The sequence below is a fragment of the Pseudomonas sp. G7(2022) genome, from assembly GCF_052660475.1.
In genome coordinates this window covers 2470245-2527915 of sequence record NZ_CP109659.1, presented here as the reverse complement: position 1 = coordinate 2527915, position 57671 = coordinate 2470245, and the positions used below count along the sequence as shown (strand labels likewise).

Sequence of the window (57671 nt, the reverse complement as noted above, 5' to 3'; positions counted from 1 at the left end):
CGGCCTCGGCGTGCCAGGTGAAGTACGCCACCAGACGCTCCTCACGCACCAGCACCACGGCTTCGCGCAGGGCTGGATGGCTGAGCAACTGCGCTTCGATTTCACCCGGCTCCAGGCGCAGGCCACGCAGCTTGACCTGGAAGTCGTTGCGCCCGATGAATTCGAGCTGGCCATCGACGCGGTAGCGCACAAAGTCGCCCGTGGCGTACAACCGGTCGCCGGTCACGAACGGGCTCGGGATAAACCGTTCGGCCATCAATTGCGGCAGGCCCAGATAACCCCGCGCAACCCCGGCACCGCCAATGAACAACTGACCGATGACCCCCATCGGCACCGGCCGCTCGGCGGCATCCAGTACATACAAACGGGTGTTGTTGATCGGCCGTCCGATCGGCAACGCGCTGTCCGGCACCGGCATCGACGGCTCCAGCGTCCACACCGTGCTGTCGACCGTCGCTTCGGTCGGGCCGTAGACGTTGTGCAAACGCACTTGCGGCAAGCGCTCGCGCACAAGACGAGCCAGCGCCGGCGTCAGGTCGCCGCCGCCACAGAACACGTCGGTGAGACTGCTGCACTGGCTGACGTCGTCCTGCTCGAGGAACTGTTGCAACAGCACCGGCACGAACTGGACCACGCCGATCCGCTGCTCGCGAATCACCCGCGCCAGATACGCTGGCTCGCGGTGCCCGTCAGGACGCGCCAGCACCAGACGCAGTCCGGTACTCAATGGCCAGAACAGCTCCCAGACCGAGGCATCGAAACTGAACGGGGTTTTCTGCAACAGGGCACCGTCCGTCACGGCGGGACACAGCTGCGAACTCCAGTGCAACAGGTTGCCCACGCCGCGATGCTCGACCATCACGCCTTTCGGCGCCCCGGTCGAACCGGAGGTGTAGATCACGTAGGCCAGGTTCGAAGCGCTCAGGCCCGGCACTTGCGGGTTGTCATCCGGGTTGCATGTCCAGTGCGCCTGATCCAGGTCGATCACCAGCGCGGCGCTTTCGTCGAGCAATGCACGAGTCGCCCCGTGCACCAGCACCGCCACAGGGGCGCTGTCCTTGAGCATGTAATCCAGACGTTCCGCCGGGTACGCCGGGTCCAGCGGCACATAGGCGCCGCCGGCCTTGAGAATGCCGAGCAGACCGACGATCAGTTCCAGCCCACGCTCGACACAGATCGCCACCCGCGAATCCGGCCCCACGCCCAGTTCGCGCAGGTGATGCGCCAGACGGTTGGCCTGAGCGTTGAGTTTGGCGTAGGTCAGTTGCCGTACACCGGCCTGCAACGCGATGGCTTGCGGCGTACGTTGGACTTGCGCTTCGAACAGCCCGTGAACGGTTTGCTCCAGATTGTCTGCGGTGCCGGTGGCGTTGAGGTCGTACAGCACTCGCTGACGTTCTGCGCCTTCAAGGATCGGCAAGCGGTTCAGCGGCTGATCCGGTGCTTGTTCAAGGGCGTCCGCGAGTTTCTCCAACGCGGTCTGCATGTAGTCGCAGATGCGTTGCGAACCGATGCTCGCAGGGGTCATGGCGGTGAGCACAAATCCGCTGCCCAGATCATCGACGCCCAGGCTCAGCGGATAGTTGGTGCGTTCTTCGCTGCTCAGGGTCTCGATACCCTGCCAGGCCTGACGGACGCTTTGCTGTTGCGCCTCGTCGGCGCTGTGCCGGTAGTTGAGCATCGAACTGAACAGCGGCGACGGCGCGGCCACACCGCTGCAACGCTGGGCCAGCGCCAGTGACGCGTGTTCATGGCCGAGCAGCGCACTGAGCCGCGCATGCGTCGCCCGAGCGCCTTCGCGCACCGGGGTTGCCCCCAGATCGACCCGCAGCGGCAAGGTATTGATGAACATCCCCAGCGCCCGGTCGGCACCCTCACCGCCCTGCATCCGGCCCATCAGCACCGTGCCGAACACCACCCGCTCCTGACCCGACGTCGCCGCCAGCACCTGGGCCCACGCGAGGTGGAACAGACTCGCCACGCTGATGCCCAGTTGCCGGGCCAGGCTGCGCAGACGCTGGCTGGTTATGGCGGTCAGCGCCTGTTGCGTTTCCTCGATGTCGCGACCGTCGCCTTGTACATCCTGCAAGCCGAACGGCAGGGTCGGCTCGTCGATGTCGCCGAGCATTTCCCGAAAGAACGCTTCGTGCTCCTGCTCGCTGACACCCAGCCGCGCCTGCGCCACGTAGTTGCGGTAAGGCACGGCCGCCTTCAGCGAAGCTTCATGCCCTTGCAGGCAGGCGAGCATTTCGTGCTGTACCACGTCCAGCGCGGTGTGATCGAGCACGAGATGGTGGAACAACAACATCGCGACTACCCGGTCGTGAGCCGGATCACGGGCATACACCAGACGCAACAATGGCGCCTGTCTGATGTCGAGGCGGTAGTGCCGGGCATCGAAATGCTCGTGCAACTGCTCGAGGATGTCGCCATCCGCCGGATCGAGCACGATCGCCTGCACCGGCAGGTCTGCGTGACGCCACACCACTTGCATCGGTTCGGCCAGTTTCTGCCAGACCACCGCCGTACGCAGGATGTCGTGACGCGCAATGACCTGGCGCAGCGCCGCAACAAAGCTGTCGAGCCGCTCGAGACTGTCGAAGGCCAGCCGCGATTGCAGCAGGTACGGGTCACCCTGCTCCGCGCTCAAGTGGTGATAGAGGATGCCTTCCTGCAACGGCGCCAGCGGATAAATATCCTGCACGTTGGCAGTGCCACCCGGCACCGTGGCAACGATCCGGTCGATGCTTGGCTGATCCAGTTCGGTCAGGCTCAGCAACTCCGGAGTGATGCGGGTGCAGTCGGCAGGAATGCGGTTGGCAGGCACTTCGATTTCGCGACCGCTGCCCACCGCCGCGGCCAGTGCAGCCAGCGTTGGCTGGCTAAACAGCACGCGCACGTCAGTGTTGAGGCCGATCTGGCGCAGGCGTTCGATCAGGCTGACCGCCAGCAACGAGTGGCCGCCCAGTTCGAAGAAGTTGTCGTGGCGACCGACTTTTTCCAGCTTCAGGACGTCAGCCCAGATCTGCGCCAGCGCGGCTTCCACCGGGCCTTGCGGGGCTTCGTATTCACGGCGGAGCCAGGCGCTTTGATCCGGTTCCGGCAAGGCCTTGCGGTCGAGTTTGCCGTTGGCGGTCAGCGGCAAGGCGTCGAGTCGCACGTAGGCGGCCGGGATCAGGGCTTGCGGCAATCGGGTTTGCAGATGATTGCGCAGGGCTTCGATATCGGTCGGCGCACGCTCGGTGAACCACACCAGCAACTGGCCGTCGCGCACCAGCGCTACTGCGTCCTGCACCGCGGGATGGCTGGCCAGCGCCGCTTCGATTTCCCCCAGTTCAACCCGCACACCGCGCAGTTTCACCTGATCGTCGTTGCGGCCCACGTACTCGATGTTGCCGTCCGCCCGCCAGCGCGCGAGGTCGCCGGTGCGGTACATGCGCCCTTCGTTGAACGGATCATTCAGGAAGCGTTCGGCAGTCAGATCGGGACGGTTCAGGTAGCCCCGCGCCACACCGGCGCCGGCGACGTACAACTCGCCCGTCACCCCCACAGGCACCGGACGTTGCTGGTCATCCAGCAGGTAGATGCGGGCGTTGGCCATCGGCCGGCCGATGTGCAGCGGTTGACCCACTTCAACCGGGCCGGAGGTGGCGACCACCGTGGCTTCGGTCGGGCCGTAGTTGTTGATCACCGCGAAGGTCTGCGCACGGTTGAACTGACGCAGTTTGTCGCCACCGATCAACAAGGTACGCAGGGTCGGGTGTTGCAGCACGCGGCTGAAGGCATATTCGGCCACCGGCGTCGGCAGGAAACTCACCTGCAACGGCTGCGCTCGCCACCAGTCGAGCAGTTCGTCCAGGTGCTCGTTGCTCACCGTTTCCGGCGGCAGGTGCAACGTCGCACCGACGCACAGCGCCGGCCAGACTTCCCAGGCCATCGCATCGAAACCGAAACCGGCAACGCTGGCGGTGTGGCTGCCGGCGTGCAGGTCGAAGGCTTCGGCGTGCCAGTGCACAAGGTTTTCCAGGGTCGCGTGTTCGACCATCACGCCTTTCGGCTGGCCGGTGGAGCCCGAGGTGTAGATCACGTAGGCCAGGTTGTCCGGCGTAAAATCGGCGACCTGCAGATCAGCAACCGACAGGCCTGACCAGGTTTCATGGGCGAGATCAATCACCGGTACGCCAGCCTGATCAGACAGTGCTGCGTCGCGAACCAGTACCACCCTCGGCGTACTGTCGGCCAGCATGTAAGCGATGCGCTCGGGTGGATAAGCCGGGTCGACCGGTACATAAGCGGCGCCGGCCTTGAGGATCGCCAGCAAGCCGACCAGCATGTCCGGGCTGCGTTTGAGACAGATCGCCACTCGCGTCTCGGTGGTGACACCCAGCCCCTGCAGATGATGGGCCAGGCGATTGGCGCGCTGGTTCAACTGCCTGAACGTCAGGCGCTGCGTGCCCGCCTGAACCGCCACGGCATCCGGCGTGCGCGCAACCTGCGCTTCGAACAGACGATGAACACCTTGCGCTGAAGGGTAATGCGCGGCGCTGGCATTGAAGTCGCCAAGCAGCTGCGCGCGCGCCGCCGCTGACAGCACGTTAAGACGTTCAAAGGCCTGTCCGGGGTTGTCAGCCAACGCTGTCGCCAGCTCCGTCAGAGCGGTGTGCATCAGCTCGCAGACCCGCTGCGCCCCCACATGATCCGGAGTCAGCACCGACAGGTTGAAGCCATCGCCCTGGTCATTGATGCTGAGGGTCAGCGGATAATTCGTGCGGCCGTCCTGGGCCAGGAATTCGATGCCTTGCCAGACCTGATCAACCGTCTGTCGCGCAGCGTCGTGGCCGCTGTGTCGATAGTTGAGTACCGCGCTGAACAGCGGTAAAGGGGCGGCCACGGCGCTGCAACGCTGAGCCAGGGCCAGCGACGCATGTTCGTGTCCCAGTAAAGCCGCCAGCCGCTCATGAACCGTGCGAACCGCTTCACTCACACGCTGTCCGTCTACCTGCACGCGCAGTGGCAAGGTGTTGATGAACATCCCCAATGCCCGATCCGCGCCCTCGCCGCCTTGCATGCGCCCCAGCAGCACCGTGCCGAACACAACGTCCCGGCGTCCGGAGGTCGCCGCCAGCACCCGTGCCCAGGCGAGATGAAACAGGCTCGCGACGCTGACCCCGAATTGCCGCGCCTGGCGGCGCAGGTGCCGATTCAGTTCCAGCGGCAGGGCCAGCGAATACTCCTCGATGTTGCGGCCATCGCCCTGTACGTCCTGCAAGCCGAATGGCAGGGTCGGCTCGTCAATATCACCGAGCATTTCGCGAAAGAAGGTTTCGTGTTCTTCCTCGCTGATGCCCTGGCGGGCCTGATGGACGTAGTTGCGGTACGGCGCGGCGGGCGGCAAAGACTCAATCTGCCCCGGCAGATACACCTGCATGTCCCGGCGAACCACCTCCAGCGCCGTGTGATCCAGCACGACGTGATGGAACAACAGAACGCCTGCCACCCGGCCATGCAGCGGATCCTCGGCATACATCAGACGGATCAGCGGTGCCTGACCGAGGTCGAGGCGAAAATCCCGGGCATCGAACCGTGCGCGCAACTGATGGAGGATATCGCCGTCCAGCGGACTCAGAGCCACCGATTGAACCATCAGCGCGGCCTCTCGCCACACCACTTGCTGCGGGCTCGGCAACCCTTCCCACACCAGGCTGGTGCGCAGGATGTCGTGACGCGCAATCACCTTTTGCAAGGCGTTGGCAAAAGCGTGCAAGCGCTCGACGCTGGCAAAGGCCAGACATGACTGTAATAAGTAGGGATCGCCCTCGGCGGCGCTCAGGTGGTGGTAAAGAATGCCTTCCTGTAACGGCGCCAGCGGATAAATGTCCTGCACGTTGGCGGCGCCGCCGGGCACGGTGGCAACGATCCGGTCAATGCTGGCCTGATCCAGCTCGGTCAGGCTCAGCAACTCCGGGATGATGTGGGTGCAGCCGGCCGGAATGCGATTGGCCGGCACTTCGACTTCACGACCGCTGCCCACCGCCGCGGCCAGCGCTGCCAGGGTCGGCTGGCTAAACAGCACGCGCACGTCAGTGTTGAGGCCGATCTGGCGCAGGCGTTCGATCAGGCTGACCGCCAGCAACGAGTGGCCGCCCAGTTCGAAGAAGTTGTCGTGGCGACCGACCTTTTCCAGCTTCAGGACATCGGCCCAGATCTGCGCCAGCGCAGATTCCACCGGGCCTTGCGGGGCTTCGTATTCACGGCTGAGCCAGGCGCTTTGATCCGGTTCCGACAAGGCCTTGCGGTCGAGTTTGCCGTTGGCGGTCAGCGGCAAGGCGTCGAGTCGCACGTAGGCGGCCGGGATCAGGGCTTGCGGCAATCGGGTTTGCAGATGATTGCGCAGGGCTTCGATATCGGCCGGTGCACGCTCGGTGAACCACACCAGCAACTGGCCGTCGCGCACCAGCGCTACTGCGTCCTGCACTGCCGGATGGCTGGCCAGCGCTGCTTCGATTTCCCCCAGTTCAACCCGCACACCGCGCAGTTTCACCTGATCGTCGTTGCGGCCCAGGTATTCGATATTGCCGTCCGCTAACCAGCGTGCGAGGTCGCCGGTTCGGTACATGCGCCCTTCGTTGAACGGATCATTCAGGAAGCGCTCGGCGGTCAGATCGGGACGGTTCAGGTAGCCCCGCGCCACACCGGCGCCGGCGACGTACAACTCGCCCGTCACACCTACTGGCACGGGGCGTTGCTGGTCATCCAGCAGATAGATGCGGGCGTTGGCCATCGGCCGGCCGATGTGCAGCGGTTGACCCACTTCAACCGGGCCGGACGTGGCGACCACCGTGGCTTCGGTCGGGCCGTAGTTGTTGATCACCGCGAAGGTCTGCGCACGGTTGAACTGACGCAGCTTGTCGCCACCGATCAGCAACGTGCGCAGGGTCGGGTGTTGCAGCTCGCGGCTGAAGGCGTATTCGGCCACCGGCGTCGGCAGGAAACTCACCTGCAACGGCTGCGCTCGCCACCAGTCGAGCAGTTCGTCCAGGTGCTCATTGCTCACCGATTCCGGTGGCAGGTGCAACGTCGCCCCGACGCACAACGCCGGCCAGACTTCCCAGGCCATCGCATCAAAGCCGAACCCGGCAACGCTGGCGGTGTGGCTGCCGGCGTGCAGGTCGAAGGCTTCGGCGTGCCAGTGCACAAGGTTTTCCAGGGTCGCGTGTTCGACCATCACGCCTTTCGGCTGGCCGGTGGAGCCCGAGGTGTAGATGACGTAGGCCAGATGCTCGGGGGTCAGGTCCGGCAACTGTGGATTGCTGTCCGGCAGATGCTGCCAGGCGTCACTGTCAAGATTGATCACCGGCACGGCGCCCAGCAGATCGCGAGTGGCCGTCTGTGCCAGTACCGCCACCGGATCGCTGTCCTGCAACAGATAAGTGATCCGTTCTGCCGGATGTGCCGGATCGACCGGTACATAACCGGCGCCAGCCTTGAGGATCGCCAGCAGCCCGACCAGCATCTGCGGACCCCGCTGCACGCAGAGCGCGACGCGATCGTCCGGTTGCACGCCGAGACCGATCAGGTGATGGGCCAGGCGGTTGGCGCGGCGGTTCAACCCGTCGTAGCTCAGACGTTGCCCGCCCTGCACCATTGCCACAGCGTCGGGTTGGATCGCCGCTCGCGCTTCAAACAACTGGTGCACAACATGACCGTGGGCAAAGTCGCGACCGGTGATATTGAAACCGACCAGCACGCGCTGGCGTTCGGCCGCCGACAGAATCGCCACCTGATTCAATGGCGCATGGCGATCCTGTTCCAGCGCGCTCAGCAAATTGTCCAACGCCGTTTGCAGATAATCGCAGACCCGCGCGCCATCCACTTCGTGCACTGCCTGTACAGACAGCCGGAAACCCTGTCCAAGGTCATCGACGCTGACCACCAGCGGATAGTTGCTGCGCTCACGAGAATCGAGAATCCGGATGCCCTCCCATCCCGGCGTAGCCGTCTGTTGCGCGCTGTGGCGATAGTTGAGCAAGGTATTGAACAGCGGTTCTGAACCCGTCACGCCACTGCAACGTTGAGCCAGCATCAGCGGCGCCTGCTCATGCACCAGCAGTTGCGCCAGACGCTCGTGGGTCGCCCTGACACCCGCCTCCACCGCCGTCGCCCCGACATTGACCCGCAGCGGCAGCGTGTTGATGAACATACCCAAGGAACGGTCGGCGCCCTCTCCACCCTGCATGCGCCCCAGCAGCACCGTGCCGAATACCACCTCCTCGCGCCCGCAGATCTGGGCAAGGACCTGGGCCCAGGCCTGATGCACCAGACTCGCAACGCTGATGCCCAGCGTGCGGGCCTGTTGGCGCAGGCGCCCGGCAAGATGCTCATCCAGTGCCAGTTCGCTGTCCACGATGTTTGTGCCATCGCCGAGTACGTCTCGCAGGCCGAACGCCAGGGTCGGTTCAACGATGTCGCCGAGCATGTCGCGAAAGAACGCTTCATGTGCCCCGGTATTCGAACCGAGACGGGCCTGAGCGACATAGTTGCGGTATTGCACGGGGGGCGGCAGCGCGTCGACTTGCCCGTCAAGGGCGTCGCTCATCTCGGCCACCAACACCTCAAGCGCGGTGTGATCGAGCACGATGTGGTGCAACAGCAGGATTGCGACCCAGCGGTTTTGCAACGGGTCTTCGGTGTAGGCGAAGCGCATCAACGGCGCACGCTGCAAGTCCAGGCGATAGTGTCGCGGATCGAAGTGTGCCTGCATTTGCTGCAACACATCACCGTCCTGCGGATCGGCATCCACCCGCTCCAGTGCCAGCGGCGCCGTACGCCACACCACTTGCACTGACTCGTCGAGGTTTTCCCTGACCACACTGGTACGCAGGATGTCGTGCCGGGTGATGACGCTGTTCAATGCGCGGACGAACGCCTTGATCTGCGCCAGTCCGTCGAAGGCGAACTGCGCTTGCAACACGTACGGGTCACCGTCGGCAATGGCCAGATGGTGATAGAGGATGCCCGCCTGCAACGGTGCCAGGGCATAGATGTCCTGCACGTTGTCGATACCGCCCTCGACGGTCTCAACGATACGGTCGATGGCCGCTTGATCCAGCGTGGCCAGCGGCAGCATGTCCGGGGTGATGCGGGTGCAACCGGGTTCGATGCGATTGGCCGGGACGCTGAACGTGGAGGTCCTACCGAGCGTCGCCGCGAGTGCCGCCACGCTCGGCTGGCCGAACAGCACACGGACGTCGCACTGCATGTCCTGCTGACGCATGCGCTCGATCAGCTTCACCGCCAGCAGCGAATGACCGCCCAGCTCGAAGAAATTGTCATGCCTGCCCACCCGGTCCAGCCCGAGCAAGGTCTGCCAGATCACGGCGATGCGGGTTTCGATTTCGCCAAGCGGTGCTTCAAACGCCCGCCGGGCGAAGGCTTCGTTGTCAGGCTGCGGCAACGCCCGGCGATCGAGTTTGCCATTGGCCGTCAGCGGGAAGGCATCAAGGCGCACGAACGCGCCCGGCACCATATGCTCGGCCAGCGAGGCCAGCAGGTGATCGCGCAGTTGAGCAACGCTCGGTTCGACACCTTCGGCGGCCAGCCAGTAGGCCACCAGACGCGTGTCGCCGGGGCTGTCCTCGCGGGCTATCACTACCGCATCGCGCACGCCGTCGCAGGCGGCAAGACGTGCCTGGATCTCGCCAAGTTCGATACGGAAACCACGGATTTTCACCTGGTCATCGTTGCGTCCCAGGTATTCAAGTTCGCCGTCCACCGTCCAGCGTGCCAGATCGCCGGTCCTGTACAAACGCGCTTCGGCATGCCCGCTGAACGGATCGGCGATGAAGCGCTCGGCAGTCAACGCCTCACGATTCAGATACCCTCGGGCAACCCCGGCGCCGCCCACGTACAACTCACCGGTCACCCCGGCCGGCACCGGTTCCCGCCGGGCATCGAGGACGTACAGCTGCAGGTCGGGAATGCGCACGCCGATCGGGCTGCTGGCGGTCAATTGCGCATCTGCCGCCACCAGCGGTCGATAGGTCACATGCACCGTGGTTTCGGTGATGCCATACATATTCACCAGCCGGGTGCCGGCGTTGCCGATCCGCGCGTACCAGGGTCTGAGCGATCCCGGATCGAGCGCCTCACCGCCAAAAATCACTTCGCGCAGCGAATGCTGCAACGGGCTGCGGCCCTGGGCAGCGATCAACTGACGGAACGCGCTCGGCGTCTGGTTGAGTACGGTGACACCCGTGCGGCAGAGCAACGCGTAACACTCGTCCGGCGAGCGGCTGATGTGTTGCGGCACCACCAGCAACTGACCGCCGTAAGCCAGCGCGCCCCAGATTTCCCAGACCGAGAAGTCAAAGGCAAACGAGTGGAACAACGCCCAGACGTCTTGCGCACTGAACCGGAACCAGTCGTGGGTCGCGCCAAACAGACGTGCCACGTTGCGGTGCTCGACCATCACGCCTTTGGGCAGCCCGGTGGAACCCGAGGTGTAGATCACGTAGGCCAGATGCGCCGGATTCAAGTCCGGGATCTGTGGATTGGACTCCGGTTCATTTTGCAAACCTTGGTCGTCAAGGTCGATCTGCGGCACGGAGAGCCCGGCAATCCGATCCAGAGTCGCGGCCTGCATCAGCACCGCCACCGGCGCACTGTCTTGCAGGGTGAAGGTGATGCGCTCCAGCGGATAAGCCGGATCGATCGGCACGTAACCGGCACCCGCCTTGAGCACACCGAGCAGGCCGACGATCATTTGCGGGCCGCGCTCGACGCAGATCGCTACCCGGTCATCCGGACGAATGCCAAGGGCGAGCAAACGATGGGCCACCTGGTTGGTCTGTCGGTTGAGTGCTCCATAGCTGTAAGTACGGCCCTCGAACAGCAACGCAACCGCCTCGGGCCGATTGTGCGCATGCGCTTCGAATTGCTGATGGATCAAAGGCGTGTCGGGAAACGTTGCCTTCGGTGAGTTGACGCCATACAGCCAGTGTTCACGCTCGGCGGGCGGCAGTATGTTCAAGCTGTGCAATGCGGCTTGCGGGTTGTTCTGCAACGCATCGACGAGACTGTCGAGTGCCGTGCGCAGGTAACCGGCGATTCGTGAGGCACCCAGCGCCACATCGGCCAGCACCGTGATGCGCAGGTCCTGACCGAGGTCATCGATGTTGACGGTCAGCGGGTAATTGGTGCGCTCGCGGGCGCCCAGTACCTGCACCCCCGGTGACAGCTCGATCACCTCGGCGACTTCCTCCACGCTGCTGTGGCGGTAGTTGAGCATGGCGCTGAACAGCGGCGTCGGTACCGCCACGGCGCTGCAACGCTGGGCCAGTGCCAGGGACGCCTGCTCATGGGCGAGCAGCGCGGTCAGGCGCCGGTGCGTCGCCAGCACGCCGTCATGAACGCTCGACGCGCCGACATCCACCCGCAAAGGCAAGGTATTGATGAACATCCCCAATGCCTGTTCAACACCGTCAGCCGCGTTCATCCGTCCCAACAGAACGGTGCCGAACACCACCGCCGAGCGCCCGCACAGTTGCCCAAGCACTCGCGCCATGGCCAGGTGCATCAGGCTCGCCACGCTCACGCCCGATTGTCGCGCCAGGATACGCAGGCGCTGGCTCAGATCGCTGTCGAGCATGCACGAGACTTCCTCGATGCCCTGTCCGTCACCTTGTACGTCGTGCAAGCCACCGGGCAGTGTCGGCTCGTCGATGTCGCCGAGCATCTCGCGGAAAAAGTCTTGATGCGCTTGCTCATCCGACCCCAGGCGCGCCCTCGCCAGATGATCGCGAAATGGCACCGCCCTCGCGACGTCGGCGTCGCGGCCGGACAGATAGGCCTGAATTTCCCGGCGCACCACATCGAGCGCGACGTGATCCATGATCATGTGATGGAACAGCAACAACGCGACCACCCGGTCGTTGGCCGGATCCTCGGCGAACACCAGCCGCAACAACGGGGCCTGTCGCAGGTCGAGGCGAAAGTATTGCGGGTCGTGGCGTGCCAGCAATTGCGCGAGGATGTCCTCGCGGTCATTCAGATCGACTTCCTCACAGACCAGCGGGGCTTCACGCCAGACCACCTGCACAGGTTCGTCCAGATGCTCCCAGAGGATGGAGGTGCGCAAAATGTCATGGCGCTCGATCACCCGACGCAACGCTTCGGTGAATGCCTCCAGCCGTTCGCGACTGTCGAACGTGAACCGCGCCTGCGACACATAGGGATCACCCTCGGGTGCGGAGAGATGGTGATACAACAGCCCCTCCTGCAACGGTGCCAGCGGATAAATGTCCTGCACATTCGCCACGCCACCCGGCACCGTGGCAACGATACGGTCGATGGCCGGCTGATCCAGCTGCACCAGCGGCAGCATGTCCGGGGTGATGCGCAGCGCCGGGCTCGACCAGTCGCCGCCGTGGCTCGCCACCAGTTCCAGCAACTGCGCCTTGTGTTTGGCGAGGCTGTCCCACAACGCATCGTCCAGTGCGTCGTCATCGCCCAGAATGACCAGGTCTTCATCGTCCTGTTGAAGGCGGATCGCATGGGTGGAAATAACGGCCATCAGCTCGCGAAATTGCATGGGGGTAACCTGCTGTAAATTCAGAAAAAAGGAGCGCGCAGCGGCGAGTCCGTACGGCTGCGCGCAGCCTGGAAAAGCTAAAACATCGGGGCCTGGGTGGCTGACATGGGAAGCGGGGACAAGCCCCGTGACCGACCAGTCATGGCGTCGATCCGCGGGAACCGCGAATCGACGCCGATGTCGGCTCAGAGCCGGCGTTTGCGGTTGAGCGTCGGTATGGTGGTTTGCGGAATTTCAACCTGTTTGGCCTGCGCCGAAGTCTGGGCCGCCAGCGCGGCCAGGGTCGGCTGACTGAACAGCGTGCGGGCATCAACGTGCAGCCCGGCCTGACGCATGCGCGCCACCAGACTGACCGCTAGCAACGAATGCCCGCCGAGTTCAAAGAAGTGGTCGTTGCGCCCGACCTGCTCCAGTTGCAGCACCTCGGCCCAGATCCGCGCCAGCCGGATTTCGACTTCGCCCTCGGGCGCCTCGTAGCGACGACTGAGCACCGCCTCCGCCCCCGGTGCCGGCAAGGCCTTGCGGTCGACCTTGTCGTTCGGGGTCAGGGGCAATGCGTCGAGCTTCACGTAAGCGCCCGGCGCCATGTACTCCGGCAAACGCTCCAGCACGTGGGCGCGCAAGGTTTCGATGGGTGGCGCGTCGAAGCCTTCGCGTACGGTGAAATACGCCACCAGTCGTTCGTCGCGCACCAGCACCACCGCTTCACGCACCGCCGGATGCTCGATCAGTCGCGCCTCGATTTCCCCCGGCTCCAGACGCAGGCCGCGCAGCTTGATCTGGAAGTCGTTGCGGCCGAGGAATTCGAGGTTGCCGTCCGCCCGGTAGCGCACCAGATCGCCGGTGCGGTACAGGCGATCACCGGCCACAAACGGGCTGTCGATGAAGCGCTCGGCCTGCATGTCCGGCAAGCCCAGATACCCCCGCGCGACCCCGACCCCGCCGATGTGCAAGTGACCGCTGACACCGAAGGGCACCGGTTGATCGTGGACATCCAGCACATAGAGCCGAGTGTTGCTCAGCGCCTTGCCGATCGGCACCACGGCTTCCGGCACCGGTTGATCCGGTTCCAGCGACCAGCCGGTGCTGTCGACCGTAGTTTCGGTCGGGCCGTAGACGTTATGCAGACGCACCCATGGCAGGCGCTCGCGGACGCGCCGGGCCAGTGCGGCACTCAGCTCACCACCACCATTGAGCACGTCGGTCAGGCTGGTGCACTGACTGACATCGTCCTGCTCGATGAACTGTTGCAGCAGCGCCGGCACGAACTTGACCACGGTGATCTGCCGTTCGCGAATCACCTGGGTCACATAGGCCGAATCGCGGTTGCCGTCGGGACGCGCCAGCACCAGCCGCAGGCCGGAACACAGCGGCCAGAAAATCTCCCACACCGAACTGTCGAAGCTGAACGGCGCCTTCTGCAACAGCGCGCCGTGCTCGGTCGGCGGGCTGATCTGCGAGCCCCAGTGCACCATGTTGCAGGCGCTTCGATGCTCGATCATCACGCCCTTCGGCGTGCCGGTGGAGCCCGAGGTATAGATCATGTAGGCCAGATTCGCAGCGCCCAAACCCGGTACTTGCAGATTGTCGGCGGACGCGTGCTGCCAGGTGCAATGGTCGAAATCAATGACCGGCACACCCGGATCGCCCAACAGATTGCGGGTGGCGTCATGGACCAGCACCGCCACCGGGGCGCTGTCCTGCAGCATGTAATGCAGGCGCTCCAGCGGATAGTCGGGATCCAGCGGCACATACGCGCCGCCCGCCTTGAGAATGCCGAGCAGGCCGATTATCAGATCCAGGCTGCGCTCAACACAGATCGCCACCCGGGAATCCGGTTGCACACCTTGTTCACGCAAATGATGGGCCAGACGATTGGCCCGTTCGTTCAACTGGCGATACGTCAGCTGTTGTTCACCGGCCTGCAAGGCGATGGCGTCAGGTCGACGTTGCACCTGCTGCTCGAACAAGGTCTGAAGCGGCTGATCGATCGGGCAATCGACTTCACTGGCATTGAACTCGACCAGCAGTTGTTCAAGCTCCGCCGCCGGCAGGATCGGCAAGCGATTCAGCAACTGTTGCGGGGTTTGCTCAAGGGCATCAACCAGCGCCTGCAACGCGGTTTGTACGTAGTCGCCGATGCGCTGGGCGCCGATGCTCAGCAGGGTTCGCGTGGTGATCTGCAAGGCGCTGCCCAGATCATCGACGCTCAGGGTCATCGGGTAGTTGGTGCGCTCTTCGTTCTCCAGGGTCTGGATCCCTTGCCAGGCTGGGTCCGACGCCGATTCCTGCACCTCAAGGTCGGTATGTCGATAGTTGAGCAACGCACTGAACAGCGGTGCCGGCGACGCAACGCCGCTGCAACGCTGGGCCAGCGCCAGTGACGCATGTTCGTGCCCGAGCAGGTCGGTCAGTCGGGCGTGGGTCAGCAGCACGGCATCGCGCACACCCCGGTCGATGTCCACCCGCAGTGGCAAGGTGTTGATGAACACCCCGAGCGCCCGATCCGCACCCTCGCCGCCTTGCATCCGGCCCATAAAAACGCTGCCGAACACCACATGTTCCTGCCCCGACGTCGCCGCCAGCACCTGCGCCCAGGCCAGGTGAATCAGGCTGGCCACGCTGACGCCAGCCTGTCGCGCCTGAAGGCGCACGCGCCGGTCCAGTTCAGGTGCAAGCGTGCGCACGGCTTCGTCGATGCCGCGACCGTCACCCTGCACATCCTGCAAACCGAACGGCAGGGTCGGCTCGTCGATGTCGGCGAGCATTTCGCGGAAGAACGCTTCATGCTCCTGCTCGCTGACACCGAGTCGGGTCTGGGCCACGTAATTGCGATACGGCACCGCTGGCGGCAGCGGTTCATCGAGCCCCAGCAGGTTGGCACGCATTTCATGGCGCAAGACTTCCAGGGCGATGTGATCCAGCGCCAGATGATGGAACAACAGAATCGCCACGATCCGCCCGAGGGCTGGGTCGCGGGCATACATCAGCCGGATCAGCGGCGCCTGACTGACGTCGATGCGATAACGCCGGGCATCGAAGCGCGCGTGCAGTTGCGCGAGGACATCGCCCCCGGCCGGATCGAGGGTGATTTCCTGCACCGGCAGTTCGGCTTCGCGCCAGACCACCTGCACCGGGGTGGTCAAGCCCTCCCAGACCACCGCAGTGCGCAGGATGTCGTGTCGCGCCATGACCTGACGCAGCGCGGCCGCATAGGCCTCGACCCGCTCGACGCTGTCGAACGCCAGTTGCGATTGCAGCAGGTACGGATCGCCCTGCGCGGCGGTGATGTGGTGATAAAGGATGCCTTCCTGCAACGGTGCCAGCGGATAGATGTCCTGCACGTTGGCCGCCCCGCCCGGCACGGTGGCGATGATCCGGTCGAGGGTGGCTTGATCCAGCTCGACCAACGGCAACAGGTCCGTGGTGATCTGCGTGCAACCCGGCGGAATACGATTGGCCGGCACTTCGACTTCGCGACCACTGCCCACCGACGCGGCCAGCGCCGCCAGGGTCGGCTGGCCGAACAGCACGCGCACATCGCTGCTCATGCCGAGCTGACGCATGCGCTCGATCAGGTTGACCGCCAGCAACGAATGCCCGCCCAGTTCGAAGAAGTGATCGTGACGCCCTACTCGCTCGACTTGCAGCACCTCGGCCCAGATCTGCGCCAGGAGGATTTCGACGTCACCTTGCGGAGCTTCGTACTCGCGGCGGATCAACGCCTCCGGCCCCGGCGCCGGCAGCGCCTGGCGATCCAGTTTGCCGTTGGCCGTCAGCGGCAACACCTCCAGGCGCACGTAAGCCGAAGGCAGCATTGCGCTCGGCAGACGGGTTTGTAGATGGGCATGCAGCTGCATTATGTCCAGCGTTTGATGTTCGGTGAACCAGGCCAGCAACTGCCCGTCGCGCACCTGCACCACGGCATCGCGCACCGACTCATGGCTGTTCAACGCCGCTTCGATCTCGCCGGGTTCGATGCGCACGCCACGGATTTTCACCTGATCGTCGTTGCGGCCCAGATACTCGATGTTGCCGTCCGGGCGCCAGCGTGCGAGGTCGCCGGTGCGGTACATCCGCGCGTTGGGCTGGTTGCTGAATGGATCGTCGAGAAAGCGTTCGACGGTCAGCTCCGGCCGGTTGAAGTAACCCCGCGCTACGCCGGCACCACCGACGTACAACTCACCGGGAACGCCAATCGGCACCGGACGCTGTCGATCATCCAGCAGATAGGCCGTGGCATTGCTCACGGGTTTGCCGATATGCAGCGTCCGCCCCGGTTCGACTCGGCCCGAGGTGGCGACCACTGTGGCTTCGGTCGGGCCATAGTTGTTGATCACCGCGAACGTCTGCTCGCGATTGAACTGACGCAGACGATCGCCGCCGATCAACAGTGTGCGCAGGGTCGGGTGTTCGAGGTGGCGACTGAAGGCGTACTCGGCAATCGGGGTCGGCAGGAAACTCACGTCCAGCGGTTGCGCACGCCACCAGTCGAGCAGCGCGTCAATGTCTTCGCTGCCGTCGCGGGACGGCGCCAGGTGCAGGGTCGCGCCGACACACAGCGCGGGCCAGACCTCCCAGGCCATGGCGTCGAAGCCGAAGCCGGCCAGGCTCGAGGTGTGGCGACCCGCGCCCAGGTCGAAAGCCGTGCAATGCCAGTCCACCAGATTCGACAGGGTCCGATGTTCGACCATCACGCCTTTGGGCTGGCCGGTGGAGCCGGAGGTGTAGATCACGTAAGCCAGATGCGCGGTGGTCAGGCCCGAGACCTCGGGGTTGAGATCGTTGACCGGCCAAGTGCGCGAGTCGATGTCGATCACCGGCACATTCAGCACCGGCAGACGTTCATGCAGATGGCTCTGGGTCAGGACCACGACCGGCGCGCTGTCGCTCAACAAATAGCTCAGCCGTTGCGCAGGATGCGCCGGATCGACCGGCACGTAACCGGCGCCGGACTTGAGGATCGCCAGCAACGCGACCAACGTGTCCAGCCCTCGGCGGGCGACCAGCGCCACGCGGTCATCGGGCTGCACACCGAGGCCGGTCAAGTGATGGGCCAGGGCGTTGGCCTGTCGGTTCAGCTCGGCATAGGTCAGCCGTTGTCCCTGGAATTCTGCTGCCACCGCATCTGGGCGCGCCGCCGCTTGTGCTTCGATGCGCTGATGGATGGTCAGCTCGTTGGGGTAATCCGCGCGCGTGTCATTCCACTTTTGCAGCAGCGTCGATTCGGCTGGCAGGTTCAGACTGAAATCGCCCACCGCCAGCGAGGTGTCTTCAAGCCCCTGCTCCAGCACCCACAGCAATCGCTCGCACAGCGCCGCGATTTCGTCCGCGTCAAAGTAGGCCTCGTTGTACACCATGTACAAACTGTCCTCGTCATCGCCACGGCTGCTCAACAGGTGCACGGACAGCGGCGTGCCCTCTTCGTGGTTTGACACTTTGACCACCCGTCCCCGGGCCTCTGCGTACCGGTATTCATGGGCGTCCCGCTCGTAGGAGACGGTCACTTCGAACAGCTGTGAACGATCCTCGCGCAGCAGACCCAGCGCGCGGTTCATCTCACTCAGGGGAAAACGCTGATGGCGGAAATCCTGTTTCAACTCATCACGAACGGCCTTGACCAGTGCACTGAACGCCAGCTCGCGCCCGAACCCCATGCGCACGGCGCTGACCTGAGTGAACAGCCCCAGAGTCGACTTGAAACGGGCTCCGGAACGATTGAGCAATGGCAAGCCCACCACCCATTCATCACGCTGGCCAATGCGGCTGAAATACACATGCATCGCCGCCAGCAGGAAGTGCAACGCCGAAGCCCCGTACTCGAGGGCCACCTGTTTCATGCGTTCGTGAAGGCGTGCCGGAAAGACCTGCGAGAAAATCCGCGTCGGTGCCGGCGCGTCGGCAAAGCGTTCCTGATAGCGCGGCAACAACAGCGGTTCGGGAAGATGCCGGTATTTGTCCAGCCAGTACGCACGGTCACGCGCATAGCGGGCGGACTCGTAATACCGTGCGTCGTCATGAATGAAGTCGACATAGGACGGCGCCGAATCCGGCGGCAGTCGCCCGAGCGCCAAGGCGTTGTAGATCTCGCCGAGGGACTTGAGCATTTCGCCAAAGCCCCAGCCATCGACAATCAGGTGGTGGGCCTGGAGCGAAAACCAATGGCAGCGATCTTCGAGACGGATGAGGCAGAAACGGAACAACGGCCCGCCGTCCAGCGTGAACGGCTGTTCGATGCGCGCCTGAGTCAACTGGCGCGCCGCAACCTCGGGCTCGGGATGGGCACTGAAGTCATGGAACGGCATCGGCACCGGCATCGATGGCGCAAAACGCTGCAACGGCAGACCGTGCTCACCGGCCCCCAACAGCAGACTGGTGCGCAGGGCGTCGTGCCGGGCCACGAGGCCTTCAAGAGACGCTTGCATCAACGCAGGATCAAGGGCACCGGTCAGTTCGACGTAACCACCGATGTTGTACACCGGCGAATTCCCCTGACGCACTTGATCGAGCCAGATATCACGCTGGGCAGCCGTCAGCGGGAAGGTTTCGGAAATCGCGGACAGACCGTCCGCCGCATCGGCAGCAAATTGGTTCATAAGATCCGTCTCATGTGATTTGGCGCGTATTCAAGCATCGGCCCCGAAACCCGCATGACACGTGAAACCCGGACAACTCCCCCCTCCTGATGCTGCCCTGCGGGCTGACTGGGCCCGACCCGCCGGCCATCCCTCCAAAAAATCGGAACGAAATGGCTGAAAATCCTGTAGGACAATCGCCATCAACTTGCGCTGACTACGACTTTGCAATCGTGGGACTTGACGCTCTGAAGCCGTTTTCGGGGTTCTCACTGGAACGTACAGATACGTCCTACATGCCTGTAACCTTCCGACTGACAGAAACGTGGCGCCATTAATCCGGAGTTAGTGGCACTTTGTGTCCCCGTTTTCCCCTACAGACGTAGGACAAATGTATAGGCTTAAATCCGGCTGCAGATCGATTTCAAGGAGAAATGATGGATTGGCGGCTTCACAGGTGTATGCACGGCAGATGATTGGGCAATGGCTTTAAATCAGGGATGACAAGGATATGAATCTGACCGGCAGTCTTCGCAACATGGAAAACCCGCATTTCTACTGGCAACTGGGCGAGTTGATCGCCAGTACGGGGAATGAACGATTCGCCTCCAACATGTTTCAGTTGGTCGACACCCTGGTGCCGGTCAACCGGGTGGATCTCAGCGAATGGACACTCGACGAGCGCCAGGCCAGCGTTGTCGAGATCAAGGCCCTGGGCAGCGCCGGTTTGCCGGATACCTTCCCTCCCCCGGACCCGCTGCAATGTCAGGACGATCATCCGCTGTTACAGAAGATGATCGAGATGAATGACTCGCTGCTGATTCAACTCAAAGCCTCGCTGCAGCAACGACACCCGCACCACAGCGTCCACCAGTGCAACCTGGTGTCACGCACCTCTAACCGTCGCTGTGTCATCTCGTTCTGTCGCCCTCACACGCACCGGGTGTTTTCCCTGCCGGAGCTGTCGTTTCTCAAAAGCCTGTCCGACACCCTGCTGCCGTTGATCGAGCGTCACGCGCAGATCCGTCGGCAAATCCTCGCCCGACAACCGCGCCCACTCCAGGCCGATCAGGAGCAGACACCGTTGCAACAGGTGTTCGACGAGCGCCTGGCGTTGGGCGACATCACCTTGTCAGTGCGTGAGAAGGAAGTCTGCCTGGGCCTGCTGACCGGCGGCACCGTGCCGCAGATGGCCGAACGTTTGAGCGTCAAGAACAGCTCGATCGAGACTTACCTCAAACGCGCCGCGGCCAAACTCGGGGTCAGTGGGCGTCACGGTCTGGCGAAATGGATGGCCGGGGCCTGATCCGGCGTTTTCTCATTACGGGCGTTCGCGCCCACTCCTGTTTGTGAACGAGGCTGTTTGATGTCCAGGTTGCCGATCTCCATGCTGTCCATGGCGTTGCTGATGGGCGGCTGCTCGCTGATTCCCGATGACCAGCGTCCGGCGTCACCCAGCGCGGCGCAGTACCCAAAAGGCCCCGCTTATCCTGCGTCAACCCAGACCGTGACCGCTGTCGAGGACTGGCGTGGGCTGTTCAATGACCCTGCGTTGCAGCAATTGATTGAAAGCGCACTGGTCAACAACCGTGACCTGCGCGTTGCGGCACTGAACGTCGAAGCATTCCAGGCGCAATACCGCATTCAACGCGCCGATCTGCTGCCGGCGGTTTCAGCCAATGCCAATGAGCTGCGCCAACGGGTGCCGGCCAGCGTGACCAGGACCAAAGGGGCAATCACCTCGACCTACTCCGTAAACCTCGGCATCAGTGCCTACGAGCTGGACTTCTTCGGCCGGGTTCGCAGTCTCGGCGAACAGGCGCTGTTGACCTGGCTGTCCACCGAAGAGGCCCGGCGCAGTGCGCAACTGAGCCTGGTGACCAACGTCGCCAACGCCTACCTGACCTGGCGCGCTGACCAGGAATTACTGGCCCTGGCCCAGGAAACCCTGGCCGCCGACGAGAAAAGCCTGCACCTGACCACCCGCAACCGGGAGGCCGGCAAATCATCGGCGCTGGATCAGATCCAGGCGCAGACCAGCGTCGACAGCACTCGTGCCAGCCTCGCCCGCTATCAACGCCAGGTCGCCCAAGACTTGAACAGCCTGACACTGCTGGTAGGTGCGCCGGTTCCCGAAACGCTCCCGGCGCTTGCGCTGGACAGTGATCTGGTGGCGCAAGTACCGGCCGGGTTGCCGTCGGATCTACTGCAGCGCCGGCCGGACATTCTCCAGGCCGAATACAAGCTGAAAGCTGCCAACGCCAATATCGGCGCAGCCCGGGCGGCGTTTTTCCCCAGTGTCAGCCTGACTGCCAATGCCGGCACATCGAGTCGGGACCTGTCGGGACTGTTCAAGGGCGGCTCCGGTGCCTGGACATTCCAGCCGCAGATCAACCTGCCGATCTTCAACGCCGGCAGCCTGCGCGCCAGCCTCGATTACGCGAAGTTGCAGAAGGAGATCACCGTCGCCGAATACGAAAAGACCATTCAGACAGCATTCCAGGAAGTCTCCGACGGCCTCGCCGCTCGGGAGACCTATCAGCAACAGCTTCAGGCCCAGCGCGATCTGGTACAGGCCACCCAGGACTACTACAACCTGGCGCAGCACCGCTATCAGACCGGGGTCGACAGCAACCTGACCTTCCTCGATGCCCAACGATCGCTGTTCAGCTCCCGGCAGGGCCTGATCACTGACCGGTTGGCGCAACTGGTCGCACAGGTGAACCTTTACACCGCGCTGGGCGGAGGCTGGAGTGCTGATGAGGCATCAAATCTTCAGTAACTTTATATATACGATGTCAATAAATGGCGTTGCCCACTATTCCATATCGGTCTGAATAACTGTCAGAAGTGACAGTAGAAGATAAACAGAGTGGACTCATATGCTCCCTTTACTCGGAAGTTGCCGAGATCAACGAAGGGAGCACATTCCATGGCGGATAAATTCACTCAGTTCTTGCCCTATGACATCGAGGGTTTCGACCCCGCGACCAAGACCCTTTCCCTGGCAAAGGTCAGCCCCCCCGGTGCGAGGATTCAAACCCTGGCTGGCGCAAACATAGAACAACTTATCTTTACCGGAACCAACACCTCAGTAGATCTGCACATGACGAATTTCCTGGGTACTCCGACGATGGAATGCACACTTCCCCTGTGGTTTCTGATGAACAACCTGGGCGCTGTCGTCAATTGCCTGTTCCGGTCATCGCCCAGTGGGGTTGTTATCGCTGACGATATGAAAATCATCCCTTGATACAACTAGAGAGATGCCCCCCCCTCACCCTGCGTCATGTTTTCTTACACCTTTTGTCGGCAGATCTGACATCCATCGGTGATCAAAAACCGACCTGCCGGTTCATTTTGGTATCATGCGCCGCTTTTACGGTTAACCCCCCGCCTGTCTTGTCGACCGGCGGGCTGCAAAGGGCGGTATTAGATGACGGCTTTGTTGACTCGCCGCAAGGTGCTTGCGGGAATGGGTGTGCTCGGTCTGGGCCTGCTCGCCGGCTGCGACACCCGCGGCCAACTGTCGTACAAGTACGGCAAGGATCTGAGTGACAAGATCCTGGGACGCACCTTCAAGCTCAAGGACACCGAAGGCAACACCGTGACGCTGTCGAGCTTTCGCGGCCTGATGCCGATGATCTTCTTCGGTTTCACCCAGTGCCCGGCCGTCTGCCCGACGACGCTGGCCCGCGCGGCAAAAATCAAGAAGCTGATGGGCAAGGACGGCGACATCTTGCAAGTGGTGTTCATCACCCTCGACCCGGAACGCGACACGCCGCAAATCCTCGACACCTACGTCAAGACCTTCGACCCAAGCTTCGTCGCCCTGTACGGGACCCTTGAGGAAACCAAGGCAACCGCCAAGGAATTCGACGTCTTCTACGAAAAAGTCCCTGCCGGCGACACCTACACCCTGTCGCACACGGCCACCAGTTATGTCTACGACACCCGCGGCAACCTGCGCGTGGGTCTGTCCCAATCGCTTTCTGCACAAGAGTGTACGGAAGACTTGCTTACCGTCATGGAGGTCTGCTGATGAACCCTTTTCTGAACAACATCAAACGTGCCGCACTGGGCCTGTCCCTGCTGGGCCTGGCTTTCCAGGTTTCGGCGCAGACCACGGTCGATGATGCCTGGGTCCGTGCAACCGTTCCAAGCCAGTCGGCCAGCGGAGCGTTCATGACCGTTACGGCCGACAGCGACAGCAAGCTGCTCAACGTTGCGTCGCCGGTGGCCAAAGACGTGCAGATTCACGAAATGACCATGAAGAACGACGTGATGAGCATGGGCCCGGTCAACTCGGTCGACTTGCCGGCCGGCAAGGCTGTGAAGTTCGATCCGAATGGCTACCACGTGATGCTGATGGGCCTGAAAGGTCAACTGAAGGAAGGCGACAACGTGCCGCTGACTCTGACCGTGGAAAACGCCAAGGGCGAGAAACAAGCCATCGAAGTCCAGGCGCCGGTGCGCTCGCTGACCAACATGGAAGGCCACGATCACAGCAAGATGCATTGATCTGACTGAGCGGTAAAAAAGGGGCGGCCCGATCGATGATCAGGCCGCCCCTTTTTTTGAGCATGTGCTCGCACCCGTAGCTTCAACGCCAACCGGTCTTGCCGCTCAACAGCGGTTATTCGATATTTCGAGCCAGCGCATCAAGAACGACGTCTCGCTGGTATTGCTGAGTGATCATCCTCTCGACATGCCTTGCAAACCCTGCACTCCAGCGTTTCTTTCGTACGACTTTGCCTATACGCAGGAACACATAAAGTGCTGGCGCCGCCAACAGCCCCCAGCCATCGATATACCAGCCCGCCACGAAACCGAGTAACACTGAACTCCAGAGTTCCAGATTGAAACGCTTGGTTTCGACCAGAGCCTTGTAGAGTTCTTCTGGTCCACCGAGCAAGTGACCAAAGTCGTTGCGCGCGTTGTACAGAAATACATTGGTTGAGGCGCCCGTCACTTTGTTCTGGCCACAGAGGATGTAGACCTCATCATCCGGATGCACTTGAAAGGTCAACGATGAAACGTCGACCGGATATTCATCACCATTATCCGCGCGGACCCAGATGATCCCTTCGACCCGTCCGCGGGGCTCACTGAGCCGGTCAGCGCGTACGACCACCCCTTCCCAACTCCAGAATTCGATCTGGACGCTGCCGTAAATGTAATCTTTCATGCCTGTCCCTTGGTGAATCGATATTCCGGATAATCCAGGCGCTGCAAGCGCCCGGCCGTAGAGCTCCGAGGTCGCCTCCCCCTGACTGACTGGCAGGTTGTGGAACAGATCCCGCAACAGATCAGCCTGTGCAGTCCGGCCCCATTATCGATCCTGACGCACGCCCGTCGGCGTCGAAGTTCGCTCACGGCGCACGATTATTCCTCTGAAGTCATCGAACTCGACGAGGCGCTTTCCCCAGGTGAACGCTTGCATGCCTGCTCCTTGAGAGTTCCACGCTGGACGACGTGCAAAGGGAAAAGCCGTCGGTTTCGAATGCTACTGAGTGGCTATTTCCCTGTCCAGAAACGCAGCCGGCGTGGGCCTGGGGTTGCAGACCTTAAACAGCCTGAAACAATAAATTTGCCGTCGCGCCCCCCCCCGTCCATTCGCCGCTATCGGGCTGACACGAACGCCGTTCAGGGTTTCAAGCCCAATTTGTCGCATACCGGAGCAGATCAGCCATGTGTTTAAAAGGGCGATCAGACAGCCCACCCTTGGTATCATCGCGCACACTTTTATGACGGTTTGATGGCTGGAAGGTCTTTTTTGTGAGCGCTCTTTTTCAACGGTTTCGGCACCCCGACGCCCGTCTTCTCTCTTTGATTTTTCTGGTACTGATCGTGCCGGTGTGCCTGCGTGCGGCACTCGGCTGGTCGAGCCTGTTCGGCTATCTGTCGGACCTGGCCATCGGCAGCCTGCTGGTGGTTCTGTTGCATCGCCGGCCGTGGTGGCTGGCCCTGCCGGTGCTGGTGTTCTGGGGACTGCTGGCGCTGGCGACGGCGGAACTGGTCAGCGCAGTCGGACGCTTGCCCAACCCTCAGGATCTGCATTACCTGATCGACCCGCAATTCGTGGAAAACTCCACCGGCGGCGGTTTCGCCCATCCGGCGGTGGCCGGCGCGCTGTTGCTGGGTTTGATACTGTGGCTGAGCGCACAATGGGCGAACCGTCGAGCACCGGCTCCGGCCCTTCCCCGCGCTGTGTGGGCGGCACCGGTGTTGCTGTTCGCCGCCCATTGGGGCGCACAGAACCTTTCGCCGAGCGACGCCGACCCATGGCGTCTGTACAACCTGCCCCACCAATTGCTCGCCACGCAAGTGGCCGACGCGCAGATGCAGGCCGAGGAATGGCTGGAAGGTGGCAGCGAAGCTCCGGCGCCATCGATGGCCGGGCTCACCGACCTCGACTTGAATGGCCACTCCTTGCTGGCGGCAAAAGGTCAGGCGCGCAACGTGCTGATCGTTGCGGTCGAAGGCATTCCCGGTGCTTATATCCGCGCCAATCGCGAAGCCATCGGCAGCCATTATCAGGAAGACCTGATGCCCAGGCTCAGCCGCTGGGCCGAGCGCGGCATGAACACGCCCGACTACGTGCTGCACACGCACCAGACCATTCGCGGCCTGTACGCCATGCTCTGCGGCGATTACGACAAGTTGAACAACGGCACGCCCAAAGGCGTGGAAATGCTGACCCAGAACGAACGCAATCAGGCCTGCCTGCCGGCCCAGTTGCGCCAGCACGGCTTCAGCACCCACTACCTGCAAGGCGCCGGCCTGCGCTTCATGGCCAAAGACAAGATCATGCCGCACATCGGCTTCGATGTGACGCATGGCCTTGAGTGGTTCACCAACGCCAACTACCTGGAATTCCCTTGGGGCAAGGACGACAAGGCCTTCTTCGAAGGCGCGCTGAGTTACGTCGGCCAACTGAACAAACAGAAAAAACCGTGGATGTTGACACTGCTGACCGTCGGCACCCATCAGCCCTACTCCGCGCCGGATGAATACCTGCAACGCTACGACACACCGAAACAGGCCGCCGTCGGTTACCTGGACGATGCCCTGGACCAGTTCCTCAGCGGCCTCGAACATCAGGGCGTGCTGAAAGACACGCTGGTGGTGATCACGTCGGACGAATCCCATGGCATCGATGGCGTGCGACTGGCGTCGTCCTGGGGTTTCAACCTGACGCTTGCGCCGGAACAGGCCCGGTTGCCGCACCTGAACGCCGGGGTCTACGGGCATGTCGACTTGAGTGCATCGATCCTCGACTACTTTGACCTGCCGGTACCTGCTGCACTCAGCGGCCGCTCGCTGTTTCGCGACTACGACACCGGTCGCGAAATCATGTCGTTCACCAACGGCAAACTGCGCTACCACGACGGCCACGGCGTCCTCACCGAATGCGACATGCCGCGACGTTGCCGCGCTTATGCCAGCGAAGGCTTCATCGCCGAAAGCGCCACATTCAAGGGCAATGCCAGCGGCCAGAATGCGCGGCAGATTGCAGCCCGCGCCGATGCGCTGGACCTGTCGCTGTTGCGCACCCCGCTCAATCAGCGCTATCAGTTCGGCAGCGACAACGTCATCCCGCTGCAAGCGCAGATCAAGGATGACTGGGCCGACAACCTGATCGGCGCGCAGTACCTGGAAATGCCCAAGGGCTCACACACCCGCGTGCGCCTGACCGTGCGGTCGATGGATCCGCAACAGACGGCGTACATCCAGCTCAAGGCCAAGGAATTCGAGCAGGACGTGCAACTGGGCCTGCCATCGGAAATGGTCGCCACGGCGGATCAGCCATTGGAGATGGATTTCAGCTTCGACAACCCGCAACCGCGCAAAGCCTTCTCGTTCCATTTGCTGGGCTACGGACTGGGTGCGGTGGAGGTCACGGATTTCAGCGTGATCACCGAATTGCCGGGGCAACAGGATCTGCTGGAAGAAATCCCCGAGGACGACACCGCTCAATCGAGCTGATGTCGGCGCCAGCGTCGCGCGATTCGCGGGACGCTGGCGCAAGATCGCGGGGAACGATCAGAACGTGGTGCGCAAACCGACCTGAATGCTTCGCCCTTCTGCCGGCGCAATGTCGCGCAGAATCGAGCTGGCATAGCGCACGGTCTGGTTGGTCAGGTTCTCGGCATTGACGAAGGCCAGCCATTTGCTCTGGCCGACGTCAAAGTGATACCCCACATTGGCACCCAGCGTGGTGTAGCCATCGGTGCTGCTTTCATTGTCCGGCACCCGATGCTGGGAACTGGCGTGCTCCACATCGATCCGCGCCTGCCAGCGATCCAGCTCCCACAGCAGCCCGGTGTTCAGGCGCAACGGCGCGATGCGCGGCAGATCCTGACCGTTGTCGAGGTTCTTGGCCCGGGTGTAATCGCCCGACAATTCCAGCGCGAACTTGCCATAGGCGCTCTCGCCGAGTTTCCAGCGGTCCTGGGCTTCGATGCCGCTGAAGCGCGCACGGACACCGGAGTAGGCATATTCGGGAATGCCGGCGGCGTCTTCTTCGCCTTCATCATTGAGGGTGCGTCCGGTGCCGAGCAGACCGATGTAATTGGAGTAGTGGCTGTAGAACACGCCGACGCTGCCCTTGTGCGTGCCATTGTCGAAACGCAATGCCAGATCGCTGGAGACGGCTTTTTCCTTCGAAAGACCCGCATCCCCGACTTCATAAGTGCCGGTCGCGACGTGGGCGCCGTTGGCGTACAGCTCGTAGAACGTCGGTGCCCGTTCGGTATAGCCCAGCGTGGCGGCGACCGACCAGATCGGCGTCAGCGTGTACACCGCGCCGGACGACAGGCTGCCGGCGGTGAAACTGCTGGAGCGGTCAGCATTGGCGAAGCGCTCGTTGCCTTTGGCATCCGGGTCGACCGTGGTGTGCTCCAGGCGACCGCCGAGGGTGAACAGCAAACGATCCGTGGCTTGCAGCTCTTCCAGAACGAACAGTGCGCCGGCATTGGTATCGGTGTGCGGCACGAAGGCTTCTTCGCCCAGTGCGGAGAATTCATTACGGCTGACCTGTGCGCCAACCACACCGTTGAACGGTCCCAACGGCTGGTGTCGGGCCTCGACCCGGGCTTCGTAGCCCTTGTTCTTGAACGTGGTACCGACCTCGCCACCCTCGATCTCGCGGTGCTGATAATCGGTGTACCCGGCGTCGAACTTGACCGAACTGAACGGGCCGTCGAGGTTGCGGATTTCCGAGGCGAACGCGTAGTGCTCCTGCTGCATGCGAATCCGCACGTCGTCTTCGGCCGGCGAGCCGTAGTTGGAGTCGTAGTTGCTGTACGACAGCCCCGCATAACCGTCATCCCAGGTGTACGACCCGCCGACCGCGCCGCCGTCCTGACGACCGTCGCTGTTGGCCAGCCGATGTTTCTTCGAATCGCCATCGTCGTTCGCCCGTTCGCGGCCGGTTTTGGCGTAGCCGGGAATCTTCAGGTCATTGAACTCGCGGGCGCTGGCGTCCAGGTGCAAGGCAAACTGACCGTTACCGGCCTCCAGTTTGCCCGCGCTGCTGCGAGTGGTATCGGCGCCGCCATAGCGCAGTTCGCCGGCGCCGTGAATGCCGTCGATGGCTTCGGTCGGAATCCGGTTGTCGAAGGTGTTGACCACCCCGCCGATGGCGCTGCCGCCGTAAAGCAACGCGGCCGGGCCACGGACGATCTCGATGCGTTCGACGTTGACCGGATCCAGCGGCACCGCGTGATCGTAGGACAGCGACGAGGCATCGAGCGCGCCAACGCCGTTACGCAGGATGCGAATGCGATCGCCGTCCTGCCCACGAATGATCGGACGACTCGCGCCTGGGCCGAAATAAGACGATGACACCCCCGGCTGCTTGTTCAGGGTTTCGCCCAGACTGCCTTTCTGCTGCAGCGTCAGGTCATCACCGCTCAGCACGGTCGAGGGCGACGCGAGGGTCTGGCTGCCCAGTGGATTGGCAGTGATGACTTGGGGTTGCAGTTCGAGGGGGTCGGCAGCGAACGCGGGGGATGCGATCAGCAGCGCGGAGGCCAGCAGGCTGGGCTGGAAGGAGGGAAAACGGGCAGACATTTCTAGAATTCCGTAAGGCAGAAAGGACGGGACCGACGCCACTGCCACGCGGACATGTCAGTGACATCGATCAGATGAAATCATTTTTATGTTATACAATAACATTTCCAATGGCCATCACGATTCTTGCCACGATGTTTACGACAACCGCTCAAGCGCGGGACTTTCAGCGCTCAACCCTGCCACTCGCGAACGAACGGTCTGTGCATTTCCAGAAAAATCCACCGCAGAGGGCGGTAAAAGACTTTGCCTATCGGCCACCAATAGTCGGCCTATTAGCCGACATCCCGAGTCGGGTCTAGCCTTACTACTCCGAAGTCGGCACGAGCCGGCCGCAGAAGACCTGATAAGGACCCGAACATGGCAAATGAATCGAAATGCCCGTTCAATCACGCCGCCGGCGGTGGCACGACGAACCGCGATTGGTGGCCGAATCAACTGAACCTGAAAATCCTGAGTCAGCACTCGCCCGCCTCCGATCCGATGGGCCCGGACTTCGACTACGCCAAGGCTTTCAAAAGCCTGGATTTCCAGGCCCTCAAACGCGATCTGACGGCGCTGATGACCGACTCTCAGGAGTGGTGGCCAGCGGACTTCGGCCACTACGGCCCGCTCTTCATCCGCATGGCCTGGCACAGCGCCGGCACCTATCGCACCGCTGACGGCCGTGGCGGCGCCGGTTCCGGCCAGCAACGCTTCGCCCCGCTCAACAGCTGGCCGGACAACGTCAGCCTCGACAAGGCCCGCCGCCTGCTGTGGCCGATCAAGCAGAAATACGGTCGCAACATTTCCTGGGCCGACCTGATCGTCCTCACCGGCAACGTCGCGCTGGAATCCATGGGCTTCAAGACCTTTGGTTTTTCCGGCGGTCGTCCTGATGTGTGGGAACCGGACGAAGACGTTTACTGGGGTTCGGAAAACACCTGGCTGGGCGGCGACACCCGTTACGGCAAACACCCCGAAGCCATGCAGGAACCGGGCGACGGCACGCTGGTGGCCGAACCTGCCGAGCACGGCCATGAACAGAGCCGCACCAATCAGGGCGAACGCAACCTGGAAAATCCGCTGGCCGCCGTGCAGATGGGCCTGATCTACGTGAACCCGGAAGGCCCGGAAGGCAATCCCGACCCGGTGGCCTCGGCCAAGGACATCCGCGAAACCTTCGGCCGCATGGCCATGAACGACGAAGAAACCGTCGCCCTGATCGCCGGCGGCCACGCCTTCGGCAAGACCCACGGTGCCGGCCCGGCCGATAACGTCGGCCCGGAACCGGAAGCCGCCGGCCTCGAAGAGCAAGGTCTGGGCTGGAAAAACAGCTTCGGCACCGGCAAGGGCGCCGACACCATCACCAGCGGCCTGGAAGTAACCTGGACCACCACCCCGACGAAGTGGAGCAACAACTACCTGGAAAACCTGTTCGGCTTCGAGTGGGAACTGACCAAGAGCCCGGCCGGTGCCCATCAGTGGAAACCGAAAAACGGCGCCGGTGCCGGCACCATTCCCCATGCCCACGACCCGAACAAACGCATCGACCCGACCATGCTCACTTCCGACCTGGCCCTGCGTTTCGACCCGGCCTACGAGAAGATTTCGCGGCGCTTCCTGGCCAATCCCGATCAACTGGCCGACGCCTTCGCCCGCGCCTGGTACAAGCTGATCCACCGCGACATGGGCCCGCTGTCACGCTATCTCGGCCCGGAATTGCCTCAAGAAGAGTTGCTGTGGCAAGACCCGATTCCCGAGGCCACGCATCCACTGGTGGACGACAGCGATATCAGGGCGTTGAAAGGCAAAGTGCTGGCGTCCGGGCTGTCCATTTCGGAACTGGTCTCTACCGCGTGGGCAGCCGCGTCGACCTTCCGGGGTTCGGACAAACGTGGCGGCGCCAATGGCGGGCGTCTGCGTCTGGCACCGCAGAAGTTCTGGCAGGCCAACCAGCCGGAGCAACTGGACAAAGTGTTGAAGATTCTGGAAGGCATTCAGAACGAGTTCAATGCCGGGGCGTCGGGCAAGCAAGTTTCGCTGGCGGACCTGATCGTGCTGGCCGGTAACGCCGGGGTCGAGCAAGCGGCGAAAAACGCCGGGCACACGGTGACCGTGCCGTTCAATCCGGGGCGCACGGATGCAACTCAGGAGCAAACCGACGTCGAGTCGTTTGGCTTCCTCGAACCGCACACCGACGGCTTCCGCAATTACGCCGCCAACACCTACCGCGTGCCGGCCGAGGCGTTGCTGATCGACAAGGCGCAACTGCTGACCCTTTCCGCCCCGGAAATGACCGTACTGATCGGCGGCCTGCGCGTGCTGGACACCAACGTCGGCAAAACCAGACACGGGGTATTCACCGACAAGCCCGGCACCCTGACCAACGACTTCTTCCGCAATCTGCTGGACATGGGCGTGGAATGGAAACCGACATCGAAAACCGAGTTCGAAGGCCGGGATCGTAAAACCGGCAGCGTGAAATGGACGGCGACCCGGGTCGATCTGGTGTTCGGTTCCAACTCGGTGCTGCGGGCGCTGGCCGAGGTGTATGCCAGTTCCGATGCGAAAGAAAAGTTCGTCACAGACTTCGTTGCGGCCTGGGCGAAGGTGATGGATCTGGATCGGTTTGATCTGAAGTAACGGAGGGAACGCAAAACAACTGTGGGAGCGAGCCTGCTCGCGAAGAGGGAGTATCAGACACGGAGATGTCGTCTGGACTACCGCATTCGCGAGCAGGCTCGCTCCCACAGTTTTGAGCGGTGCTATCCCGGCTTACGCCAGGCTTTTGCTGACCACTTCATACACATCACTGGACAGCTGACCGGACGCGAGAATCCGCTCCAGCTCCGCCTTCATCAGCGCCTGACGAGCGCTGTCATACTTGCGCCAGCGGGTCAGCGGCGCCAGTTGGCGCGAAGCGATCTGCGGGTTGAAGCCGTTCAGCTCGATCACCAGATCCGCGAGGAAGCGATAGCCCGAACCATCCGCCGCATGGAAGTTGATCAGGTTCTGCCCGGCGAACGCTCCGACCAGCGCACGCACCTTGTTCGGATTCTTGATGTTGAACGCCGGGTGCTGCATCAGCGCTTTGACCCGCGCCAGACCGCCCGGCAAGGTGCTGCCGGCCTGCACGCTGAACCACTGATCCATGACCAGCGGATTGTCCTTGAAGTGCTCGGCGAAACTGGCCAGGGCTTTGGCTTTCTCGTCGTCGAACGGCGAGTTGACCAGCACCGCCAGCGCGGTCAGGCGCTCGGTCATGTTGTCGCAGCTGTCGAACTGTTCCAGGGTTGCCGCCAGCACTTGCGGCTTGCCGCTGAGCATCAGGTACGACAGCGCGATGTTCTGCAACGCGCGACGGGCGAAATGCTCGGCCTCGGCCACGTACGGGGTTTGCTTCGACAGCTCGCGGTTGGCTTGATAACGCAGCCACAGCGCTTCGAACAGGTTGTCCGCCAGTTGCTGACGGGCGAACTCGCGGGCGGTGTGGATCGCGTCCACGTCGGCGATTTCGCTGATTTCGGTCAGGTAGGCTTCGCTTGGCAGCGAGAGCATTTCCGCGACCATCGCCTGATCCAGCGACTCGTCCGACAGCACGGTGCGCAGGGCCGAAATCAGACGTGGATCGAGCACCAGGCTTTCGCCCTTCTGCTGCTGGCCGATCAGTTCTTGCAGCACCTGCACCGACAGTTGCTGGCCGGCATCCCAGCGGTTGAAACCGTCGGTGTCGTGCTGCATCAGGAACATCAACTGATCGCGGTTGTACGGGAAGCTCAGTTTCACCGGCGCCGAGAAGCCACGCAGCAACGAAGGCAAAGGTTGTTCGGCGATGTCGACGAAGGTGAAGGTCTGTTCGGCTTCGGTCACCGAGATCACTCGAGTGGTGCCTTGGGCGGAGGCTTCGCCGGCCAGACGCAGGGCAATCTCGTTGCCCTGGCTGTCGAGCAGGCCCAGTTCCACCGGGATCACGAACGGCAGTTTTTCAACCTTGTCCGGGGTTTCCGGGCAGCTCTGGCGGAAGGTCAGGCTGTAGGTTTTCGCAGCGGCGTCGTAAGACTCGCTCACCGCCAGACGCGGTGTGCCGGCCTGGCTGTACCAGCGCTTGAACTGGGTCAGGTCGACGCCGTTGGCATCTTCCATGGCCTTGATGAAGTCATCGCAGGTCACGGCCTGGCCGTCATGACGTTCAAAGTACAGGTCGCTGCCCTTGCGGAAGCCTTCGGCGCCCAGCAGGGTGTGGATCATGCCAACCACTTCCGAACCCTTTTCGTACACGGTCAGGGTGTAGAAGTTGGAAATCTCGATGAAGCTGTCCGGGCGCACGGCGTGGGCCATCGGGCCTGCATCTTCGGCGAACTGGTGGGTACGCAGATAGGCCACATCTTGAATGCGCTTAACCGTGGCCGAGTTCATGTCGGACGAGAAACCGGCGTCGCGGAACACCGTGAAGCCTTCTTTCAGCGACAGCTGAAACCAGTCGCGGCAGGTCACGCGGTTGCCCGACCAGTTGTGGAAGTATTCGTGAGCGACGATCGCTTCAACCCGCTGGTGCGCGGCGTCGGTGGCGGTTTCGGCGCGGGCCAGTACGGCGCTGGAGTTGAAGATGTTGAGGCCCTTGTTCTCCATCGCGCCCATGTTGAAGTCGTTCACGGCGACGATCATGAAGATGTCCAGATCGTACTCGCGACCGTAGACCTCTTCGTCCCAGCGCATCGACTTCTTCAGGCTGTTCATGGCGTGCTGGCACTTGTCGATGTTTTCCGGCTCGACGTAAATGCGCAGCGCCACGTTGCGGTTGGTCATGGTGGTGAAGCTGTCTTCAACGCACCACAAGTCACCGGCCACCAGTGCGAACAGGTACGCCGGTTTCATGAACGGGTCTTCCCAGGTCGCCCAGTGCCGGCCGTCTTCGCCGGGACCGCTGGCGATCGGGTTGCCGTTGGACAGCAACACCGGATAGCTGTGTTGCTCGGCGACCACGGTGGTGGTGAACTTGCTCATCACGTCCGGGCGGTCGAGGTAATAGGTGATCTTGCGGAAACCTTCGGCCTCGCACTGGGTGCAGAACATCGTGCCGGACTTGTACAGGCCTTCCAGTGCGGTGTTGGTTTCCGGGTGGATCCTGACGCTGGTGTCGACCGTGAAGGTTTCGCTGGCCGGTTGCAGGGTCAGATGATTCTCCGTCAGTTGGTAGTCGGCGGCGCTCAGCTCCTGGTCGGCCAGGGTCACCGAGAGCAGTTCCAGCTGCTGGCCATCGAGCACCAGCGGCGGCAGGCCCGGGCCACGGGCCGGGTTGCGGCGCATCACCAGTTGCGCGTGGACCAGACTGTGGTCCTCGAACAACTCGAAGGTCAGGTGTGTTTCGTCGATCAGGTACTCGGGCGCCTGATAGTCCTTCAGGTAAATCATCTTCGGTTGTTCGGTGCGCATGCTGAAGTCCTTATTGATGCACGGCGAGCTGATAGGCCGTGTACTTGCGAATGTTGATCACGCCGGTGTCGAAGATCAGGTACTGGCCCTTGATCCCCAGCAGCGTGCCTTCGGCTATCGGGTTCTTGTCCAGGTTGAAGCTGACAATCTTGGCCGGGTACTGCTCGACCGGGTAACGGATTTCCAGCGGCTCGACGTCGGTCACCGGCTGAATCGCCTGCAAACCGAAACGTTCCTGCAAGCCTTGCAGGCCTTCGGCGCAACTGGCGAACAGTTGATCGCGCACCTGCGCCAGATCCACCGCCGCCGCGTCGCCCTTGAGCAAGGCGCGCCAGTTGGTCTTGTCCGCCACCTGACTGCGGAACAGGTCTTCGACGAAGCCCGACTGCTGCCGCGTGGCGACGCGCATGATCGGCAGCGCCTGGCTCGCGCCCTGGTCGAGCCAGCGGGTCGGCAACTGAGTGGCGCGGGTGATGCCGACCTTGATTCCCGACGAGTTGGCCAGGTAGACGACGTGGTCGGTCATGCAGAACTTCTCACCCCACTCCGGCTCCCGGCAGGTGCCGGCCTCGAAATGGCAGCGCTCCGGACTCATGATGCACACGTCGCACTGAGCCAGCCTGGTCATGCACGGGTAGCAGTAGCCCTGACTGAAACTGGTCTTGGTCTTGCGTCCACAATGGGTGCAATGGATCGCCCCCAGGTATTCCAGACGCACCGTCGTGCCGATCAACGGGTTGACCGGCACCTCGACGTCATCCAGACGAAACGCATATTGCACGTTCGGCCCGTCCAGGCGCGCCGACATTTTGCTGATTGCACCGCGGCCAATCTCGATCAATGGAGGGCGTCCGACTTGAACAGGATGTTCGGCACTTCGATCGACTTCGATGCACATTCCTGCGGGCCCATGTAACCGGTGCGCTCTTCTTCAGGCAGGTTCTGGATTTCCCAGGCGATCATCGCCTGTAGCGACAGCTCGCGCTGTTCGGCGGTGAGCTTGCCACCGTCGGACCATTTGCCGATCTCTACGGCCAGTTTCAGGCTCTGGTAGATGTCCGGGGTGATGTTCTTGATCAAATCGTTAAAAGAGGACATCAGGGTCTCCGTGCTCTTTATTCAAAAATTCAGGCGGCCAGTTTACGGCGGTTGTACAAACCGCCCAACAAACCGGTGAAGCATCCGATGAGTAACCCGCCGACGTGGGCGGCGTTGGCGATCTGGCCGAAACCGATCATCGAGATCAGCCCGGACATGCACACCAGCAACCACACCAGCATCATCACCAGCACGCCGCGGGGCAGACGATAGGCCGGGTTCGGTGCCAGCAACTGGAAGATCCAGCAGTGGCCGAGCAGCCCGTAAAGCACGCCGGACAGGCCGCCAAACAGGCTGGGACCGCTCCAGGCAAACTGCGCATAGTTGGAAACGAGGCTGAACAGCAGCGTCAGGCCGATCAGGTTGATACTGCCCTGGCGCGACTCGATGCGCCGCCCCAGTTCCCAGTACCACATGCCGTTCATGGCCAGGTGCAGAATGCCGAAGTGGATCAGCATCGGCGTGAACAGGCGCCACCACTGCCCTGCCGCCAGGCTGTCGGCCAGCGGTGTGAAGTGGATGTAGTCGCCTACCACCCGGAAATCGAGGAAGGTCAGCCAACGCATGGTGTCGAGGTTATCGCCAAGGAACGTCAACCCGCCGACGATCAGGCTCAGCAGCAGAATGAACCCGGTGGCCCTGGCGTGTTTCAGTTGCTCGGCGAAGCTCGGCCGCTTGAAGGTCGGCGCCACCGGAACATCCAGTTGCTGATCCGGGTCACCCGCCGGGAAGCGTTCGTACAGAGAGCGCACGTCTTCGCTGATTTCCGACGGTACCCACAGCACCTGCTCGCCCGACTCTTCGCTGACGCGATGCGGCACCTGCATGCGTTGCAGCAGTTTGACGAAACCACTCAGGTCCGCCGCCAATGGCAGACGCAATACCGCTACCGCGCTCATCGCAGCACCTCCGGCCGCTCGACATCGACCCAGACAAATTTATGCGGATCCAGGCGGGTTTCCTGATCCAGACGATAAGCCACCAGTTTGCCGTAGAGCACGGCGCTGTAATCCAGGCACGCGAGGTTCGGGCGAATCGGCGCCGGTTTGCCGCTGCGCCAGTAGTGACCGACGAACAGCAACGGCTCATCGACGCCGTAGCGCAACAGGGAATTCTTTTCGCTGGAGGTCAGCGGCTTCTGCGCCACCGGCTCCGGCAAGGCGTCGGGCTGGAACACGATGTCACCGTAGGTCTGCGGATCGTCTTCCCAGAATTTGGTGCGGAAGAACGAACGCACCAGACCGTCGCCGCTGGTCATGGTCAGGCCATCCGGCAGGCGCATGTCGGTGCCGCGCAGCAGGCGATCGAACACGGTGCAGGCAAAACTGCCCGGCACGGCGGAAGCCTGAAGGAAGTGCTCATCGATGCAGCCATCGGGGAACAGCGCACGCAACGGCTCGATCAGGCCGGCATCCCAGCAGGCATGTACGACTCGAAAACGTCCGGCATCAACGAACAGCGGCAGTTGGTAGAACCATTGCTGGAAGTCGTGCCAGTCACCGGGATGGTCTTCGAACTGGGTCAGGGTTTCGTGCAGCAAACGGGCATGGCGTGGCGTGTGCTCGCGCACGAACTGCTTGCCGCTGCCGGGCGGAGCCGGTGTGCTCCAGCCCAGCGCGTTGAATTCGTGGTTGCCCATGATGCACAACGCCTGACCGGCCTCGACCATGTCGTGGACGATGTGCAGCGCCTCGCGAATCCGCGGGCCACGGTCGATGATGTCGCCGACAAACACGGCCATGCGCGAAGGATGCCGCCAGACCCCGCCCTGCTTGTGGTAGCCGAGTCGGTCCAGCAGGTGTTCCAGGGTCAGGGCGCATCCGTGCACGTCACCGATCAAGTCATAACTGCGCGCGGGATCGAGCATCAGTCGCCTCCACCACCCAACTTGCTGCCCCAGCCGAGCTTGGTCCGGCAGACTTCGTAGTAGTTGTGGTCGAGCGGATGGATCAGCCGCAGCTTCTGCGCTTTCTTGCTGACGGTGATGGTGTCACCCGGCGCGCAGGTGAAGTGGTTCTGCCCGTCGCAGGAGACTTGCGGGTAAATCTGCATATCTTTGGACACGACGATTTTCAGCTCACTGTTGCCATCGACCACAATTGGCCTGCCCGACAAGGTATGGGGGTACATCGGCACAATCACAATAGCGTCGAGCTTGGGATGCATGATCGGGCCACCGGCCGACAATGCGTACGCGGTAGAACCGGTCGGCGTGGCGACGATCAGGCCGTCGGCCTTCTGGCTGCAGACGAACTGGCCGTCGATGTACAGCTCGAACTCGATCATCCGCGTCGATTTGCCCGGGTGCAGCACCACGTCGTTCAGCGCATCGCCCTGGCCGATGGCCTCGGCGTGGCGGCGGACTTCGGCCTGCAGCAGGAAGCGGTTTTCCACCAGATAGTGGCCGTCGAGCACTTCGGCGACCTTGATTTCCAGCTCGTCGGGGCGGATGTCGGTGAGAAAGCCGAGGCTGCCACGGTTGATCCCGAGCACCGGAATGTTGTGCTTGGCCAGCGCTCTTGCCGCACCAAGCAGGCTGCCGTCACCGCCGACGACGATGACCATGTCGCAGACTTCGCCGAGCATCTTGCGCGACGAGGTTTGCAGGCCGTGGCCGGGCAGGACTTCGGCGATGGTGTCTTCGAGGATCACATGCAGGTGACGATCGAGCAGAAAGCGTTTCAGTCGGCGGACGGTATCCAGCACCTGGGAACTGCCCAGGCGACCGATGATGCCGATATTACGAAATTGCTCCATGGGACTCCTGCGGGGGGCTGCGACGGCGAAAACGACGATTATGGGCGAAAGCGCCGGATAGACAAAACCCTTTCAGCCCAAGAGTGCGCCTGTGTTTAAGGCTATGCTCGCAAGATGATCCTATTTCCCGATTTGCTCCAGTTGCCCCACCAATTGCGCCATCCTGAAGTGCGCGATCTGGCGTGGGTGATCCTCGCCCCGCCGATGCTCGACGCCACGCCGTGGCCGCAACGTCATCCACTGGCCGGCAGCGACTGGGTGCATGACCCTGAGCGACTGGCGCACTGGCTGCATCGGCTCGATCGTGACAGCTATGGTCTGCTGCAATGGCTGTCCCAGGCCCGCACCCGGCGCCTGGGCCTGTATTACGAGCGGTTGTGGCAGTTTGCGGTGGAACACGCGCCGGGCATCGAACTGATCGCCGCCAACCTGCCGATCCGCCGCGAAGGCCACACCCTGGGTGAACTGGACATGCTGCTGCGCGACCGTGACGGCGTGCATCATCTGGAACTGGCGATCAAGCTCTACCTCGGCCCGCAGAACGGTGACGGCCGCGATCCGGCGCAGTGGCTCGGCCCCGGCTGCCATGATCGACTGGACCGCAAACTGGCCCACCTGAGCGAGCACCAGCTACCGATTTCCGCCCGCCCGGAAAGCCGCGAGGCCCTCGCGGCGCTGGATATCGAGTCGTTCAGTGCGCAGTTGTGGCTGGGCGGTTATCTGCTGTATCCATGGCCCGGGCAGTCCGAACCGCCGAGCGGTGCCCATCCGCAGCATCTGCGCGGCAGCTGGCTGCATCAAAAGGACTGGCCGGCGTTTGTCGCCCAGCGCCCGGCCGGGCGCTGGCAACCCCTGCCCCGCCACGCGTGGCTGGCGCCGGCGCATTACCCGGCAGATCAGGCCTGGAGCCACCAGCAATTGCGTGCCTGGTTCGATGAACTTGAACCGCTGGCCCCGGCGCAGTTGATGGTGCGCCTGACCGAAAATGCCCGGGGCGAATGGGAAGAGGCCGAGCGGCTGTTTCTGGTTTCGGATCTGTGGCCGAACGTGCCCGGACAGAGTTAGACGCTCAGCCGCAGCGCCAGCGCGGCCAGCGTGACCAGCAACACCGGCACCGTCAGCACAATCCCGACCTTGAAGTAATACCCCCAGCCGATCCGGATATCCTTGCGTGCCAGTACATGCAGCCAGAGCAGAGTCGCCAGACTGCCGATCGGGGTGATCTTCGGCCCCAGGTCACTGCCGATCACGTTGGCGTAGATCATCGCTTCTTTCACGACACCGGTCGCCTGACTGGCATCGATCGACAGCAGACCGATCAGCACCGTGGGCAGATTGTTCATGATCGACGACAACAATGCCGTCAGCACGCCGGTGCCCATGGCCGCGCCCCACACGCCATACCCGGCAAAGACATCCAGCCAACCGGCCAGATGATCCGTCAGCCCGGCATTGCGCAGACCGTAGACCACCAGATACATGCCCAGGGAGAAAATCACGATCTGCCACGGCGCTTCTTTCATCACTTTGCGCGTGGAGATCTTGTGCCCCCGAGCGGCGATACCCAGCAACAACGCCGCGCACACCGCCGAAATGGCGCTGATCGGAATCCCCAGCGGTTCCAGGGCAAAACAACCCACCAGCAGGATCACCAACACCGCCCAACCGGCGTAGAACGTGGCCTTGTCGTGGATCGCCGTCTCCGGGTGCTCCAGCTGTTCAGGGTCGTAGGCTGTCGGAATGTCGCGTCGGAAAAACCACATCAACACCGCCAGCGTGGCGGCGACACTGACAAAGTTCACCGGCACCATCACCGCCGCATAGCGATTGAAACCGATGTGAAAGAAGTCTGCCGAGACGATGTTGACCAGGTTCGACACCACCAGAGGCAGGCTCGCCGTGTCGGCAATAAACCCCGCGCCCATGACAAACGCCAGGGTTGCCGCCGGAGAAAAGCGCAGCGCAAGCAGCATGGAAATCACGATGGGCGTGAGGATCAGCGCCGCGCCGTCATTGGCGAACAACGCCGACACCAGTGCGCCGAGCAACACCATGTAGGCAAACAGCTTGCGACCGCTGCCCCGCCCCCATCGCGCCACGTGCAATGCGGCCCAGGCAAAGAACCCCGCCTCGTCGAGCAACAGACTGATGATGATAAGCGCCACGAAAGTGCCGGTGGCGTTCCAGATGATCTGCCACACCAGCGGAATATCGCTCAGGTGCACCACGCCGAAAATCAGCGCCAGAATCGCTCCGAAGGTCGCACTCCAGCCGACCCCGAGACCCTTGGGTTGCCAGATCACCAGGGTAATGGTCAGCAGGAAAATCAATGAAGCAGCAAGCATTCGCGACAGCCTTCAATAAAAGGGAAAGAATCAGACCACAAAAAAACCTGTGGGAGCCAGCTCCCACAGGTTCGTTATGTTGTCAGAAAAATCAGTGGATCACTTCTTGTGCTGCGCTACCCACTCGCCATAGGCATTGATGAAGCTCTGCAGGAACGGCTTGACCGACTCGTTCAGCTTGCCCGACTCATCGAACGCCGTACCGGCGCCACCCAGATAAGCCTCAGGTTGTTGCATGCAAGGCACATTGAGGAAAACGAATGACTGACGCAAATGCTGGTTGGCGCCAAAACCGCCGATGGCACCCGGCGAAACACTGATCACTGCGCCCGGTTTGCCGCCCCAGACACTCTTGCCATAAGGCCGCGAGCCAACGTCAATCGCATTCTTCAAGGGTGCCGGCACAGAGCGGTTGTACTCTGGGGTGACAAACAGCACCGCGTCGGATGACGCCACTTTTTGCCGAAAAGTGCTGTAGGCTGCCGGCGGTGAATCGCCGTCAATGTCTTCGTTATAGAGTGGCAGATCGCCAATTTCCACAATGTTCAGCTTGAGGTTGGCCGGTGCCAGTTCCGCCAGCGCCAGCGCGACCTTGCGATTGATCGAAGCTTTACGCAGGCTGCCAACCACTACCGCGACGTTATAGACATTGCTCATGGGAAGACTCTCGACTGTCCGTGGGGAGGAGCCTGTAGTTATAGATGATCCGGCGACGATTCCACCAGACGACAAGGGATATTTCCCGCATCCGGATTATTTTTTTCCTGTAGGAAAACTTACCAAGCTCGATGACGGTCTACCAAGCCGCAAATCAAGCGTTTTATCTCCAGAGGTTCTAAGCAGATGGCAGCAGTACTCGTCGGTCAGTTCCATGCAAGAGATGCGGAAGGCCGCGTTTATTCCGTGCATGAGTTCCAGGAATCCACCCCGTCGGCAGACGGTTTCACCGGCATGGAGCCCGTTACAACCTACAAACTGGCGATTGGCGACCGCGTCAACAAGATCGACGACAACGAGTTTCTGCTGGTTCAGTCGGGCATCACCCTGATCCGCGAACCCGAGCCATCGGTCGCTTCATAACCGATTGTTATGAGCAGAAGTCATCCGCGCCGAGTTGGGGTAGGATTCAGCCACTGACCCCAACGGCCGGACATGGACTTCACGCATGCGTTTACGTCATATCGAGGTGATACAGGCGCTTTTACAGACGGGTCACGTGGGCACCGCCGCCGAATGGCTGCAATTGCCGGCGGGCGATGTCGAGGAGCGACTGCGCGAAGCCGAGAGTCAGTTGGGGTTCATGCTGTTCGCCAGTGTGCGCGGACGGCTTCAAGCCACAGCCGAAGCCCGAGCGTTGCAAGTTGAAATCGCCCACATTTATGACGCGCTGGAACCGGTGCAACGGCTGGCCAGCAGTCTCAAGCAATACCTCGCCCCACCCCTTCGAATCATTGGCACCCCGCCGCTGGCACAGCAGTTGTTGCCGCGAAGTCTCGCCGCATTGCGCCGACGCCTGCCGGACGTACCCTGCACGCTGCTCAGTGAGCCCACCCGCCACATCGTTCGCAGTCTGTTGCTGCGCGAAAGCGATCTGGGTCTGAGCCTGCACGATCCCGAACATCCGGATATCCATTGCCAGCCGCTGGCGCAAGGCAAGCTGCAATTGCTCGCGCCCCACGGCTGGCTGCAACCGAAGCAGAAGTATATTTCGCTGCAGGATCTGGCAGGTCAGGCGATGGTCGGCCTCGAAGGTCAGGACCCGCTGAGCCCGGCGCTGGAACACAAACTTCAGGCACTGCGCCCGGCACCGAGCATCCACACCCGGGTGCAGACCCATCAGATGATGCGCAGCATGGTTGAGGCCGGTGAAGGCCTGGCCATCGTCGACCCGTTCACCGCACTGGGTGCCCGGGCCAGTGGAATAGACACTTGCCCGTTGTCACCGGCGGTGCCGATCAGCCTTTATGCACTGACCTTCAAGCACGCGCCGCCGACATCGGCAGTCCAGACATTGCTGAGTATCGTCACGGAACAAGCCGCGGCGATGCTGGCGAGCTAATCGGGCTTTCGAGCGGATTATCGAAGAGTCGATACCAGAACAACGCCACCTCGGCGGTATTGGGGTCAATACCGCGATAACGCAGATGGTCGACGCCACCGATCACATAACCGCAGCGCTCATACAAGCGACAGGCGCCGAGGTTGTTGTTCTGGGTCTCGAGCATGATCCCCGGCAGTTTTTTCTTGCGGCTCCAGAACTGCGCCACCTCCAGCAACGCCTTGGCAACACCATGGCGCCGTGCCGGCGCATGCACCGCCAGCTCATCGATATGGGCGAAACCGTTCCAGTTGGTACTGATCACCAGATGCCCCACCGGCTGATCTTCCAGCCAGGCCATGAAGATCGCACTGTCGGGTGCATCGCGGAAACTGCTGAATTCTTCGGGGTCGATGCCGTAGCACTTGCGATACGGCACGATGGGCGTCACGCCCCACTGCGCGACGGGCTTGCCGATTTCGGCAGCGCCATAGGCGGCGACCTCGAAGCTGAAATCGCTGCCCCAGATATAGGCGGCAAAGCCGTCGTCGGCAACGCGCACCGACAGCCCTGGGTATTTTGGATTCATGACCGGTTGCATACTGGGAAACGCCCTCATTCCTTGACGCAATCGACGGTGTAATGCCGTCCATTGCCCTCGTCTTCGTGTTGCAGTCCGTGCACATCGATCACGAAACCCGGAAAACTCGCATCGAACGTGCGGGCAAACTTCAGGTAATCGATGATCGACCGGGTGGATTCTGTGAAGCGTTCGCCGGGCATGATCAACGGAATCCCCGGCGGATAAGGCACCAGCATCACCGCCGCGACACGCCCCTCCAGCTCATCGATCGGCACCGCCTCGACTTCGCCGCGCACCAGTTGATCATAGGCGTGAGCCGGTTTCATGGCGATTTCCGGCAGCACGGTGTACATGCGTCTGAGGTGTCTGGCGGTGGCATTGCTGCGGTAGCAGGCGTGGAGTTGATCGCAGAGATCGCGCAGGCCCATGCCGCGATACCGCACAGGATCTTCCTGGGCGACACACTTCAGGCAGGCATCGAGGCTGACGTTGGCGTCGTAGTTGCGCTTGAACTCCAGCAGTTCGGTCAGCAGCGTGCTCCACTTGCCCTTGGTGATACCCATGGAGAACAGCACCAGGAACGAATACAGCCCGGTTTTCTCCACCACCAGCCCGCGCTCCCAGAGGAAACGGCTGACCACCGCCGCCGGAATGCCCTTGTCGCTCAGCGCGCCGCCGGCGGTCAGGCCTGGCATCACCAGGGTGACCTTGATTGGATCGAGCAGTACGTAGTCGTCGCTGACCTCGCCGAAACCATGCCAGTCCGCCTCGGGCTTCAGCAGCCAGTCTTCGGTCTGCACCCGGTCGATGCCCTCGACACCCGGCGGCTGCCAGATCGAAAACCACCAGTCATTGGCGTCGATGTGTTGCCGCAGATTGGCCAGTGCCCGGCGAAAGCTCAGGGCTTCATCGAAGGTTTCCTGCAACAGCGAACGCCCGGCCGGGCCTTCCATCATGGCCGAGGCCACGTCCAGCGAAGCGATGATGCTGTACTGCGGCGATGTCGAGATATGCATCATGAACGCTTCGTTGAACCGGTCGCGATCCAGCTGACGCGCGCCGCCGTCCTGCACATGAATCATTGAAGCCTGGCTGAACGCCGCCAGCAGTTTGTGAGTGGAATGGGTGGTGAACACCAGCGGGCTGTCGGCGCTGCGCGAGGTGGCCATGCCGTAGCGTCCGGCAAAGAATTCGTGAAACGCCGCGTAGGCGTACCAGGCTTCGTCGAAGTGCAAGACTTCGACGCTGTTGCCCAGGCTCTGCTTGATCAGTTCGGCGTTGTAGCAGAGGCCGTCGTAAGTGGAGTTGGTCACCACGGCCAGTTTGACTTTCGGCTCCCGGCCCTTGGTCAGCGGGCTCGCGTCGATCTTGGCCTGGATCGATTCGCGGCTGAACTCGCTCAGCGGAATCGGCCCGATAATGCCCAGCTCGTTGCGTTCAGGGCACAGATAGAGAGGAATCGCGCCAGTCATGATGATCGCGTGCAACACCGACTTGTGGCAGTTGCGATCCACCAGCACCAGATCATCGCGCCCGACCATCGAGTGCCAGACGATTTTGTTGGCGGTCGAGGTGCCATTGATCACGAAAAAGGTGTGATCGGCGCCGAAATTGCGCGCCGCCCGTGCTTCCGCTTCAGCCAGCGGCCCGGTGTGATCGAGCAGCGAACCCAGCTCCGGCACCGACACCGACAAATCCGAACGCAGGGTGTTTTCCCCGAAGAACTGGTGAAACGCCTGCCCCACCGGGCTCTTGTGATACGCCACCCCGCCGCCATGACCCGGGGTGTGCCAGGAATAGTTGGAATCGGCGGTGTGCTGCACCAATGCCTTGAAGAACGGCGGCAGCAGCCCGTCCAGATATTTACGCGCCGCCCGTGCAACCTGCCGGGCCAGAAACGGTACGGTGTCTTCGAACAGATAAAGGATGCCGCGCAACTGATTCAATTCGGCCATGGCATCGGCCGGGGCGTTTTCCAGGGTGACCTGCTCGCCGAGGGCGAAGATTGGCAGATCCGGCGCCCGCACACGAGCCAGGCCGATCAGTTCGGCCATGTTCTGTAACAAATGGGAATGGGTGCTGGCATCTTCGGCGGCGATCAACATGCACGCCAGACCATGGTGGGTCGACGCCACCAGCCGGCCCTCGGTGTAGTCCGTGGCCGAAACGATGCTGAAACCTTCTTGCTCAAGTTCACGGGCAATGCCGCGAATGCGTTCGCCGGCAACCGTGTCGGCCTTGATGTCGCGGTGGACGATCAACACCGGGAACTTCAGATCTTTGTACATGGGGCTCAGTGTCCTGAGGCGGCGGAGAGTGATCTGCCAATGTCCTCAGGGTAGAGGGTCGGAGCCGATGTGGCGAGGGTGGCCAGTTGTCAGTACTGACAAAAAAAGGATCGTCCGGACACGGCTTTGGTGTCCGGACGATCCTTTTGTGCCTTACGCCTGAGCTTCGGCTTCCAGCAACTGTGTCCACAGCGCCGGGGCGCCGGCCGACTTGGCGATGATTTCCAGGCGCGCCTGGTGTTCAGCCAGTTCGGCTTCGGTAGCGCGAATGATCCGCCCCGGCTGGCGATCCGCCGGCAGACGGCGGATTTCAGTGGCGGAGTTGTCCGCGCCCTCGCCCGTGCCGTTACCGTCGGAAGCATTGCCGGCCAGCGACAGGCTGGTCTGGCCACCGGTCATGGTCAGGTAGACGTCGGCGAGAATCTCCGAGTCGAGCAACGCGCCGTGCAGCTCACGGCCGGAGTTGTCGACGCCGTAGCGTTTGCACAAGGCATCGAGGCTGTTGCGCTGACCCGGGTGACGTTCCCGGGCCATCATCAGGGTGTCGAGGATCGTGCAGTGCTGCGTGATGTCCGCGCGATCCTGCTGGCCCATCAGGGCGAATTCGTTGTTGATGAAGCCAACGTCGAACGCCGCGTTATGGATGATCAGTTGCGCGCCGTTGATGAACTCGAAGAATTCGTCGGCCACTTCGGCGAAGCGCGGCTTGCCGACGAGAAATTCGTTGGTAATGCCGTGGACGCCGATCGCGCCTTCGTCACTTTCGCGATCCGGCTGCAGGTAGACGTGAAAGTGCCGCCCCGTCAGACGCCGACCGATCAGTTCGACGCAACCGATTTCAATGATCCGGTGACCATCGGTCACCGGCATGCCGGTGGTTTCGGTATCGAGTACAACGGATCTGGTGGCCATCAGTGTTCAGCTCTCAACGGGGTCAATCGTGCAAAAGCGGCGATGTTAACACGCTCGCCGGGAGGGTTTCAGTGGTAAGGACTCAGCTCTGCTTGTAACCGCGAACCTCATCCACCCCGCGGTTGGCCAACTGGTCGGCACGCTCGTTGCCGTGGTGGCCGATGTGGCCGCGCACCCATTTCCAGGTGACCTTGTGGCGGTTGACCTGCTCGTCGAGCTCTTTCCACAGATCGGCGTTTTTGACTGGCTCCTTGGCAGCAGTTTTCCAGCCGCGTTTCTTCCAGTTGGCCATCCACTCGTTGATGCCTTTCATCACGTATTGCGAGTCGGTTACCAGCAGCACTTCGCATGGACGCTTGAGGGCTTCCAGGCCACGGATCGCGCCGAGCAGTTCCATGCGATTGTTGGTGGTGTTGGCCTCGCCGCCCCACAGTTCCTTTTCGACGCCCTTGCACACCAGCAAGGCTCCCCAGCCGCCAGGGCCGGGATTGCCTTTGCAGGCGCCGTCAGTGAACAGTTCTACGCTATCGACGCTTTCGCTCATGCCAATCTATCCAGAAAAATGCGTGGCCTCGCCGATCAAGGATCGACGACGGCCAGGGCCGGGACAAACCCGGCCACAATAAAAGAAGGTTTACGGTTCGATACGGCGACGATTGACCTTGGCCATCGGCAGCGGAATCAGCTTGCCCATCGGCTCGCGGCGCTCCTGGCGCACCGGACGCAGGCCGACCACGATCTTGCGCGCGACCAACAGATAGAAACCGCCGCCCGCCAGTTGCCAGTCGCCGGCCTTGCGTTCCCAGCCGGCCAGACGGGCCTGCCACTTGGGTGACGCGAGCGGCGGACGATAGCACCCGAAGCGGCGTTTCTCCAGCGCGAAGCCCAGCAGGTTGAGCCAGTCGGCGACCCGCGACGGCGAGATGCAGCGGGCCTGGTGCAACGCGTCGTGAGCGAACACATGGCGCAAGCCCCAGGTACTCCAGGGATTGATCCCGACGATCAGCAGATGCCCGCCGGGGCGCACGCTGCTGGCCGCTTCACGCAAAAGACCGTGGGGCGACAGACAGAAATCCAGGCCATGCTGCAACACCACCACATCGGCGGCGTGCTCGCTCAACGGCCAGGCCTGCTCTTCGCAGACGATCTCGACGCCGGGCAACGGCGCACCGAGGCGCACGTTGCGCTGCACCTGTGGCGCCGACGGCGGCGTTTCGGCGGACGGACCGTAATGCACCAGATAGCCGCCGAAGAACCGGCCGAGCTCGTCTTCGAGCATGCGCCGCTCTTCGTCCAGCAGAAATTGCCCGAGGGGGCCGGACAGCCACTCACGGGCCGCCCCGATAAGGGCCAGCCAGTCAGGATCGGCCTGAGCGAACGCTTTATCGATCATTGCATTCTCCAACACGCCAGGAACCTCTAAGATGCGCCAATGTTACCCGCTTGGCGAATCCGAAGATGATACAGATCAGTGCCCTGCCCGCCTTCACCGACAACTACATCTGGTTGTTACAGGATCATGCCACCCAACGTTGCGCGGTGGTCGATCCGGGAGATGCCGCCCCCGTACAGGCGTGGCTCGCCGCGCATCCGGGCTGGGTGCTGAGCGACATTCTGATCACCCACCATCACCACGACCATGTCGGTGGCGTCGAGGCGCTCAAGAAAGCCACTGGAGCCACCGTCTACGGTCCGGCCAGCGAAAGCATCCCGGGGCGGGACGTCGCGCTCAAGGACAACGACAAGGTGCGTGTGCTCGGCTGGGACTTCGAGGTCTACGCCGTCCCCGGCCACACCCTGGGGCACATCGCCTATTACCATCACGGCCTGCTGTTCTGCGGCGACACTCTGTTCGCCGCCGGTTGCGGCCGGTTGTTCGAAGGCACACCGGAGCAGATGCATCATTCCCTTGGTCGTCTGGCGGCGCTGCCGGAAGACACTCTGGTGTACTGCACTCACGAATACACCCTGAGCAACCTGAAATTCGCTGCCGCCGTGGAGCCGGGCAACCCGGACATTGCCACCCGTCTGGAAAAAGTCACCCGGCAACGGCAGAACGGGGTCATGACCCTGCCCTCGACCATCGCACTGGAAAAGCTCACAAACCCGTTTCTGCGGACCGGTGAAACATTAGTTACACAAAAAGTGGACGAACGGAATGGCGCTCAAAACCGGGCGCCGAGTGAGGTTTTTGCGGCTCTGCGGGCTTGGAAAGATAAGTTCTAAGCCGCTCACCACTGGGTACAAAAACCGTGAATGGTTGACCGCAAGGGGTGCGCTTTCTAGAATCGCCCGACATTTTTGCCCGGAACTTACTTCCAGCCAATGTCGTCATCCATACGTAAGTCCGTCAATTCAGACGCATTGACCCGCCTGGCGCAAGCCATCGCGGTGGCTGTGTCCGCCACGCTGGCGGGCTGCTCCAGCCATGCTCCGCAGACTGAAGCGACCCATACGCCGAACATTGCTGCGCGAGCCAAGCAGAAGCCGATCTGGTTGTCCGAAAAGCCCAGCCCTCAGGTGCCCCAGGACATCTGGGAACGCATGCGCAACGGTTTTCAGCTGCAGGAAGGTCTGGGCGTGAACCCGCGCATCGAGCAACAGCGCCTGTGGTTTGCCAGTAATCCTTCCTTCCTCGAAAACGCCGGCGAACGCGGCAGCCTATACATTCACTACATCGTCGAACGCCTCGAAGAACGCAACATGCCGCTGGAACTGGCGCTGCTGCCGGTCATCGAGAGCGCCTACAACCCGATGGCCTACTCCCGCGCCGATGCGGTAGGCCTCTGGCAGTTCATCCCGTCCACCGGGCGCTACTACAACCTGCGCCAGACCCGTTTCTACGACGGCCGTCGCGACATCACCGCCTCGACCACCGCTGCGATGGATTACCTGACCCGCCTGCACGACATGTTCAACGGTGACTGGCTGTTGGCTCTCGCCGCCTACAACGCCGGTGAAGGCACGGTCAGCCGCGCCATCGAACGCAACGAACGCCTGGGTTTGCCAACCGACTACTGGAACCTGCCGCTGCCGGCGGAAACCCAGGCCTACGTGCCGAAACTGCTGGCCCTGTCGCAAGTGGTGCTGGCGCCGGAAGCCTACGGGGTCAACCTCAACCCGATCGCCAACGAGCCTTATTTCCAGGTCGTCGAAATCAACCAGCGCATGGACCTGTCCAAGGTCGCCGCGGTAGCCAACATCGACGAGGACGAGCTGTTCCAGCTCAACCCGGCGTTCAAGCAGCGCACCACCGTCGACGGCCCGCAGCATTTGCTGGTGCCGACGTCGAAGGCGCAATTGCTGACCACCAGCCTGCAGACCATGCGTCCTGAAGAGCTGATCAGCCCGCGTTCGCTGAAACCGGTGTTCGAGGGCGCCGATCCGAGCGAGATCGCACAGGCCAAGCGCGCCTATCGGGTAAAGCGTGGCGACAACCTCGGCTCCATTGCCAAGGCCAACAAGGTCGAGGTCAAGGACCTGCAACGCTGGAACAAGCTGACCGGCAAGAACCTCAAGGTCGGCCAGACCCTGGTGATGCAGGACACCACCAAGCGCACGCCGGCGCGCAACAGTGGCGGGCGCATCAATACGGTCATCGCTGCCAACAGCAAGTCCAGCAGCAAGACCAAAGACAGGGACGACGGCAAGCAGCAGACCCAGTACAAGGTCAAACGTGGCGACACGCTGTACGTGGTCGCCAAGCGCTTCAACGTCGAGATGCAACATCTCAAGCGCTGGAATCCGGGCGCCGGCAAAGCGCTCAAGCCTGGGCAGATGCTCACGGTCTACCAGCCGCACTGACAAAGAGCCCCTGAATTTCAGGGGCTTTTTTTCGCCTGTCATTTTTTGTCTTCGGCGCAGTCGACTCCCACAATTAACCGCGCATTAAGTCTCTGTCTTTTTCCTGTCCATACAAGCTGTTACTGTACGGCCCACAAAGCCCAAGCCGCCTGGATCGGATCTGACTTGAAGCGTCCCCTCCTCCTGCTCCTGATCAGCCTGGCCTTGAGCTCCCCCGCTAGCGCGACAATCACCGAAAGCCACGGTTATGCGCAGTTCGGCACGCTCAAGTACCCGGCCAGATTTACCCACTTCGCCTGGGTCAACCCGCAAGCGCCCAAGGGCGGTACTTTGCGGGTGATGGCGTTTGGCACCTTCGATACGCTCAATCCCTACACGTTCAAGGGCACCAGCCCGGTCACCACTCCGAATTTCCTGCAGTACGGTATCAACGAGCTGAACGAGCCGCTGATGGTCGGCACCGGCCAGTACTCGCCGTCCGGTGACGAGCCGGCCTCCAGCTATGGCCTGATCGCCCGGTCGGTGGAGTACAGCGAAGACCGCAGCTGGGTCGTGTTCAACCTGCGCCCGGAAGCACGCTTCCACGATGGCACGCCGATCACCGCCTATGACGTGGCGTTCTCCTATCGAACGCTGCTCAAGGAAGGCCACCCGCTGTACCGCACGGCGCTTCAGGAAGTGTCGCGGGTCGACATTCTCAACCCGCAACGCATTCGCTTCATCATGAAGCGCTCGGGCAATCCGTTGCTGATCCTGCGCCTCGGGGAGTTGCCGGTGCTGCCTCAGCACTACTGGAAAGACCGCGACTTCAAGGCCACCACCTTCGAACCGCCATTGGGCAGCGGGCCGTACCGCATTACCTCGGTGACGCCGGGGCGGCAGCTGATTTTCGAACGGGTCAAGGATTATTGGGGCAAGGACTTGCCGGTCAATCGCGGCAAGTACAATTTCGATCGCATGGAAGTCGAGTTCTATCGCGACAGCGACGTCGCCTTCGAAGCGTTCAAGGCCGGCGAGTTCGACATCTATATCGAGCATCAGGCGAAGAACTGGGCCAACGGCTACAACTTCCCTGCCGTACGCCGTGGCGACGTGATCAAGGCGCAGATCCCGCACCAGATCCCGACCCAGAGCCAGGGCCTGTTCATGAACACCCGACGAGCCACCTTCTCGGACGTCAAGACCCGCGAAGCGCTGGGTCTGATGTTCGACTTCGAGTGGACCAACCGCGCGCTGTTCAGCGATGCCTACCAGCGCACCACCAGCTATTACCCGAACAGCGAATTCAGCGCCAGCGGTCTGCCGGTCGGCCACGAATGGCTGATGCTCAAGCCCTACAAGGAGCAACTGCCGGCCCGGCTGTTCACCGAGCCGTTCACGCTGCCGCAGACCGACGGGCGCGGCATTCCCCGGGAAACCATGCGCAAGGCGCTGGCGCTGCTGGCCGAGGCCGGCTGGAAGCTCAACGGCCAGCGTCTGCAGAACGCCACCGGCCAACCGCTGAGTCTTGAACTGCTGCTGGTCAATCCGAACCTTGAGCGCATCCTCCAGCCGTACATCGAGAACCTCAAGAGCATCGGCATCGACGCGCGCCTGCGCACGGTGGATCGCGCCCAATACAAACAACGTCTGGATCAATTCGATTTCGACATGATCCTGATGACCCTCAACCAGACCCTCAGCCCGGGACTGGAGCAGTGGCAGTACTTCCATTCCAGCCAGGTCGGGGTCAAGGGCAGCAAGAATTACGCAGGCATCGCCAACCCGGTGGTCGATCATCTGCTGGAGCAACTGCTCGCCGCCCGCACCCGCGATGAACAGGTCGCCGCCGGCAAGGCCCTGGACCGCGTGCTGCTCTGGCAGCACTACAGCATTCCCAACTGGTACCTCAATTATCACCGTCTGGCGTACCGCAACCGGTTCGCCTTCGTCAGCACGCCGCCCTACACCCTGGGCCTGAGCGCGTGGTGGCTGAAATCTTCGGAGAAAGGTCAATGAACGCCGTTCGCACCCTGCTCGTGCAGGCTTGCAGCCTGTTGTTCGCCGGGCTGGCCTGTGCCGCCCCGCAACACGCCGTGACCCTGTACAACGAGCCACCGAAATACCCTGCCGATTTCAAGCATTTCGATTACGTCGACCCCAATGCTCCCAAGGGCGGGATCTTCCGTCAGGCCGGCTTCGGCGGTTTCGACAGCCTGAACCCGTTCATCAGCAAGGGCGTGCCGGCAGATGACGTCGGGCAGATCTACGACACCCTGACCCGGCATAGCCTCGACGAGCCGTTCACCGAATACGGCCTGATCGCCGGCAAGATCGAAAAGGCCCCGGACAACAGCTGGGTGCGCTTCTACCTGCGCCCCGAAGCGCGCTTCCATGACGGCCACCCGGTGCGCGCCGAAGACGTCGTGTTCAGTTTCGAGACCCTGACGAAAGAGGGCTCGCCGATGTTTCGCGGTTACTACAGCGACGTCGAAGCAGCCGTCGCCGAGGACCCGCTGACGGTGCTGTTCAAGTTCAAGCACAACAACAACCGCGAGCTGCCGCTGATCCTCGGCCAGTTGCCGGTGCTGCCGAAACATTGGTGGGCCAGTCGCGATTTCAACAAGGGCAATCTGGAAATCCCGCTGGGCAGCGGCCCTTACAAGGTCGCCGAAGTGAAGGCCGGACGCTCGGTACGATACGAGCGGGTCAAGGATTACTGGGGCAAGGACCTGCCGGTCAATCGCGGTTTCTACAATTTCGACGTGATGACCACCGACTACTTCCGCGACAACACCGTCGCCCTGGAAGCCCTGAAGGCCGGCCAGTTCGACTACTGGCTGGAAATGACCGCGAAGAACTGGGCCAACGCCTACAACATCCCGGCCGTCACCGAGGGCCGACTGGTCAAGGAGCTGATCCCCAACGGCAACCCGACGGGCATGCAGGGCTTCGTCTTCAACCTGCGCCGGCCGGTGTTCCAGGACGTTCGCGTGCGTCAGGCACTGGGTCTGTTGCTCGACTTCGAATGGACCAACAAGCAATTGTTCAACGGCGCCTATGTGCGCACCCGCAGTTATTTCGAGAACTCGGAAATGGCCGCCACCGGCCTGCCGGACGCCGATCAGCTGGCGATCCTCGACCCGTTCCGCCGCCAGCTCCCGGCGCAGGTGTTCAGCGAAGCCTTCGAAAATCCGAAGACCGACGCCAGCGGCATGATCCGCCTGCAGCAACGCGAAGCCTATCAACTGCTGCAAGAGGCCGGCTGGAAGATCGTCGACGACAAAATGGTCGACACCACCGGCAAACCGGTGGTCATCGAGTTCCTGCTGGCCCAGACCGAATTCGAGCGGGTGCTGCTGCCGTTCAAGCGCAACCTCGCCGACCTGGGCATCGATCTGGTGATCCGCCGTGTCGACGTCTCGCAGTACGTCAACCGCGTGCGTTCGCGGGATTTCGACATGATCGTCGGCAGTTTCCCGCAGTCCAACTCACCGGGTAACGAACAACGGGAGTTCTGGATGAGCGCCGCCGCCGACAAGCCCAGCAGCCGCAACTCCATGGGCCTGAAAGACCCGATCGTCGATCACCTGGTCGAAAGCCTGATCAACGCCGACTCGCGCAAAAGCCTGGTGGCCCACGCCCGGGCTCTCGACCGCGTGCTGCAATGGGGTTACTACGTGATCCCCAACTGGCACATCAAGAGCTGGCGCGTGGCGTACTGGAACCACATCGGCCATCCGAAAATCTCCCCCAAGTACGACATCGGCATTAACACCTGGTGGGTCAAACCCGATACAAAACCTGCGGTAGAAGTGCAAACCCAACTGCAAGCCGACCCTGTGGGCACGGAGTAATCAGATGCTGGCGTACATTTTTCGACGACTGTTGCTGATCATCCCGACCCTGTTCGGCATTCTGCTGATCAACTTCGTGATCATCCAGGCCGCGCCCGGCGGTCCGGTGGAGCAGATGATCGCCAAGCTCGAAGGCTTTGAAGGTGCCACCAGCCGCATCGCCGGTGGCGGCGCCGAAGTGTCGGTGGCCGGCTCCTCCTATCGCGGTGCGCAGGGCCTGGACCCGGCGCTGATCAAGGAAATCGAGAAGATGTACGGGTTCGACAAGTCGGCCCCGGAGCGTCTGTGGATCATGGTCAAGAACTACGCGCGACTGGATTTCGGCGACAGCTTCTTCCGCGACGCCAAGGTCATCGACCTGATCAAGGAAAAGATGCCGGTGTCGATCTCCCTCGGGCTGTGGAGCACGCTGATCATGTACCTGGTGTCGATCCCGCTGGGGATCGCCAAGGCCACGCGGCACGGCAGTCATTTCGACGTCTGGACCAGTTCGGCGATCATCGTCGGTTATGCGATTCCGGCGTTCCTGTTTGCGATTCTGCTGATCGTGGTGTTTGCCGGCGGCAGTTACCTGGACTGGTTTCCTTTACGCGGGCTGACCTCGAACAACTTCGATGAGCTGAGCCTGGGCGGGAAGGTCCTCGACTATTTCTGGCACCTGGCGCTGCCGGTGACGGCGCTGGTGATCGGCAACTTCGCGACCATGACCCTGCTGACCAAAAACAGCTTCCTCGACGAAATCAACAAGCAGTACGTGGTCACCGCCAAGGCCAAGGGCCTGACCCGCCACCGCGTGCTCTACGGCCATGTGTTCCGCAACGCGATGCTGCTGGTGATCGCCGGTTTCCCCTCGGCGTTCATCGGCATCTTCTTCACGGGTTCCCTGCTGGTGGAAGTGATCTTCTCCCTCGACGGCCTCGGCCTGATGAGTTTCGAAGCGGCGATCAACCGCGATTACCCGGTGGTGTTCGGCACCCTGTTCATCTTCACCCTGCTGGGGCTGGTGGTGAAACTGATCGGCGACCTCACCTACACCCTGGTCGATCCGCGCATCGACTTCGCCAGCCGGGAGCATTGAGATGAACCTGTCCCCGCTAAACCGTCGACGCTTCGAACTGTTCAAGGCCAACAAGCGTGGCTGGTGGTCACTGTGGCTGTTTCTGATCCTGTTCGGCCTGAGCCTGGGTGCCGAACTGATCGCCAACGACAAGCCGCTGGTGGTGCACTACGACAACAACTGGTACTTCCCGGCGATCAAGCGCTACCCGGAAACCACCTTCGGCGGCGAATTCCCGCTGGAAGCCAACTACAAGAGCCCGTACATCCGCGAACTGCTCAAGGCCAAGGACGCGTGGGTGCTGTGGGCGCCGATCCCGTTCAGCTACCAGAGCATCAACTACGACCTGAAAGTCCCGGCCCCTGCCCCGCCCTCGGCGGACAACCTGCTGGGCACCGACGATCAGGGCCGCGATGTGCTGGCGCGGGTGATCTACGGTTTCCGTATCTCCGTGCTGTTCGCCCTGACCCTGACCGTGCTCAGTTCGATCATCGGCGTGATCGCCGGTGCGCTGCAGGGCTTCTATGGCGGCTGGGTGGATCTGGCCGGCCAGCGCTTCCTGGAGATCTGGTCGGGTTTGCCGGTGCTGTACCTGCTGATCATTCTCGCCAGCTTCGTCCAGCCGAATTTCTGGTGGCTGCTGGGGATCATGCTGCTGTTCTCGTGGATGAGCCTGGTGGACGTGGTGCGCGCCGAGTTCCTGCGCGGGCGCAACCTCGAATACGTGCGCGCAGCCAGAGCGCTGGGCATGCAGAACGGCGCGATCATGTTCCGCCACATCCTGCCCAACGCCATGGTTTCGACCATGACCTTCATGCCGTTCATCCTGACCGGCGCCATCGGCACCCTCACCGCCCTGGATTTCCTCGGCTTTGGCTTGCCGGCCGGCAGTCCGTCGCTGGGTGAACTGGTAGCCCAGGGAAAATCCAACCTGCAGGCGCCGTGGCTGGGCATGAGCGCGTTTGCGGTACTGGCGCTGATGTTGAGCTTGCTGGTGTTTATCGGCGAGTCCGCTCGCGATGCCTTCGACCCGAGGAAGTGAAATGAATCAGGACAATCTGATCGAAGTGCGCGACCTCGCCGTCGAATTCGGAACGGGCGAGCGCTCGCACCGGGTGGTCGAGGGCGTCAGTTTCGACATCAAGCGTGGCGAGACTCTGGCGCTGGTGGGCGAGTCCGGTTCGGGCAAGTCGGTGACGGCGCACTCGATCCTGCGCCTGCTGCCCTACCCGCTGGCCCGCCACCCTGCCGGCAGCATCAGCTATTCCGGGCAGAACTTGCTGGAACTGAGCGAAAAGACCATCCGTCACATCCGCGGCAACCGGATCGCGATGATCTTCCAGGAGCCGATGACCTCGCTCAACCCGCTGCACTCGATCGAAAAACAGATCAACGAAGTGCTCGGCATCCACAAGGGCCTGACTGGCAAGGTCGCGACCAGGCGCACTCTGGAGCTGCTGGAAATGGTCGGCATCCCCGAGCCGCACAAACGGCTCAAGGCCCTGCCCCACGAATTGTCCGGCGGCCAGCGCCAGCGGGTGATGATCGCCATGGCCCTGGCCAACGAGCCGGAACTGTTGATCGCCGACGAACCGACCACCGCGCTGGACGTGACCGTTCAGCTGAAAATCCTCGACCTGCTCAAGGAATTGCAGGCTCGATTGGGCATGGCGCTGCTACTGATCAGTCACGATTTGAACCTGGTGCGAAGAATTGCGCATCGTGTATGTGTCATGCAGCGCGGTTGCATCGTCGAACAGGCATCGTGCGCAGAGCTGTTCCGTTCTCCGCAGCATCCGTACACTCGGGAGCTGCTGGCGGCGGAGCCCAGCGGAGGCCCGGCGAGCAATAAAATCGGGGCGCCGCTGCTTGAGGTCGAGGACTTGAAAGTCTGGTTCCCGATCAAAAAAGGCTTGCTCAAGCGCACGGTGGATCACGTCAAGGCAGTGGACGGCATCAATTTCAGCCTGCCTCAGGGTCAAACCCTGGGGATCGTGGGGGAAAGCGGTTCCGGCAAATCCACCCTGGGCCTGGCGATTTTGCGGCTCATCGGCAGCAAAGGTGCGATCCGTTTTGAAGGCAAGCAGCTAGACTGCCTGACGCAGAACGAGGTTCGCCCGTTGCGTCGGGAGATGCAGGTGGTGTTCCAGGACCCGTTTGGCAGCCTGAGCCCGCGAATGTGTGTGAGCGACATCGTTGGCGAAGGCCTGCGGATTCACAGGATGGGCACCGCCGCCGAGCAGGAAGCGGCAATTATTGCGGCATTGAAGGAGGTAGGTCTGGATCCGGAAACCCGG

Annotated in this window: 34 protein-coding genes (2 of these 34 cut by a window edge); 17 read left to right on the top strand and 17 right to left on the bottom strand. The window is 62.1% G+C overall.

Annotated features, from left to right (window positions below; genetic code table 11):
* Together NE357_RS11360 and NE357_RS11355 are read right to left on the bottom strand one after the other, a co-directional pair.
* Positions 1 to 12589 carry the 5' portion of an amino acid adenylation domain-containing protein gene (locus tag NE357_RS11360; protein WP_445576630.1) on the bottom strand. Its footprint begins 410 nt before the window's first position, so 12589 of the gene's 12999 nt are visible here — the first part of the coding sequence; its start codon is at positions 12587 to 12589; its stop codon lies off the left edge, out of view.
* Positions 12590 to 12774: 185 nt separating this feature from the next.
* Positions 12775 to 19185 carry a non-ribosomal peptide synthetase gene (locus NE357_RS11355; protein ID WP_169429922.1) on the bottom strand — a complete coding sequence of 2137 codons (6411 nt, stop codon included), beginning with the start codon at positions 19183 to 19185 and terminating at the stop codon, positions 12775 to 12777.
* Between the two features lie 490 nt (positions 19186 to 19675).
* Here NE357_RS11355 and NE357_RS11350 point away from each other — a divergent pair, with 490 nt between their 5' ends.
* From NE357_RS11350 to NE357_RS11330, 5 genes are all read left to right on the top strand, one after another.
* A complete protein-coding gene (locus NE357_RS11350) occupies positions 19676 to 20470 on the top strand; it encodes a helix-turn-helix transcriptional regulator (protein WP_169429921.1) in 795 nt (264 codons plus the stop codon).
* 60 nt (positions 20471 to 20530) lie between these two features.
* Positions 20531 to 21946, top strand: a complete 1416-nt coding sequence (locus NE357_RS11345) for an efflux transporter outer membrane subunit (RefSeq protein WP_169429920.1) — start codon at positions 20531 to 20533, stop codon at positions 21944 to 21946.
* A 150-nt stretch (positions 21947 to 22096) separates the two neighbouring features.
* Positions 22097 to 22417 carry a hypothetical protein gene (locus tag NE357_RS11340; protein WP_169429919.1) on the top strand — a complete coding sequence of 107 codons (321 nt, stop codon included), beginning with the start codon at positions 22097 to 22099 and terminating at the stop codon, positions 22415 to 22417.
* A 183-nt stretch (positions 22418 to 22600) separates the two neighbouring features.
* Complete coding sequence (locus tag NE357_RS11335; RefSeq protein ID WP_169429918.1) at positions 22601 to 23206, top strand: SCO family protein; 606 nt, start codon at positions 22601 to 22603, stop codon at positions 23204 to 23206.
* Positions 23206 to 23685, top strand: coding sequence for a copper chaperone PCu(A)C (locus tag NE357_RS11330; RefSeq protein ID WP_169429917.1), 480 nt, complete (start codon positions 23206 to 23208; stop codon positions 23683 to 23685). Before NE357_RS11335 ends, NE357_RS11330 begins: the two co-directional genes overlap by 1 nt.
* Positions 23686 to 23800: 115 nt before the next feature.
* On the opposite strand, the gene NE357_RS11325 is transcribed toward NE357_RS11330, so the two are convergent.
* Positions 23801 to 24352, bottom strand: a complete 552-nt coding sequence (locus NE357_RS11325) for a hypothetical protein (RefSeq protein WP_169429916.1) — start codon at positions 24350 to 24352, stop codon at positions 23801 to 23803.
* A 590-nt stretch (positions 24353 to 24942) separates the two neighbouring features.
* On the opposite strand from NE357_RS11325, the gene NE357_RS11320 reads away from it, so the two are divergent.
* Positions 24943 to 27153, top strand: coding sequence for an LTA synthase family protein (locus NE357_RS11320; protein ID WP_169429915.1), 2211 nt, complete (start codon positions 24943 to 24945; stop codon positions 27151 to 27153).
* 57 nt (positions 27154 to 27210) lie between these two features.
* Here NE357_RS11320 and NE357_RS11315 read toward each other — a convergent pair whose 3' ends face one another.
* A complete protein-coding gene (locus NE357_RS11315; RefSeq protein ID WP_169429914.1) occupies positions 27211 to 29241 on the bottom strand; it encodes a TonB-dependent receptor in 2031 nt (676 codons plus the stop codon).
* A 360-nt stretch (positions 29242 to 29601) separates the two neighbouring features.
* Here NE357_RS11315 and katG point away from each other — a divergent pair, with 360 nt between their 5' ends.
* Positions 29602 to 31866 (top strand): catalase/peroxidase HPI, encoded by a 2265-nt coding sequence (gene katG, locus NE357_RS11310; RefSeq protein WP_169429913.1) that lies wholly within the window; start codon positions 29602 to 29604, stop codon positions 31864 to 31866.
* Between the two features lie 132 nt (positions 31867 to 31998).
* Here katG and pepN read toward each other — a convergent pair whose 3' ends face one another.
* The 6 genes from pepN to NE357_RS11280 are packed head-to-tail and all read right to left on the bottom strand — an operon-like array spanning position 31999 to position 38511.
* On the bottom strand, positions 31999 to 34656 hold the full coding sequence (pepN, locus tag NE357_RS11305) for an aminopeptidase N (RefSeq protein WP_169429912.1): 2658 nt from the start codon (positions 34654 to 34656) through the stop codon (positions 31999 to 32001).
* 10 nt (positions 34657 to 34666) lie between these two features.
* On the bottom strand, positions 34667 to 35497 hold the full coding sequence (locus tag NE357_RS11300; RefSeq protein ID WP_207866011.1) for a DUF2797 domain-containing protein: 831 nt from the start codon (positions 35495 to 35497) through the stop codon (positions 34667 to 34669).
* Positions 35494 to 35754 (bottom strand): YeaC family protein, encoded by a 261-nt coding sequence (locus NE357_RS11295; protein WP_085686493.1) that lies wholly within the window; start codon positions 35752 to 35754, stop codon positions 35494 to 35496. Before NE357_RS11295 ends, NE357_RS11300 begins: the two co-directional genes overlap by 4 nt.
* A 29-nt stretch (positions 35755 to 35783) precedes the next feature.
* Complete coding sequence (locus NE357_RS11290) at positions 35784 to 36653, bottom strand: rhomboid family intramembrane serine protease (protein WP_169429910.1); 870 nt, start codon at positions 36651 to 36653, stop codon at positions 35784 to 35786.
* Positions 36650 to 37624, bottom strand: a complete 975-nt coding sequence (locus NE357_RS11285) for a metallophosphoesterase (protein WP_169432621.1) — start codon at positions 37622 to 37624, stop codon at positions 36650 to 36652. The genes NE357_RS11290 and NE357_RS11285 overlap by 4 nt, the downstream gene beginning before the upstream one ends.
* A complete protein-coding gene (locus tag NE357_RS11280) occupies positions 37621 to 38511 on the bottom strand; it encodes an NAD(+) kinase (RefSeq protein WP_011333623.1) in 891 nt (296 codons plus the stop codon). The genes NE357_RS11285 and NE357_RS11280 overlap by 4 nt, the downstream gene beginning before the upstream one ends.
* A 114-nt stretch (positions 38512 to 38625) precedes the next feature.
* On the opposite strand from NE357_RS11280, the gene NE357_RS11275 reads away from it, so the two are divergent.
* On the top strand, positions 38626 to 39576 hold the full coding sequence (locus NE357_RS11275; RefSeq protein ID WP_169429909.1) for a DUF1853 family protein: 951 nt from the start codon (positions 38626 to 38628) through the stop codon (positions 39574 to 39576).
* Here NE357_RS11275 and NE357_RS11270 read toward each other — a convergent pair.
* Positions 39573 to 40856, bottom strand: coding sequence for an arsenic transporter (locus tag NE357_RS11270; RefSeq protein ID WP_169429908.1), 1284 nt, complete (start codon positions 40854 to 40856; stop codon positions 39573 to 39575). The two genes, NE357_RS11275 and NE357_RS11270, sit on opposite strands and share 4 nt — an antisense overlap.
* A 99-nt stretch (positions 40857 to 40955) precedes the next feature.
* The gene (locus NE357_RS11265; protein ID WP_114882292.1) at positions 40956 to 41513 is read right to left on the bottom strand and encodes an NADPH-dependent FMN reductase; all 558 of its coding nucleotides are present in this window, start codon (positions 41511 to 41513) and stop codon (positions 40956 to 40958) included.
* Between the two features lie 186 nt (positions 41514 to 41699).
* On the opposite strand from NE357_RS11265, the gene NE357_RS11260 reads away from it, so the two are divergent.
* Entirely contained in the window at positions 41700 to 41936 is a 237-nt protein-coding gene (locus tag NE357_RS11260) for a hypothetical protein (RefSeq protein WP_169429907.1), read from the top strand.
* Between the two features lie 85 nt (positions 41937 to 42021).
* The gene (locus tag NE357_RS11255) at positions 42022 to 42915 is read left to right on the top strand and encodes a LysR family transcriptional regulator (protein ID WP_169429906.1); all 894 of its coding nucleotides are present in this window, start codon (positions 42022 to 42024) and stop codon (positions 42913 to 42915) included.
* Here NE357_RS11255 and NE357_RS11250 read toward each other — a convergent pair.
* The 5 genes from NE357_RS11250 to NE357_RS11230 form a co-directional block, all read right to left on the bottom strand.
* The gene (locus tag NE357_RS11250) at positions 42881 to 43495 is read right to left on the bottom strand and encodes a GNAT family N-acetyltransferase (RefSeq protein ID WP_169429905.1); all 615 of its coding nucleotides are present in this window, start codon (positions 43493 to 43495) and stop codon (positions 42881 to 42883) included. The genes NE357_RS11255 and NE357_RS11250 overlap by 35 nt on opposite strands.
* 14 nt (positions 43496 to 43509) lie before the next feature.
* Complete coding sequence (locus tag NE357_RS11245; RefSeq protein ID WP_169429904.1) at positions 43510 to 45765, bottom strand: Orn/Lys/Arg family decarboxylase; 2256 nt, start codon at positions 45763 to 45765, stop codon at positions 43510 to 43512.
* A 153-nt stretch (positions 45766 to 45918) separates the two neighbouring features.
* Positions 45919 to 46677 carry a DNA polymerase III subunit epsilon gene (gene dnaQ / locus NE357_RS11240; protein ID WP_169429903.1) on the bottom strand — a complete coding sequence of 253 codons (759 nt, stop codon included), beginning with the start codon at positions 46675 to 46677 and terminating at the stop codon, positions 45919 to 45921.
* Positions 46678 to 46759: 82 nt separating this feature from the next.
* On the bottom strand, positions 46760 to 47221 hold the full coding sequence (gene rnhA / locus NE357_RS11235) for a ribonuclease HI (RefSeq protein ID WP_003224162.1): 462 nt from the start codon (positions 47219 to 47221) through the stop codon (positions 46760 to 46762).
* A 90-nt stretch (positions 47222 to 47311) separates the two neighbouring features.
* Complete coding sequence (locus tag NE357_RS11230) at positions 47312 to 48070, bottom strand: methyltransferase domain-containing protein (protein ID WP_085708596.1); 759 nt, start codon at positions 48068 to 48070, stop codon at positions 47312 to 47314.
* A gap of 65 nt (positions 48071 to 48135) precedes the next feature.
* On the opposite strand from NE357_RS11230, the gene gloB reads away from it, so the two are divergent.
* From gloB to NE357_RS11195, 7 genes are all read left to right on the top strand, one after another.
* The gene (gene gloB / locus NE357_RS11225) at positions 48136 to 48903 is read left to right on the top strand and encodes a hydroxyacylglutathione hydrolase (protein WP_169429902.1); all 768 of its coding nucleotides are present in this window, start codon (positions 48136 to 48138) and stop codon (positions 48901 to 48903) included.
* Positions 48904 to 49002: 99 nt separating this feature from the next.
* On the top strand, positions 49003 to 50481 hold the full coding sequence (locus tag NE357_RS11220) for a transglycosylase SLT domain-containing protein (RefSeq protein WP_169429901.1): 1479 nt from the start codon (positions 49003 to 49005) through the stop codon (positions 50479 to 50481).
* 165 nt (positions 50482 to 50646) lie between these two features.
* A complete protein-coding gene (locus NE357_RS11215; protein ID WP_169429900.1) occupies positions 50647 to 52479 on the top strand; it encodes an extracellular solute-binding protein in 1833 nt (610 codons plus the stop codon).
* Positions 52476 to 54317, top strand: a complete 1842-nt coding sequence (locus tag NE357_RS11210; protein ID WP_169429899.1) for an extracellular solute-binding protein — start codon at positions 52476 to 52478, stop codon at positions 54315 to 54317. Before NE357_RS11215 ends, NE357_RS11210 begins: the two co-directional genes overlap by 4 nt.
* Positions 54318 to 54321: 4 nt before the next feature.
* Positions 54322 to 55395, top strand: coding sequence for a microcin C ABC transporter permease YejB (locus tag NE357_RS11205; protein WP_007956943.1), 1074 nt, complete (start codon positions 54322 to 54324; stop codon positions 55393 to 55395).
* A 1-nt stretch (position 55396) separates the two neighbouring features.
* Complete coding sequence (locus NE357_RS11200) at positions 55397 to 56416, top strand: ABC transporter permease (RefSeq protein ID WP_085698849.1); 1020 nt, start codon at positions 55397 to 55399, stop codon at positions 56414 to 56416.
* Between the two features lies 1 nt (position 56417).
* Positions 56418 to 57671 carry the 5' portion of an ABC transporter ATP-binding protein gene (locus NE357_RS11195; RefSeq protein ID WP_169429898.1) on the top strand. Its footprint extends 357 nt past the window's final position, so the window shows 1254 of its 1611 coding nt (coding positions 1-1254); it begins with the start codon at positions 56418 to 56420; its stop codon lies beyond the right edge, outside the window.

Coding starts and splice junctions, on each gene's coding strand:
- NE357_RS11200 (WP_085698849.1), top strand. CDS start 55,397: ATGAACCTGTCCCCGCTAAACCGTCGACGCTTCGAACTGTTCAAGGCC.
- NE357_RS11220 (WP_169429901.1), top strand. CDS start 49,003: ATGTCGTCATCCATACGTAAGTCCGTCAATTCAGACGCATTGACCCGC.
- dnaQ (WP_169429903.1), bottom strand. CDS start 46,677: ATGGCCACCAGATCCGTTGTACTCGATACCGAAACCACCGGCATGCCG.
- NE357_RS11355 (WP_169429922.1), bottom strand. CDS start 19,185: ATGAACCAATTTGCTGCCGATGCGGCGGACGGTCTGTCCGCGATTTCC.
- NE357_RS11205 (WP_007956943.1), top strand. CDS start 54,322: ATGCTGGCGTACATTTTTCGACGACTGTTGCTGATCATCCCGACCCTG.
- NE357_RS11280 (WP_011333623.1), bottom strand. CDS start 38,511: ATGGAGCAATTTCGTAATATCGGCATCATCGGTCGCCTGGGCAGTTCC.
- NE357_RS11275 (WP_169429909.1), top strand. CDS start 38,626: ATGATCCTATTTCCCGATTTGCTCCAGTTGCCCCACCAATTGCGCCAT.
- NE357_RS11335 (WP_169429918.1), top strand. CDS start 22,601: ATGACGGCTTTGTTGACTCGCCGCAAGGTGCTTGCGGGAATGGGTGTG.
- NE357_RS11315 (WP_169429914.1), bottom strand. CDS start 29,241: ATGTCTGCCCGTTTTCCCTCCTTCCAGCCCAGCCTGCTGGCCTCCGCG.
- NE357_RS11230 (WP_085708596.1), bottom strand. CDS start 48,070: ATGATCGATAAAGCGTTCGCTCAGGCCGATCCTGACTGGCTGGCCCTT.
- rnhA (WP_003224162.1), bottom strand. CDS start 47,221: ATGAGCGAAAGCGTCGATAGCGTAGAACTGTTCACTGACGGCGCCTGC.
- NE357_RS11250 (WP_169429905.1), bottom strand. CDS start 43,495: ATGCAACCGGTCATGAATCCAAAATACCCAGGGCTGTCGGTGCGCGTT.
- NE357_RS11340 (WP_169429919.1), top strand. CDS start 22,097: ATGGCGGATAAATTCACTCAGTTCTTGCCCTATGACATCGAGGGTTTC.
- NE357_RS11345 (WP_169429920.1), top strand. CDS start 20,531: ATGTCCAGGTTGCCGATCTCCATGCTGTCCATGGCGTTGCTGATGGGC.
- katG (WP_169429913.1), top strand. CDS start 29,602: ATGGCAAATGAATCGAAATGCCCGTTCAATCACGCCGCCGGCGGTGGC.
- NE357_RS11295 (WP_085686493.1), bottom strand. CDS start 35,754: ATGTCCTCTTTTAACGATTTGATCAAGAACATCACCCCGGACATCTAC.
- NE357_RS11260 (WP_169429907.1), top strand. CDS start 41,700: ATGGCAGCAGTACTCGTCGGTCAGTTCCATGCAAGAGATGCGGAAGGC.
- NE357_RS11245 (WP_169429904.1), bottom strand. CDS start 45,765: ATGTACAAAGATCTGAAGTTCCCGGTGTTGATCGTCCACCGCGACATC.
- pepN (WP_169429912.1), bottom strand. CDS start 34,656: ATGCGCACCGAACAACCGAAGATGATTTACCTGAAGGACTATCAGGCG.
- NE357_RS11350 (WP_169429921.1), top strand. CDS start 19,676: ATGAATCTGACCGGCAGTCTTCGCAACATGGAAAACCCGCATTTCTAC.
- gloB (WP_169429902.1), top strand. CDS start 48,136: ATGATACAGATCAGTGCCCTGCCCGCCTTCACCGACAACTACATCTGG.
- NE357_RS11290 (WP_169429910.1), bottom strand. CDS start 36,653: ATGAGCGCGGTAGCGGTATTGCGTCTGCCATTGGCGGCGGACCTGAGT.
- NE357_RS11325 (WP_169429916.1), bottom strand. CDS start 24,352: ATGAAAGATTACATTTACGGCAGCGTCCAGATCGAATTCTGGAGTTGG.
- NE357_RS11210 (WP_169429899.1), top strand. CDS start 52,476: ATGAACGCCGTTCGCACCCTGCTCGTGCAGGCTTGCAGCCTGTTGTTC.
- NE357_RS11270 (WP_169429908.1), bottom strand. CDS start 40,856: ATGCTTGCTGCTTCATTGATTTTCCTGCTGACCATTACCCTGGTGATC.
- NE357_RS11330 (WP_169429917.1), top strand. CDS start 23,206: ATGAACCCTTTTCTGAACAACATCAAACGTGCCGCACTGGGCCTGTCC.
- NE357_RS11265 (WP_114882292.1), bottom strand. CDS start 41,513: ATGAGCAATGTCTATAACGTCGCGGTAGTGGTTGGCAGCCTGCGTAAA.
- NE357_RS11255 (WP_169429906.1), top strand. CDS start 42,022: ATGCGTTTACGTCATATCGAGGTGATACAGGCGCTTTTACAGACGGGT.